The sequence below is a fragment of the Myxacorys sp. genome (assembly GCF_059501405.1).
Genome location: NZ_JCACCM010000149.1, coordinates 1 through 55,732 on the forward strand (window position 1 = coordinate 1; position 55,732 = coordinate 55,732).

60 protein-coding genes and 1 pseudogene (1 of these 61 cut by a window edge) are annotated in these 55,732 nt (G+C 49.5%); 33 read left to right on the forward strand and 28 right to left on the reverse strand.

What is annotated here, in order from left to right; genetic code table 11:
- Positions 1-64: 64 nt before the first annotated feature.
- The 8 genes from AC5I6P_RS20180 to AC5I6P_RS20215 all read right to left on the reverse strand — a co-directional run bounded on the left by AC5I6P_RS20180 (position 65) and on the right by AC5I6P_RS20215 (position 7,356).
- Positions 65-1,105 carry a hypothetical protein gene (locus tag AC5I6P_RS20180; RefSeq protein WP_495695549.1) on the reverse strand — a complete coding sequence of 347 codons (1,041 nt, stop codon included), beginning with the start codon at positions 1,103-1,105 and terminating at the stop codon, positions 65-67.
- A gap of 67 nt (positions 1,106-1,172) precedes the next feature.
- Positions 1,173-1,700, reverse strand: a complete 528-nt coding sequence (locus AC5I6P_RS20185) for a hypothetical protein (RefSeq protein WP_495695550.1) — start codon at positions 1,698-1,700, stop codon at positions 1,173-1,175.
- 123 nt (positions 1,701-1,823) lie between these two features.
- Positions 1,824-2,735 carry a pentapeptide repeat-containing protein gene (locus tag AC5I6P_RS20190; protein WP_495695551.1) on the reverse strand — a complete coding sequence of 304 codons (912 nt, stop codon included), beginning with the start codon at positions 2,733-2,735 and terminating at the stop codon, positions 1,824-1,826.
- Positions 2,736-2,744: 9 nt separating this feature from the next.
- Positions 2,745-3,386: a beta-carboxysome protein CcmP gene (gene ccmP / locus AC5I6P_RS20195; RefSeq protein WP_495695552.1), complete on the reverse strand. Its 642-nt coding sequence runs from the start codon at positions 3,384-3,386 to the stop codon at positions 2,745-2,747.
- A gap of 106 nt (positions 3,387-3,492) precedes the next feature.
- Positions 3,493-4,380 (reverse strand): glycosyltransferase family 2 protein, encoded by an 888-nt coding sequence (locus AC5I6P_RS20200; protein ID WP_495695553.1) that lies wholly within the window; start codon positions 4,378-4,380, stop codon positions 3,493-3,495.
- Between the two features lie 336 nt (positions 4,381-4,716).
- Positions 4,717-6,102, reverse strand: coding sequence for a TIGR03279 family radical SAM protein (locus AC5I6P_RS20205; RefSeq protein ID WP_495695554.1), 1,386 nt, complete (start codon positions 6,100-6,102; stop codon positions 4,717-4,719).
- Positions 6,103-6,174: 72 nt separating this feature from the next.
- Entirely contained in the window at positions 6,175-6,453 is a 279-nt protein-coding gene (locus AC5I6P_RS20210; protein ID WP_495695555.1) for a hypothetical protein, read from the reverse strand.
- Positions 6,454-6,477: 24 nt separating this feature from the next.
- Positions 6,478-7,356 (reverse strand): undecaprenyl-diphosphate phosphatase, encoded by an 879-nt coding sequence (locus AC5I6P_RS20215; RefSeq protein ID WP_495695556.1) that lies wholly within the window; start codon positions 7,354-7,356, stop codon positions 6,478-6,480.
- A gap of 283 nt (positions 7,357-7,639) precedes the next feature.
- Here AC5I6P_RS20215 and AC5I6P_RS20220 point away from each other — a divergent pair, with 283 nt between their 5' ends.
- The 4 genes from AC5I6P_RS20220 (at position 7,640) to nadB (ending at position 11,908) form a co-directional block, all read left to right on the forward strand.
- Positions 7,640-8,323, forward strand: coding sequence for a DUF3120 domain-containing protein (locus tag AC5I6P_RS20220; protein ID WP_495695557.1), 684 nt, complete (start codon positions 7,640-7,642; stop codon positions 8,321-8,323).
- A gap of 174 nt (positions 8,324-8,497) precedes the next feature.
- A complete protein-coding gene (locus tag AC5I6P_RS20225; protein WP_495695558.1) occupies positions 8,498-9,496 on the forward strand; it encodes an FHA domain-containing protein in 999 nt (332 codons plus the stop codon).
- A gap of 163 nt (positions 9,497-9,659) precedes the next feature.
- On the forward strand, positions 9,660-10,100 hold the full coding sequence (psbU, locus tag AC5I6P_RS20230; protein WP_495695559.1) for a photosystem II complex extrinsic protein PsbU: 441 nt from the start codon (positions 9,660-9,662) through the stop codon (positions 10,098-10,100).
- A gap of 149 nt (positions 10,101-10,249) precedes the next feature.
- Complete coding sequence (nadB, locus tag AC5I6P_RS20235) at positions 10,250-11,908, forward strand: L-aspartate oxidase (protein WP_495695560.1); 1,659 nt, start codon at positions 10,250-10,252, stop codon at positions 11,906-11,908.
- On the opposite strand, the gene AC5I6P_RS20240 is transcribed toward nadB, so the two are convergent.
- On the reverse strand, positions 11,905-12,330 hold the full coding sequence (locus AC5I6P_RS20240) for a DUF4079 domain-containing protein (protein ID WP_495695561.1): 426 nt from the start codon (positions 12,328-12,330) through the stop codon (positions 11,905-11,907). The two genes, nadB and AC5I6P_RS20240, sit on opposite strands and share 4 nt — an antisense overlap.
- 243 nt (positions 12,331-12,573) lie before the next feature.
- The gene (locus AC5I6P_RS20245; RefSeq protein WP_495695562.1) at positions 12,574-12,885 is read right to left on the reverse strand and encodes a DUF1830 domain-containing protein; all 312 of its coding nucleotides are present in this window, start codon (positions 12,883-12,885) and stop codon (positions 12,574-12,576) included.
- A gap of 494 nt (positions 12,886-13,379) precedes the next feature.
- On the opposite strand from AC5I6P_RS20245, the gene AC5I6P_RS20250 reads away from it, so the two are divergent.
- From AC5I6P_RS20250 to AC5I6P_RS20260, 3 genes are read left to right on the forward strand one after another with little or no spacing between them, the layout of a single operon-like run.
- Positions 13,380-14,945: a photosystem II high light acclimation radical SAM protein gene (locus AC5I6P_RS20250; RefSeq protein WP_495695563.1), complete on the forward strand. Its 1,566-nt coding sequence runs from the start codon at positions 13,380-13,382 to the stop codon at positions 14,943-14,945.
- A gap of 51 nt (positions 14,946-14,996) precedes the next feature.
- Positions 14,997-16,403, forward strand: a complete 1,407-nt coding sequence (locus AC5I6P_RS20255) for a DICT sensory domain-containing protein (protein WP_495695564.1) — start codon at positions 14,997-14,999, stop codon at positions 16,401-16,403.
- A 43-nt stretch (positions 16,404-16,446) separates the two neighbouring features.
- Positions 16,447-17,112 carry a pentapeptide repeat-containing protein gene (locus tag AC5I6P_RS20260; RefSeq protein WP_495695565.1) on the forward strand — a complete coding sequence of 222 codons (666 nt, stop codon included), beginning with the start codon at positions 16,447-16,449 and terminating at the stop codon, positions 17,110-17,112.
- Between the two features lie 29 nt (positions 17,113-17,141).
- Here AC5I6P_RS20260 and AC5I6P_RS20265 read toward each other — a convergent pair whose 3' ends face one another.
- Genes AC5I6P_RS20265 through AC5I6P_RS20275 form a run of 3 tightly spaced genes read right to left on the reverse strand, consistent with a single transcriptional unit; the run spans position 17,142 to position 20,384 of the window.
- Positions 17,142-17,567 (reverse strand): acyl-CoA thioesterase, encoded by a 426-nt coding sequence (locus AC5I6P_RS20265; RefSeq protein WP_495695566.1) that lies wholly within the window; start codon positions 17,565-17,567, stop codon positions 17,142-17,144.
- On the reverse strand, positions 17,567-18,853 hold the full coding sequence (locus AC5I6P_RS20270; protein ID WP_495695567.1) for an ATP-binding protein: 1,287 nt from the start codon (positions 18,851-18,853) through the stop codon (positions 17,567-17,569). Before AC5I6P_RS20270 ends, AC5I6P_RS20265 begins: the two co-directional genes overlap by 1 nt.
- A gap of 16 nt (positions 18,854-18,869) precedes the next feature.
- Entirely contained in the window at positions 18,870-20,384 is a 1,515-nt protein-coding gene (locus AC5I6P_RS20275; RefSeq protein WP_495695568.1) for a site-2 protease family protein, read from the reverse strand.
- A gap of 395 nt (positions 20,385-20,779) precedes the next feature.
- Between AC5I6P_RS20275 and AC5I6P_RS20280 the strand changes: the two genes are divergently transcribed.
- Positions 20,780-21,469, forward strand: coding sequence for an MBL fold metallo-hydrolase (locus AC5I6P_RS20280; protein ID WP_495695569.1), 690 nt, complete (start codon positions 20,780-20,782; stop codon positions 21,467-21,469).
- Here the strand turns inward: AC5I6P_RS20280 and AC5I6P_RS20285 are convergent.
- Positions 21,466-22,167, reverse strand: a complete 702-nt coding sequence (locus AC5I6P_RS20285; RefSeq protein ID WP_495695570.1) for a Crp/Fnr family transcriptional regulator — start codon at positions 22,165-22,167, stop codon at positions 21,466-21,468. The two genes, AC5I6P_RS20280 and AC5I6P_RS20285, sit on opposite strands and share 4 nt — an antisense overlap.
- A 393-nt stretch (positions 22,168-22,560) precedes the next feature.
- On the opposite strand from AC5I6P_RS20285, the gene AC5I6P_RS20290 reads away from it, so the two are divergent.
- The 3 genes from AC5I6P_RS20290 to pgsA all read left to right on the forward strand — a co-directional run bounded on the left by AC5I6P_RS20290 (position 22,561) and on the right by pgsA (position 25,325).
- Positions 22,561-23,775 (forward strand): hypothetical protein, encoded by a 1,215-nt coding sequence (locus AC5I6P_RS20290; protein ID WP_495695571.1) that lies wholly within the window; start codon positions 22,561-22,563, stop codon positions 23,773-23,775.
- 204 nt (positions 23,776-23,979) lie between these two features.
- The gene (locus AC5I6P_RS20295; protein WP_495695572.1) at positions 23,980-24,684 is read left to right on the forward strand and encodes a sugar transferase; all 705 of its coding nucleotides are present in this window, start codon (positions 23,980-23,982) and stop codon (positions 24,682-24,684) included.
- A gap of 119 nt (positions 24,685-24,803) precedes the next feature.
- Positions 24,804-25,325, forward strand: a complete 522-nt coding sequence (gene pgsA / locus AC5I6P_RS20300) for a CDP-diacylglycerol--glycerol-3-phosphate 3-phosphatidyltransferase (RefSeq protein WP_495695573.1) — start codon at positions 24,804-24,806, stop codon at positions 25,323-25,325.
- On the opposite strand, the gene AC5I6P_RS20305 is transcribed toward pgsA, so the two are convergent.
- Entirely contained in the window at positions 25,316-26,257 is a 942-nt protein-coding gene (locus AC5I6P_RS20305; protein ID WP_495695574.1) for a ChaN family lipoprotein, read from the reverse strand. The two genes, pgsA and AC5I6P_RS20305, sit on opposite strands and share 10 nt — an antisense overlap.
- Positions 26,258-26,373: 116 nt before the next feature.
- Between AC5I6P_RS20305 and AC5I6P_RS20310 the strand changes: the two genes are divergently transcribed.
- Positions 26,374-26,676, forward strand: a complete 303-nt coding sequence (locus AC5I6P_RS20310) for a hypothetical protein (protein WP_495695575.1) — start codon at positions 26,374-26,376, stop codon at positions 26,674-26,676.
- A gap of 145 nt (positions 26,677-26,821) precedes the next feature.
- Positions 26,822-28,132, forward strand: coding sequence for a homoserine dehydrogenase (locus AC5I6P_RS20315; RefSeq protein WP_495695576.1), 1,311 nt, complete (start codon positions 26,822-26,824; stop codon positions 28,130-28,132).
- Between the two features lie 22 nt (positions 28,133-28,154).
- Here AC5I6P_RS20315 and AC5I6P_RS20320 read toward each other — a convergent pair whose 3' ends face one another.
- Together AC5I6P_RS20320 and AC5I6P_RS20325 are read right to left on the reverse strand one after the other, a co-directional pair.
- Complete coding sequence (locus AC5I6P_RS20320; protein ID WP_495695577.1) at positions 28,155-29,666, reverse strand: UbiD family decarboxylase; 1,512 nt, start codon at positions 29,664-29,666, stop codon at positions 28,155-28,157.
- 110 nt (positions 29,667-29,776) lie between these two features.
- Positions 29,777-30,745, reverse strand: a complete 969-nt coding sequence (locus AC5I6P_RS20325; protein WP_495695578.1) for a helix-turn-helix domain-containing protein — start codon at positions 30,743-30,745, stop codon at positions 29,777-29,779.
- A 450-nt stretch (positions 30,746-31,195) separates the two neighbouring features.
- On the opposite strand from AC5I6P_RS20325, the gene hppD reads away from it, so the two are divergent.
- Positions 31,196-32,386, forward strand: a complete 1,191-nt coding sequence (gene hppD / locus AC5I6P_RS20330; protein WP_495695579.1) for a 4-hydroxyphenylpyruvate dioxygenase — start codon at positions 31,196-31,198, stop codon at positions 32,384-32,386.
- A 44-nt stretch (positions 32,387-32,430) separates the two neighbouring features.
- On the forward strand, positions 32,431-32,919 hold the full coding sequence (locus AC5I6P_RS20335) for an SAM-dependent methyltransferase (protein ID WP_495695580.1): 489 nt from the start codon (positions 32,431-32,433) through the stop codon (positions 32,917-32,919).
- On the opposite strand, the gene AC5I6P_RS20340 is transcribed toward AC5I6P_RS20335, so the two are convergent.
- Positions 32,916-33,674: an RNA methyltransferase gene (locus AC5I6P_RS20340; RefSeq protein WP_495695581.1), complete on the reverse strand. Its 759-nt coding sequence runs from the start codon at positions 33,672-33,674 to the stop codon at positions 32,916-32,918. The genes AC5I6P_RS20335 and AC5I6P_RS20340 overlap by 4 nt on opposite strands.
- Positions 33,675-33,766: 92 nt before the next feature.
- On the opposite strand from AC5I6P_RS20340, the gene AC5I6P_RS20345 reads away from it, so the two are divergent.
- Genes AC5I6P_RS20345 through AC5I6P_RS20355 form a run of 3 tightly spaced genes read left to right on the forward strand, consistent with a single transcriptional unit; the run spans position 33,767 to position 35,575 of the window.
- Positions 33,767-33,934, forward strand: a complete 168-nt coding sequence (locus AC5I6P_RS20345; RefSeq protein WP_495695582.1) for a DUF2256 domain-containing protein — start codon at positions 33,767-33,769, stop codon at positions 33,932-33,934.
- On the forward strand, positions 33,931-34,569 hold the full coding sequence (locus AC5I6P_RS20350; protein ID WP_495695583.1) for a Uma2 family endonuclease: 639 nt from the start codon (positions 33,931-33,933) through the stop codon (positions 34,567-34,569). Before AC5I6P_RS20345 ends, AC5I6P_RS20350 begins: the two co-directional genes overlap by 4 nt.
- 55 nt (positions 34,570-34,624) lie before the next feature.
- Positions 34,625-35,575 carry an isoaspartyl peptidase/L-asparaginase gene (locus tag AC5I6P_RS20355; RefSeq protein WP_495695584.1) on the forward strand — a complete coding sequence of 317 codons (951 nt, stop codon included), beginning with the start codon at positions 34,625-34,627 and terminating at the stop codon, positions 35,573-35,575.
- Positions 35,576-35,584: 9 nt separating this feature from the next.
- Here AC5I6P_RS20355 and glmU read toward each other — a convergent pair whose 3' ends face one another.
- Entirely contained in the window at positions 35,585-36,949 is a 1,365-nt protein-coding gene (gene glmU, locus AC5I6P_RS20360) for a bifunctional UDP-N-acetylglucosamine diphosphorylase/glucosamine-1-phosphate N-acetyltransferase GlmU (protein ID WP_495695585.1), read from the reverse strand.
- A 223-nt stretch (positions 36,950-37,172) separates the two neighbouring features.
- Between glmU and glyA the strand changes: the two genes are divergently transcribed.
- The 7 genes and pseudogenes from glyA to AC5I6P_RS20395 form a co-directional block, all read left to right on the forward strand.
- Positions 37,173-38,456 carry a serine hydroxymethyltransferase gene (gene glyA, locus AC5I6P_RS20365; protein ID WP_495695586.1) on the forward strand — a complete coding sequence of 428 codons (1,284 nt, stop codon included), beginning with the start codon at positions 37,173-37,175 and terminating at the stop codon, positions 38,454-38,456.
- 246 nt (positions 38,457-38,702) lie between these two features.
- Complete coding sequence (locus AC5I6P_RS20370; RefSeq protein WP_495695587.1) at positions 38,703-39,734, forward strand: glycosyltransferase family 4 protein; 1,032 nt, start codon at positions 38,703-38,705, stop codon at positions 39,732-39,734.
- A 76-nt stretch (positions 39,735-39,810) separates the two neighbouring features.
- Positions 39,811-41,088 carry a competence/damage-inducible protein A gene (locus tag AC5I6P_RS20375; protein ID WP_495695588.1) on the forward strand — a complete coding sequence of 426 codons (1,278 nt, stop codon included), beginning with the start codon at positions 39,811-39,813 and terminating at the stop codon, positions 41,086-41,088.
- 171 nt (positions 41,089-41,259) lie between these two features.
- On the forward strand, positions 41,260-41,394 hold the full coding sequence (locus AC5I6P_RS20380; RefSeq protein WP_495695589.1) for a hypothetical protein: 135 nt from the start codon (positions 41,260-41,262) through the stop codon (positions 41,392-41,394).
- Positions 41,395-41,412: 18 nt separating this feature from the next.
- Positions 41,413-41,853, forward strand: coding sequence for a type II 3-dehydroquinate dehydratase (gene aroQ, locus AC5I6P_RS20385; RefSeq protein WP_495695590.1), 441 nt, complete (start codon positions 41,413-41,415; stop codon positions 41,851-41,853).
- Between the two features lie 62 nt (positions 41,854-41,915).
- Entirely contained in the window at positions 41,916-42,101 is a 186-nt protein-coding gene (locus AC5I6P_RS20390) for a DUF4089 domain-containing protein (protein ID WP_495695591.1), read from the forward strand.
- A gap of 77 nt (positions 42,102-42,178) precedes the next feature.
- Positions 42,179-42,487 (forward strand): annotated as a pseudogene (locus tag AC5I6P_RS20395) (amidase family protein); the annotation flags it as partial.
- Between the two features lie 35 nt (positions 42,488-42,522).
- Here the strand turns inward: AC5I6P_RS20395 and AC5I6P_RS20400 are convergent.
- Positions 42,523-42,999: a DUF4168 domain-containing protein gene (locus AC5I6P_RS20400; protein ID WP_495695592.1), complete on the reverse strand. Its 477-nt coding sequence runs from the start codon at positions 42,997-42,999 to the stop codon at positions 42,523-42,525.
- A gap of 172 nt (positions 43,000-43,171) precedes the next feature.
- A complete protein-coding gene (gene holA / locus AC5I6P_RS20405) occupies positions 43,172-44,158 on the reverse strand; it encodes a DNA polymerase III subunit delta (protein ID WP_495695593.1) in 987 nt (328 codons plus the stop codon).
- 127 nt (positions 44,159-44,285) lie between these two features.
- Here holA and AC5I6P_RS20410 point away from each other — a divergent pair, with 127 nt between their 5' ends.
- Genes AC5I6P_RS20410 through cbiE form a run of 3 tightly spaced genes read left to right on the forward strand, consistent with a single transcriptional unit; the run spans position 44,286 to position 46,977 of the window.
- Entirely contained in the window at positions 44,286-45,104 is an 819-nt protein-coding gene (locus AC5I6P_RS20410) for a DUF1868 domain-containing protein (RefSeq protein ID WP_495695594.1), read from the forward strand.
- A gap of 11 nt (positions 45,105-45,115) precedes the next feature.
- Complete coding sequence (locus AC5I6P_RS20415) at positions 45,116-45,727, forward strand: cobalt-precorrin-8X methylmutase (protein WP_495695595.1); 612 nt, start codon at positions 45,116-45,118, stop codon at positions 45,725-45,727.
- The gene (gene cbiE / locus AC5I6P_RS20420) at positions 45,712-46,977 is read left to right on the forward strand and encodes a precorrin-6y C5,15-methyltransferase (decarboxylating) subunit CbiE (RefSeq protein WP_495695596.1); all 1,266 of its coding nucleotides are present in this window, start codon (positions 45,712-45,714) and stop codon (positions 46,975-46,977) included. The genes AC5I6P_RS20415 and cbiE overlap by 16 nt, the downstream gene beginning before the upstream one ends.
- Here cbiE and AC5I6P_RS20425 read toward each other — a convergent pair.
- Entirely contained in the window at positions 46,974-47,816 is an 843-nt protein-coding gene (locus tag AC5I6P_RS20425; protein WP_495695597.1) for a CPBP family intramembrane glutamic endopeptidase, read from the reverse strand. The two genes, cbiE and AC5I6P_RS20425, sit on opposite strands and share 4 nt — an antisense overlap.
- Positions 47,817-47,855: 39 nt before the next feature.
- Positions 47,856-48,263, reverse strand: a complete 408-nt coding sequence (locus AC5I6P_RS20430) for an AbrB family transcriptional regulator (protein WP_495695598.1) — start codon at positions 48,261-48,263, stop codon at positions 47,856-47,858.
- 732 nt (positions 48,264-48,995) lie between these two features.
- Between AC5I6P_RS20430 and AC5I6P_RS20435 the strand changes: the two genes are divergently transcribed.
- Both AC5I6P_RS20435 and AC5I6P_RS20440 read left to right on the forward strand, forming a co-directional pair.
- On the forward strand, positions 48,996-49,985 hold the full coding sequence (locus AC5I6P_RS20435) for a succinate dehydrogenase/fumarate reductase iron-sulfur subunit (protein ID WP_495695599.1): 990 nt from the start codon (positions 48,996-48,998) through the stop codon (positions 49,983-49,985).
- Positions 49,982-50,161, forward strand: a complete 180-nt coding sequence (locus AC5I6P_RS20440) for a chlorophyll a/b-binding protein (protein WP_495695600.1) — start codon at positions 49,982-49,984, stop codon at positions 50,159-50,161. The genes AC5I6P_RS20435 and AC5I6P_RS20440 overlap by 4 nt, the downstream gene beginning before the upstream one ends.
- 6 nt (positions 50,162-50,167) lie before the next feature.
- Here AC5I6P_RS20440 and AC5I6P_RS20445 read toward each other — a convergent pair whose 3' ends face one another.
- From AC5I6P_RS20445 to psbX, 4 genes are all read right to left on the reverse strand, one after another.
- Positions 50,168-50,692: a TolB family protein gene (locus AC5I6P_RS20445; protein ID WP_495695601.1), complete on the reverse strand. Its 525-nt coding sequence runs from the start codon at positions 50,690-50,692 to the stop codon at positions 50,168-50,170.
- Positions 50,693-50,707: 15 nt separating this feature from the next.
- Positions 50,708-51,238 carry a biopolymer transporter Tol gene (locus tag AC5I6P_RS20450; RefSeq protein ID WP_495695602.1) on the reverse strand — a complete coding sequence of 177 codons (531 nt, stop codon included), beginning with the start codon at positions 51,236-51,238 and terminating at the stop codon, positions 50,708-50,710.
- Positions 51,239-51,330: 92 nt separating this feature from the next.
- Entirely contained in the window at positions 51,331-52,098 is a 768-nt protein-coding gene (locus AC5I6P_RS20455) for a Ycf66 family protein (protein ID WP_495695603.1), read from the reverse strand.
- A 198-nt stretch (positions 52,099-52,296) separates the two neighbouring features.
- Positions 52,297-52,419, reverse strand: a complete 123-nt coding sequence (psbX, locus tag AC5I6P_RS20460) for a photosystem II reaction center protein PsbX (protein WP_495695604.1) — start codon at positions 52,417-52,419, stop codon at positions 52,297-52,299.
- A gap of 209 nt (positions 52,420-52,628) precedes the next feature.
- Between psbX and AC5I6P_RS20465 the strand changes: the two genes are divergently transcribed.
- The gene (locus AC5I6P_RS20465; RefSeq protein WP_495695605.1) at positions 52,629-52,916 is read left to right on the forward strand and encodes a YggT family protein; all 288 of its coding nucleotides are present in this window, start codon (positions 52,629-52,631) and stop codon (positions 52,914-52,916) included.
- Between the two features lie 166 nt (positions 52,917-53,082).
- Here AC5I6P_RS20465 and accC read toward each other — a convergent pair whose 3' ends face one another.
- On the reverse strand, positions 53,083-54,435 hold the full coding sequence (gene accC, locus AC5I6P_RS20470; RefSeq protein ID WP_495695606.1) for an acetyl-CoA carboxylase biotin carboxylase subunit: 1,353 nt from the start codon (positions 54,433-54,435) through the stop codon (positions 53,083-53,085).
- A gap of 144 nt (positions 54,436-54,579) precedes the next feature.
- Between accC and AC5I6P_RS20475 the strand changes: the two genes are divergently transcribed.
- Both AC5I6P_RS20475 and AC5I6P_RS20480 read left to right on the forward strand, forming a co-directional pair.
- Positions 54,580-55,233 (forward strand): Uma2 family endonuclease, encoded by a 654-nt coding sequence (locus tag AC5I6P_RS20475; RefSeq protein ID WP_495695607.1) that lies wholly within the window; start codon positions 54,580-54,582, stop codon positions 55,231-55,233.
- A 4-nt stretch (positions 55,234-55,237) separates the two neighbouring features.
- Positions 55,238-55,732 carry the 5' portion of an N-formylglutamate amidohydrolase gene (locus AC5I6P_RS20480; RefSeq protein ID WP_495695608.1) on the forward strand. Its footprint extends 282 nt past the window's final position, so the window shows 495 of its 777 coding nt (coding positions 1-495); its start codon is at positions 55,238-55,240; its stop codon lies beyond the right edge, outside the window.

Consider the following 55,732-nt stretch of genomic DNA (forward strand, 5'->3'; position numbering starts at 1 on the left):
AACTCGGGCAAAGAACCGGTTCGAGAACCATGAGAGAAATCCTAGTTTGAAACTGGCTCCTCCATTATTCCTGATTCCACAGGTCTAGAACATGACCCGCGTAGCCATCAAACGCGATCGGGTAAAGGTCAGAGTCGCGAGAGATGTAGAAGACTTGCTGCCCCATCGCCTTCTCTAGGATCGCCAGCATTGCGATCAGGGTTGTTTTTCCTGAGCGCTGCAATCCACCAGCCGCTAGAGTTGGACGCCCCGATAGCTTACGTAAATCGCATCCATCTTCAGCGAGTAGTGACATGAGATAGTTCGCCCGTTCTGCAAGTGGTAGTTGGGTAATTTGCTGGCGGGGCAAGGGAGTACTTGATGCAGGTTGCGCCTGTCCTTCGGAGTTTGCTTCGCTAATCTCAGGAACGATCGGAACCTCTACGGCTCCTAGTCGAGTGTTCTCACCAATGGGTAATTGCTTCTGCACTTGCGACGGTTCTGACTGGTAGAGCGTGTCAAAGTTCATTGCCTCGAAGTCTACAAGAATCTCCTTAGCGCCTGTCTCCATTGACATCTTTTCGCGAATCAGTTCCTCGAACAGTCCAACAATGTCCTGCTTTGACACATCGAACCCGGATAGCTGTCCATTCTGAGAGTGCAGCGAGAATTGACCCATGAAGCTAAACACGAGGCTGTCGTAGCACTCAACAATGACTTCTTTGAGCATTCCCCGTTTGCCGAGTGCATAAAGCAGTTTCAGCAGTTCAGGGCACTCCTTCAAGATGAGGAACTCAGCTTCACGGGTGCTGTGTTCTTCTGCACTGCTTCGGGCTGAGAACACGTTGTAGATTCCGACCGCGAGAGGCGCGATCGCGGGGATGCCGATACCGACCGTTGCTGCCAGCACAACCCCACCCGCGATGCCTAGAACGCCCAATCTGTACCCCCAAGACTTAGCGCGATCAGTCGCCTGAGAATAGTCTTTAACCCACGGACGCAATGCTTGGGAGGCATCTATAGGCGACATGCCAAGCTCTAAGACCATATGCCCGAATACGGTTTCTTCTTTATCGGGAAACGTCTTATCAATCGCGCTGCGACCATACTTTGATAGATTGCTCATGCTGTTCAATACCAATGAACTACTGAGAAGCTCCCAGGCGCGTAAACGGTTGGGAGCTTTGCTTCCACTACATATCGTTGTCAGCTTCCTGTCTCAGGCGACGGCGTTGCAGGCGATACTTCTGCGATTCCCGTCCGGTCAATCGCGTCTGTTCTGCCCAATTACCTAGCGCTAGGGACGCTTCAAATCCAAACACGGCGATCGTCGCCATGATGCAAGCGCCAATGCTGAGCGTTCCGGTAGCGCTGACGATTGGAAACGCCATGAACGCCCCGATAAATTCCACCGCATAGAGCAGGTAGGACAGCAGTTCAGAGCGCTTGTGTCCGCGATCGTGCTCTGTTCTTGCCCAATGCTTGGTTCGTTGCAGCATTGAAGGTTGGTCTTTGTGTTCCTTGGGGTCTACGAACCGTTGCAGCCCTAGCTTGAAGGAAAGCTCATCGGCAACATCAGGCGCATATTTCGGCATCCTGGGAGCAATTTGAAGGTACTGCACTGCCGAAGCAATCAGAGCAGAAAACGCGATCGCGGGGAGCCATCCAATCCCACCGAGTAGCGGGACAAAAATCGGATTCAGCACACGACTGTAGCCCACGATCGAAACCGTTAGAGCAAGTCCTGCACCTGCATACGGGGGTTCGAGTCCCCTCGTTCGCCCTTTTAACTGATTATGGTTTAGGTTGAAGCGCTCTAATCCTAAAGATTAGAGCGCTTCTGTTTAAGGATGGATGCTACCATCGGGCATAAGCGCCCCTTGAAGAAGAGCTTGGCTGAAATTGACCTCTTTTAACTCGACTTCAGTTAATGTTGCGTAGCTCAAATCTACGCGAGTTAAGACAGCACCTCTTAGACAAGCTCTGCTTAAGTTTGCGCCTGCAAGGTTTGCGCCAGCTAGATTTGCGCCTCTAAAGTTTGTGCCTGTGAGGTTTGCGCCTGCAAAATTTGCTTTACTGAGATTTGCCCAAGCGCAATCTGCCTTAGAAAGATTAGCTTCGCTCAAGTTAGCGCCAACTAAATAGGCAGCGATCAGATGAGCTTGCACTAGATTTGCTTTATGCAACTGCGATCGATACAAATGCGCTTGAGCAAGTTCCGCTTCATATAATGTTGCTGCCGAAAAATTGGCTTGGGCCAAATTTGCTTCAGTCAGATTGGCATGGCTCAAATCGGCCCGTCTCAAATCAGCATCACTCAGGTCAGCTTTCCGAAATGTTGCGCCTCTCAGCTCAGTTCCAATCAAATTGACATGGCTTAAATCAGCGTGGTTGAACGTCGCACCCTTTAAATCTGCGCCAATAAAGTTTGCAAAACTCAAATCTGCACCGCGAAAGTCAGCGCCAATTAGACTCGCATCTATGAATTCTGCGTAGGCAAGCTTGGCGTCAATGAGTTCAGCTTTGTGCAACATGGCTTGGTTTAACGTGGCATAACTGAGATTCGCAGCAATCAGCTTTGTCCAACTGAGATTGGCTCGGCGTAAGTTAGCGTAGCTCAAATTTGCACCCCGAAAATTTGAGCCATCAAGTTCGGCATCACTGAGGTTAGGCTGAAGCTTGGAATGCTGCGATCGCCACTCTAGCCACGCCACCGCTCCTTGTTGCAGCAGCATCAGATGCATTGGATCTGCCATTGCTGCCTCTTATTCGTTGCGAACGGTTGTCAGATCATCGCGCCCCGGCAGACTTTCCATCACTTCAACCACGGCTCTTGATGCAGCCGCAATATCTCGCTCTTCTCCGCCTAAATACAATCTCCCAAAGCTGCCAACAGCGGAGATTTGTAGAATGTTGATCAACGCTGCTTTTTCTGCTTCATTCGCTGCTAATGCCGCATATGCCGCAGGCTCGACCTCAAATACATAGAGGGTTTGCCCTGCCAAAATCATATTGCCGCGCCGCGTTCGGTTAATGAGTTGTGTATGGTGAGCGTCAATATTGCGAATAATTTGGCTCGAAATCACCCGTGGCTTGAGGCAATCCTGCTGACGCACATCCAATGCGCTGAGAACTGCTTTTCCGGCTGCCTGCACTTCACCTTGATTGCTGGCATGAATCTCTAATAAACCATACAGCCGTTCTACAATCTGCACACCAGGACGCACAACGGCTGACTTCATCGCCACGTCCATAATGCGATTGATTTCAATGCCTGGAGAAATTTCTAGCCAGAGGGAGGCATCTCCCGGTAAAGGTAGAAATCCTAAGGACTCGGTGCCCATGTAGGCAGCATGCTGAGGCTGGAGGCGATCGATATAAACGTAGCTGCGAAGATCAATACCCAAGGTGCGCTCACAAATCTGAAGGCATCCTTAAGTATACGGTTTTGTAACACTTTGAACAGCTTGAGAATGTAATTCTCGTGATAACTCGCTGTTATGAATCGCTGAGTTAAAAGACAGCAAGATTGGACTGCGGTTCTAGTTTACGCTGCTCTTGTTTTTTGTACCGAAGCCGTTTCGGTAAGAAATAGAGCCAGTTTTTTGACTTCGTTAAATAGCGCAGCACTGTGCCTAAGCATTGAAGTCGCTCAAGGGGAGTAATCGGTGCTTTGAGCAGAGCTTTCACGAACCCGACCGAGCCACGTTCCCAAAACAGGTTTCGTTTACGATCGCCGCTCTGCCAGAGTTGACGAGCTTTGGCTGAGGGAAGACAGGTTGATTGCTTGAGGTGAAATCGTCGAAAGAACAGCGTTTCAGGAATTTGCATAAAGCGCCCCTGTAAACTTAGCTCGGCTAACATCACGCGATCGCTGCCATAGTTACTCCGCTGAGGCTGGATATTGCGAAGATTTTCCGAACGAATCAAGCCAAAGATCTCATAGCACCAAAACGTTTGCAGCACAATTCCTGCAAAGCGCTCCGACGCGCTCCAGTCATCAAGACGACGAGGACGGTCCAGCTTGGGAGCTTGTGCATTTCCTGCCCAATCGATGCGTCCTGTAGCAGACGAGCACAAAACCACAGACGGATTATTGTCTAAGACTTCTACACACTGTTCTAGAAACGTTGGTGCACAGAGGTCATCGTGGGCAGCCCACTTAAAGTATTTGCCCCGCGACAGCCGAAATACATAATTGAAATTTTCAGCTGCACCAGTGTTGTGGGTGTGGCGATAGTAGCGAATTCGAGAATCTTTGGCGGCGTAGGCTTGGCAAATTTCAGGAGTGCGATCGCTAGAGGCATTATCCGACAGAATGATCTCAAAATCAGTAAATGTTTGGGCCAAAAGCGACTCTAAAGCAGCTTCTAAAAAATCTTCGCCATTAAAAACGGGCATTCCAATCGAGACAAGAGGTAGATTGCCGTGCATATCGGATTCCTTCAAGCAATGGAGTTAAGGATTGATTAGGTGTTGTGGTCTACGAGAAGGGCTTGATCTAATTGTCTGCTGACTCCCTAGTGATTTGGGTGAATTTACGGTGCAGTTTTGATATTTTTTTTATGAATCAATTTATACCGAGGTACTCAACACCAGGGTAAGCCAGAGGACCAACTTATCAAAGCAGGAAGAGAGGCGCTTGCTGCAAAGCTTTCAGCCCATTGAGCTACATTTAGCAGTCTACTAAAAGTCAAGGAAAACCATGAATTACTGAGTAAATTGCTGAACAAATATTCAGTAATTACTCGCGGTACAGACTTGCTGAGGAGCGGCATAAATAACTTCAGCGCTTGGGTCACAACAGGTCTCAATCAACTGATCCACGTCTTGAACAATCCAAATCTTAGTGTTCAGCTGTTGTGCAAGCTCTTCTACCTTCATATCGTCTAGGAAGACCGTGGCATCATGTTTGAGCATCACTGAAGGCAATAAAATCCCGTCTCCTAAATTCTCTCCTTGCAATGCTTGTAGAATATCTTGACCCGTTAACAATCCAGTGACAGTCATGGTTTGTCCCCAATATTCGCTGTTGATGGCGATCATGTTGACGGTTAGATTTTCAACTTGGTTGAGACGTTGAACGAGCGGCTCAAATGCCAACTCGACTGCATTTCCAACAATCCAACTAAATTGATAGGATTGCTCAATCTTTTGAGGCAACCGTTCTGCCGCTCTCCCAAACTCCTTCAAGAACAGCCGAATTGAGCCAACTCCATTCCCAATTTGCGGATAATCTTCATAGTGTGATTCAGGAGGAACCTCTTGACCCGCAATCAAAAACCACTCATCGGCAAGCCATGCGAAGGTCGAGCCAAAGCTCTGACGAAACTGGGCTTGCAAGGCTTCAACTTGCGCGATCGCTTCTCGGGCTTTCTCACGAGTCACCGGAACTAACTCATCTTCGGTCGGGCGAAAGCGCGTCAGACCAACCGGAACGACAGCCACCGATGTTACAGTCGGCACGTCACCTTGATGAAACTGAGCTAAATCGAGCAATGTGCGGGTCAAGTGGTCACCGTCGTTAATTCCAGGGCAAAGAACCACTTGAGCATGAATTTGCAACCGCCGCGCTTGAAACCATTCCAACTGCTTCATCAGGTGTCCAGCTCGAGGATTTTTGAGTAGGCGGCTTCTGACCTCTGGTTCTGTGGCATGAACCGAAACATACAGCGGAGAGAGGCGCATCTGCTCAATTCGCTCCCATTCGTGCTGGGGCAAATTTGTCAGGGTGAGATAACTGCCGTAGAGAAAGCTGAGGCGGTAGTCATCGTCTTTGAAATAGAGACTTTCTCGCTTGCCTGGAGGCTGCTGGTCAATAAAACAGAACGGACAGCGATTGGTACACTGAATCAGCCCGTCAAAGAGCGCGTTTTCAAACTCTAGTCCTAAGTCTTCGTCGTAATCTTTCTCAATTTCGACACGATGTGCGTTGCCCTTCGTGTCTAGCACTTCCAAGTCTAAAATTTCGCCTGCACAAAAGAATTGGTAGTCAATTAAATCGCGGGGCTTTTGCCCATTAATGGAGACGACGCGATCGCCTGCCTCAAAGCCGATTTCTTCTGCAATCGACCCTGGCAAAACGGCAGTAATTAAGGCAGGACGAATCGAAGCTTCACTCATGAATTGAAACGGGCTAAGGAATTGAACCTCCAGTCTATCAAGGGGGAAGTAGGTTAGGTGCGCTTCACGCTGTTATCGCAGCAAATCACCCAGATCATCCACGATGATTGAGTTACGAATGACGAACAAATTACTATCGAGCCGTTTGAACCGTTGCTGAACTTCTTCGATCGGAATCTCAGAATTTCTGAGGGCATCTCTTAGTTCAGCCACTCGGGTTGCAACGTGCAGCCGAGCGCTTTCGGTCATAAATTCATTCATACTCGGCAACAGCGAGGCGTATCGCTCAAACAGCCATTCCGCTCGCCACTTCAAATTTTCTAGCGCCTGCCCTCTCGGATCGTCAGTCATCAAACAGGTTGTAATTTTAGTGTCCTATTTCAATGTATGAGATGCGATCGCAATCAACAACGTTACACCCAACGCGAGCCGGTACCACACAAACACCCAGGTACTTTGGCGCTGCAAGAATTTGAGCAACCACGCGATCGAGAGATAGGAAAACACAAAGGCAGAGGCCGTTCCGACTAACAGAGGAATCAACATTGCTGGCTGACCCAACGCATCTTTGCCCTGAATTAAGGTGGCGATAGTCAGTGCTGGAATGCCAAGTAAGAATGAAAACCGAGCCGCAGTACTGCGTTCTAGTCCTAAAAACAAGGCGGCTGTCAAGGTCGATCCCGATCGCGAGGCTCCCGGAAGTAGGGCCACCATTTGACCGAGACCTACTAAAAAGCCATCGCTCACCTGAAGATTTTCAAAACCCCGCTTGCGGCTGCCAAGTTTTTCTGCCAAAGCCAATAAGAGCGACATGACAATCGACATGATCGCAATCAGCAGCGGACTCTCAAACGATGCATTGAGAACTTTTTTAATGAATAATCCTGCTGTCAGGGCGGGAACCGTTCCAACAATAATGCCGACTAAAATCTTCCACTCTTCGCGCTGCCAATCTTTGGTTTGAAACGCCGCGATCGCGCCTGTCAAAATCTGCTGAATGTCTTTCCAAAAATACATTACAACCGCAATCACACTGCCAAACTGAATTGCATCCGTTGCTTCTTTTGTCCAGACCGCTTTCCAACCAAAAATATCGCTAAAGATTAATAGGTGAGCCGTACTGCTAATTGGAAGAAACTCAGTAATCCCTTGTACAAGACCGAGAATCACACCCTGAATGATGGCTATAAGCCCAGTCGTCGGCTCTGTCTGAGCGATAAGATCCGTCAGGGGAGCGAGTTGAAGCCAGTTCATGAATGATCGTCCTTTGGGTTAGCTGCTTGCTCTTGAGTACCTTAGCACTTTAGTTTTTCCGGAGAATGCGATCGCGCTCAGGAATTTCCGCTAGGATAAATTGTGATGCCCAGGGGGGGGATACCCCCCTTAAGCATGATTTACGATTTCTTAGCCCCAGCCCTCTAAATTGATGTGGTAATGTTAAGTAACGTAAATAAAATTAATCAGACTTAAGAATCCATTGTTGTCATCGCCACCCAATTCTGCCTTTTATCCAGATACTGAGATAGCTCAACGCTCAGTGTCTAACCCTTTAGCTCTAGAAACCCCTGTTTCGCCAGCGTCTCGGATCTCTGCTGCCCTCTCTGTGTTTGGCGGGGCGGCGTTCTTGGTATCGGTTCCAGTCTTCTTTGAAGCGCCGCTGGTGCGATCGCTGCCCTTTCTGAGCCTAGCGCTGACCGGGTTTTGGGTGTGGCTTAGCATCACGCTTGCCTCCAAGCCCAAGACGCAGATGTGGGGCGACTTGCTGACAGGCTTTACCTGGACATGGTTAGCCGGATCACTCTACTGGGGATGGTTTCGCTGGGAGCCAGGGCTTCATCTGCCGATCGAAGCGATCGCGCTACCGATCGCCTTGTGGGGCATCACTCATAATTGGTGCAAAATAGGCAACTTCTTTTACCTCGGCTCACTCTTTGGTACGGTCGTCACTGACATCTACTTCTATATTGCCGATCTGATTCCCTACTGGAAACAACTGATGCAGGTCGAACCGGAGGCAGTACGACCCATTTTTCAGCAGGCTTTAGTACAAATGAATACCCCCTGGGGGTTTACTTGGGTGATTGCCCTAGCAACTGTACTACTGAGTGTTGGTATCTTTTCATTCAGGCTCAGAACACTGCATTGGTTCGCATTTAGCGGTGCCGTCCTAGCCACCATTTTTGTAGACAGCCTTTTCTGGGTCGCCGCACTGTTTGCCTAGAGCCCTATTCAGGCGGGGGATTTCCCGGAGACAAAATTAAAATCTTTGCTAAGAACTCGGACATTACTGAGCAACAAACCTTTCTCGTTGTAGAATTCCAAGCGCTACCACTGAAACCTTTTAGTGTGTCAATATGCATCATAGAAACGAATGATGTGTGCCCCTTGAACGCCTGTGGTGACTCTACAACCCGCTCCCCATTTAGTCCTGCATACCGATGCTGAAATCCGTCGATTGCCGTTGGTCAACGGCAACTGCTGGACGTTTGGACGAAGCGAAGATAATACCTTCGTGATTAGCGATCGCTGGATTTCGCGCAATCACGCCATGCTGCAGTCGATGGAAACAGGCGAGTTTTACTTAATTGATCTCGGCAGTCGCAATGGCTCGTTTGTCAATGGTCGCAGGGTCAGCATTCCGGTCACGCTTCGCAACAGAGATCGGATTACCTTTGGGCAAACTGAACTAGAATTTCATTGTCCAGTCAGTCCTTCCACGCATTCTTCTCCAGAACTGGACTCTAAGGATTTTACGGCGACCGCCGCGCTGCATGTGCGGAGTCTTATTTCTGTTTTAGTAGTCGATATCCGCGATTTTACAGGGCTGACACGTCAGCTAGACGAGAAAATTCTATCGGAAGTGATCGGAACATGGTTTCGGCGCGCGGGAGACATCATTCGAGAGTACGGAAGTTGGGTCGATAAATATATTGGCGACGCGGTAATGGCGGTGTGGACACATGGAACCGAAGGCGTGAGCCGTGACGAAACGCTGCAAATTTTCCAAGCGGTCAATGCACTACACAAAATGACCAACAGCTTATACGGCCAATATCCCCTACCTTTTCCGCTCAGAATTGGGGCCGGAATCAACACTGGGTTTGCCATGGTTGGCAACACTGGCAGTGGAGACCGTCCCGATTACACAGCGCTGGGCGACACGGTGAATGCGGCGTTTCGCTTAGAGTCGGCAACCAAACAGATTGGGATGGACATTGCGATCGGAGAAACGACCTATCAGCATGCCTCCCGTCTCATCGATGACTGCGATATTTTCGATCCTTACACCGTGGAGCTTAAAGGCTACGACACTCCCACGCCCACTTATGCGTGCTCCTTTATGGATTTGGACGGCTTTCTTGGCGGCAAAGCTGACATAACCGAGTACAGCTGATGCGCTCTGGTGAGCGATCGTACAACTTGCAGCAGTGATTCTCTTTGCTCCCCTCTTACCGCATTTCCCGAACTTCTTCATCCGAGTGGAACCCGAAAATGCTAGTCTCTAATAAAAGCTGTGTAGTGCGTTTGCTCGATTGAATTGGGAGGGAAACATTAACATGAAAGGTTTGATTCGCTTTTTTGCCACTCTAGCGGTAATGGTTAGCTGTTTAGGATGGGTTTCACAGAGCGCAATGGCAGCAAATCTCGGTCATCCTGGCGTGATGTTGCACTCTTCGACGCTGTTGGCAGCCCCAACCGCCGAAGAACTGCGGAATGTGGTGTCTGATAAACTATCCACCTCATTTGGACGGAAGCTTGATCTGAACAACACAAATGTTCGCTACTTCCGCCAGTATAAGGGCTTGTATCCGACGATCGCAGGACTGATCGTTAAGAATGCTCCCTACGAAAGTGTAGAAGATGTTCTCGATATTCCTGGCTTGACCGCTCAACAGAAAGCCATTCTGGAAGACAATCTAGACAATTTCACCGTCACAGAAGTTACGAAGGAACTAGTTGAAGGTCAAGACCGCATTAATAACGGTGTATACCGCTAAGGTGCTAGGTAGTCTGAACTGAATAAACATTACGTGTTCTTCGTCTGTAAATTTTCGCTCTCCATCTAAAGGTTTGAACCAAGCCGCAACGCTGGCTCAACCGTGGAGAGCGTTTTTTATCCCTAATTCTTTACATGACGGTCTCTCCTGTGAACTCCCTTCCTCAGTTTGATGTTCTTGTCGTAGGAGCGGGTGCGGCTGGGCTTTACACCGCACTGTGCTTGCCGCAACAGTATCGAGTTGGGCTAATTACGAAAGATGAAGTATCTCGCTCTGCTAGCGATTGGGCACAAGGCGGCATTGCGGCGGTCATCGACCCTCAAGACTCGACGGAATTACATATTCAAGACACGCTGAAAGCAGGGGTTGGACTGTGTGACTATGATGCGGTGAAGTTTTTGGTGGAAAACGCGTCGGAGTGTATTCATCACTTAGTTGATCTAGGGGTGGGATTTGATCGGCGTGGACAAGATCTGGCCTTGACGCTAGAAGCCGCCCATTCTCGCCGCCGAGTGCTCCATGCGGCAGATACTACAGGTCGAGCGGTGGTGAGTCGGCTTGCCGAACAGGTTCTCAGTCGGAAAAACATTCAGGTTTTATCGCAAGCGTTTGTACTGGATCTGTGGTTAGACGGTCAAGTGTGTCAGGGTGTGAGCGTGTTCTATGGAGAGCGGCTACACTGGGTGAGATCGCGGGCTGTCATTCTCGCGACAGGCGGCGGCGGACAGGTGTTCGCGCAAACGACTAATCCTGCGGTTAGTACAGGTGATGGGGTGGCAATTGCCCATCGGGCTGGAGCCGTTCTTCGCGATTTAGAATTTGTTCAATTTCACCCAACGGCACTCACTAAACCCGGTGCGCCTCGGTTTCTCATTAGTGAAGCCGTTCGAGGCGAAGGAGCGCATCTCGTTGATCGTGTCGGACATCGTTTTGCGTTTGATTATCATCCTGCTGGAGAGTTAGCGCCTAGAGATGTAGTCAGTCGTGCCATCTTTAGCCATTTGCAGAATACAGAACTCGATCCAGCGTCAGCAAATGTTTGGTTAGATTTGCGTCCGATTCCGGCTAAAACGATTCAGCACCGTTTCCCAAATATTATTGGGGTGTGTCAGCGCTGGGGCATTGATGTCTTTCAAGACCCGATTCCAGTAGCTCCAGCAGCGCACTACTGGATGGGCGGTATCAATGCCGATTTGACCAATCAAACGTCGATCGCTCGGCTATACGCGGTTGGTGAAACGGCAAGTACCGGCGTGCATGGCGCGAATCGGCTGGCGAGTAATTCACTGTTGGAATGCTTGGTGTTTGGAGCGCAGTTCGCTCAATTAGCTTTGGAAGACTTGCCTGAACTAGGTGATCAGTCCTGCGAAGCCTCGGTTCAGCCGCCAAAATTCTCTGACCTTGAGAAAGTTCAGGCGATGCGGCTAGAGTTGCCGCGCGTCGTATGGCAAGGGGCCGGAATTTGTCGTGATGAAAAAAACTTAGACGCTGCGATCGCGCAAGTTCAGTCTTGGCAAACTGACTTTCGCACCCTTGCTCTGAGTCAAACGTTACTCAATCTCACTCCGCATCACTCTTTTCAGTTTAAGGTGCCCGATGCGGATCAGATCTGCCGTGATTGGGGTGAACTGCACAACTTATTAGAAATTGCAGATTTAATTCTGAGAAGTGCAAAGTTCCGCACCGAAAGCCGAGGCGGGCACTATCGATCAGATTATCCTGACCCTATTTCAGAGTGGCAAGTACATACGATCGTTCAATCTGGATCTTGGCGAACGTCGGCTGTGACTCCAGAAAAACCATTCTAGAGATATTTCTGAACCACTTCCCAACCTGTGATCGACGCCCAAACTAAGCCGGCGCAGAGCAGAACATTTGCGATGAGATGAACCGAGCGCGCCCACGGGCGAGTGCGAATTTGAGCAGCACTCCAAGCCGATAGAAAGACCAGTTCAACCACGGTTAAGCCTGAGAACAAGTGAGACGAATGCCCTAAGCTGCCGTAGTGCCCCAATGTACCCACAATGCCAATTGCGAGCAGCACCAAAATCAGCAGTGCGATCGCAACACCGGTGACGACATGTAGCGGGCGTAGCCACTGGGGCTGAATGGACGGACGGAAGATGAGAAAGCTGAATCCGGTGACCGCTTGAAGAAGGTAGGCTGCGATCGCGAGTCCCATTGCCCAAGCCGCAATTTTCCACAGCCAAAGAAATGATGGCAAGTCCAAAATGTTAATCCTAAAGCAAAGCCTTATTTTAGTGTTTTAGAAAAAAGAGCAGCAACTTTCCCCTCGCGGCTGCTCTTCACACTGAACCCTTGCTCTTTACTTCGCCCTTAACACTTGCTCTTTCTACATAGCTTGAATGCTTTTTTTGCGACAGAAACAGATGCTTTTGCACTAATCATTTCACAGATCAATATCAAGCGTTTTATTCAATTTTTCTTAATGTTGTCGGGTCAAAACTATGCATTACTCGGCAGAGGTTAAGACTGTAGAAGACGCTGCTTCAGCCTCAATCTCTTGAACGCTTTGCAAACACAAGGTCAAGCATGGAATGGTATCAGACAGAATGGCGCTTGCCATCATGCCCGAGTGAATCTCTAGATGAGCTTCAGGGAGGGCTTCAAACATCAGCCGTTGCCCCGGAAAAACAACTCGCTCGAAATACCAGTTTGCGATATTTGTAATTCGAGCAATCTGAATTTGGCTCGTTGCATTTACATAGCAGCAGACGACGTAATCCGAGCTGTCAGAAGGAATTGGGTCGAGAATCTGAGCCATGATCAAAATGACACCTTTTGTGTAGGGAGTGAGTTAGTAATCGAACACTAACACTCTAGGATTTTGGACAACTGTAAACACGATTACCAACCGCTTTTCCTACTCAGAAATCTTTCTCAGGATAGAGCCGTACGCCTTGTCCTATCGGAGGATAGATTTCTGTTTATTTAGATTAAGAATTCGTGCATCAACTAATGTAGCTTTCTGTTTACATTTGGTGTAAGCCGCTTAGAAAACACTTTGTTGAGATCTAGAAATAAAAAAGCGATGAACGGCAGACGCCTTGCGCGTCAAGTGCGAAAGACCTCCATCTACCAAATTCGACCTCCAAAGCCGCAAGTTTCCCAAAAAACGATGCAGAGTTCTGGTGTGAATGATATCGTAAAGTTATGTGAAAAAGCTTTCAGAATCGTGAGATACAAGCGGGCTTTACAACTGCCGATCCAAAGTTAGGCGGTTTGGAGACGCAAGCATTTTTATTTGGTAACGCTGTCATGGAAACTCGGATTCTCTACGTTCGCCTACCCTGCAACCCCATCTTCCCGATTGGCGCAGTTTATCTTGCCGACCACGTTCATAAACAGTTTCCAAACGTCGCGCAGCAAATCCTTGATTTGGGTACGATTCCGCCGTTAGATTATGCCTCGGCACTCGATGCCTGTATTGACGACTTTAAGCCGACGCTGCTGGTTTACTCTTGGCGCGATATTCAAATTTATGCGCCAGTCGGTGGTCGGGGTGGAAATCCGCTTCAGTATACGTTTGAGTATTATTACGCTCGTAATCCTCTGCTCAAAATTCGAGGGGCACTCGGTTTGCTTCGCATCGCGTCAGGGTACTACGGAGAACTATGGCGGAATCTAGGCCTGATTAAGCGGGGCGTTAAGCGAGCCAAGCGCTACCGTCCTGAAGCGCGAGTCGTTGTGGGCGGCGGTGCAGTTAGTGTGTTCTATGAGCAAATTAGCAGAACGCTGCCTAAAGGCACGATCGTTTCGGTCGGTGAAGGGGAGACGCTACTAGAGAAGCTGCTGCGGGGACAAAGTTTTCTAGATGAGCGCTGCTATGTTGTGGGTGAAACGAAACCGCGCGATCGCATGATTCACGAGTTTCCGACACCAATTGAGAAAAGCGCCTGCGACTACAATTACATCCAGTCGATCTGGAGGGACTTTGAGTACTACTTTCAGTCAGAAGACTTTTATATCGGGGTACAGACAAAACGCGGCTGCCCGCACAACTGCTGCTACTGTATCTACACCGTCATTGAAGGCAAGCAAGTACGGATTAACCCCGCTGATGAAGTTGTGAAGGAAATGCAGCAACTCTACGATCGCGGTATTCGAAATTTTTGGTTTACAGACGCTCAATTTATTCCAGCAAAACGATATATTGACGACGCAGTGGAACTACTGCAAAAGGTTCTAGATGCAGGAATGAAGGATATTCATTGGGCAGCCTATATTCGCGCTGACAATCTGACGCCAGAACTGTGCGATCTGATGGTCAAGACGGGGATGAACTACTTTGAAATCGGGATCACGAGCGGTTCCCAAGAGCTTGTCCGCAAAATGCGGATGGGGTACAATCTGCGGACAGTTTTAGAGAACTGCCGCGATCTAAAAGCGGCTGGATTTAATGATGTGGTATCGGTGAACTACTCGTTTAACGTAATTGATGAGCGACCGGAAACCATTCGTCAAACAATCGCTTACCACCGTGAGCTAGAGCGCATCTTTGGGGCAGATAAAGTAGAGCCTGCCATTTTCTTCATCGGATTGCAGCCCCACACGCATCTGGAAGAGTATGCTTTCAAAAACGATATTCTTCAGCCCGGATACGACCCGATGAACGTGAAACCGTGGACGGTCAGAAAATTGCTGTGGAATCCAGAACCGCTGGGTTCATTTTTTGGGCGTGTTTGCCTAGAAGCTTGGCAACGCAACCCCAATGATTTTGGGCGTGAAGTGATGCGTATTCTAGAAGCAAAACTAGGGCAAGCTGATTTGGAAGAAGCCTTAACGGCTCCGATCGCAAAAGCTGAACTCGTCGGTGCCACTTAGATTTAGCAAGACCCAAGATTTCCGTTTTGAACTCTTACCTATATCTCTCTTATGTTGGAAGGCTCAATTCTGCAAGATCTGAAACTCGCTCACCAGACCGAAGGCGGGGGTAAGCGTCCCTTAAATTTTGGGGTGTATTACAAAAATACGCTTGTTTCGCTGTGTCATGCCCTTGAGGACTGCATTCTGACGTGCAGTAGTGCGCCGCTTGTCGTCACCGCCTTTCAGCGAGGGAAATGGTATCTCGAAGAGGCCGATCGCTATGCCGAACTCGCCGATCGTGCCCAGCACGTCGCGATCTTGGCATCGCCTGACACGGGCTTTGCTGAACATCCAACCAGCCAAAAAGCGAATGTGGATTTGGTTGCTCTAGAAAAGAGCGATCCAGTCGCGCAAGAATGGCATCTGATGATCTTTGGGCCAACTTATACCGCGATGGTGCTGTGTCAGGAGATTTCCGAGGAAGATTACGGCGCTCGGGGAGTTCCCAAAGACGATTTAGAGCGTAAGTTTTACGGGTTCTGGACGTTTGAGGCAGAACTGGTTCGGGAAGCGGTCGAGATTGCGATCGCTCACATTGATTCCTACAACTCCGACCTCGCCAACTCCCTGCGGTCACAGGTCAAGGCAATTATTGCGGAAGCTCAAACGCGCGATCGCGACGAAGTCTATACCGCCGTCTCTAAAGTTGTCGATTATCTGCAAACGGGTCAACAGCATCTCGATCGTTATCAGGAAGGATTGGATAACAATTTGGTCTCAAATGAGCTTCAAGCCTTTTTACGATTGGCACAGCTCATCGATCAAACCGACATCAGCAATCCAATGGCAGCCGCCGAAGTTGCGACCCTCGCCGAGGCAATGGGACAGGTATTGGATCTTCCCGTGTGGCAGATGAATCGACTACGGTTAGCAGGGCTATTGCATCGGTTGGGCTTCTTGCAATCTGATAGCGTTCTCAGTCCAGGGAATTTTGGTCATCAGAATAATGACCAGCCTACGCCGTTGAGTTGCCCGATCGTGCCGGGAGCGCAAATTCTACGAACCATGCAGCGACTGAAAGCGATCGCAACCATTATTACTCACGAGTCGGAATGGTGGAACGGTCAAGGACTGCCTGCTGGACTTGCGGGAGACGAAATTCCGTTAGAGTCCAGAATTTTAGGGCTGTTAGTCGCATTTCAGCAACGGGTCGCGGATGCTCGGTCAAGCGAAGATCATGCTCGCACTGAAACAGCATTGTCCGATGCGTTTGCTGCTTGTCAAGCCGAAACGAACGAGCGCTGGGATCCAAAACTCGTTGAAGCGCTGTCGCTACTGGTCAGTGCGATGCAACAAGGGATGAATCTTTCAGTGAATCTGCCAAAAATTGCGGCTGGCATGTGGCTGCTAGATTCTCATTCCGATGACGATTTGCTGGACTTAGCCAGTTTAGATGCAACTCAGGTCGTGTCATAAGCCTCGCCCATTCCCCTTCTTATCCCTTCACCCTCAATGACTTATGGATCTCCAAGCAATTCGCTCAGGTAAGCTTAGACAGTTAGCAGGCGTAGACTTACAGGATGAGGATTTATCGAACGCTGATCTCACTGGCGTTAATTTGGCGGGTGCTAGGCTATCGGGGGCAGACCTGTCGGGCGCAAACCTATCAGGAGCCTCGCTCGAAGGGTCTAACCTCATTGGATGTCAATTTGTTGGGGCTGACCTGCGCTCATCTCTGATCGGGGCAAATCTCATGCAAGCGAACCTGACTGAAGCAGACCTGCGCGGCAGTAACCTACGAGGGGCAAATCTCATGCGTGCCCACTTGACCCGTGCCACCTTAGCGGGTGCATTCTTAAGCGGCGCAAACCTGATTGGCGTTAGTCTTCAAGGGGTTGACTTACGCGGAGCTGACTTGCGCGGAGCAAATCTAACTGGTGTCAACCTCCATGGCGCAAATTTATCCCAAGCCGATTTGCAAGGCGCAGTGCTGAGTGAAGCTAATTTGGAGGAAGCCGATTTGCAAGGCGCAAACTTGGCAGGTGCAAACTTGGCAGGCGCAAATCTGCTCTGTGCTGAGTTACAAGATGCGAATCTTGAAGGAGCCAATCTTTCAAGCGCGTGTCTAGTAGGAACCGTTTTAGATCAGGCACAAAGACCTACAACTTCCAAATTGATCGGCTGATCCTTCTCTCAAGTCTATTGAGGACTAGTCTATTGAGAACGTGTCTGCTCTAACCAGTTTAAAAGCTCAGAGGAAAGGGCTTTTCGAGTTTTGGTTTGGGGATCGATACAAACATGTCGCGTTAGAGCTTTACTCATGAGACGATTCTCATCCAGCCCTGAAGCCGCAAAGAACACGTTATATTGAATTTCAAACGTGGAATCATTCATCTGAGTAGGCGTGAGTTGGAGTGAGATGCGATCGCCGCAGTACATCGGCTTTAGAAAATCTACATTGGCATGAACAATTGGCACAGCCACTTCACCTTTGCCAAAAAATCGTCGAGCCTCAATGCCTGACTGGATAAGAGACGCTTCATAGGCTTCATGACAAATCGACAACAGATTTGCAAAGTAGACGACTCCTGCCGCATCGGTTTCTTGAAATCGAATTGTCCGAGGGTACGTAAAAGACATTAGGAATGACTCAGCGTTAAATCTGCTTTGAGAAAGTCAATAAACTGTCGAGCCGTTCTCCCCGATCGCCCGTTGTGCCGTGTTGCCCACTGCAACGCCTGAAATTCTAACTCTTCCGAACTGATTAGAACCTGGGCTTGCTCGGCTAGATGGCGAACGATGTTCAGATAGGTGGTTTGATCCGCAGGTTCAAAGGTGAGCGTTAGCCCAAAGCGATCGCTAAACGACAATTTCTCCTGAACCGTATCCCAATGGTGAATTTCATCGGCGTCTTTAGGGCGAGGACGCTCATCAAAAAATTCTCGAATCAAGTGGCGGCGATTGGAGGTGGCGTAGACTACGACATTCTGAGGTCTTGCGGTGAGGTTGCCTTCTAATACAACTTTTAGCGCTTTATAGGCGTCGTTATCTTCTTCAAACGATAAGTCATCGACGAAGATAATAAATTTCTGAGGCAGATTGCGTAACTGCTCGACGATCGTAGACAAATCCTTCAGTTCAGATTTGCCAACTTCGATCAACCTCAGGTTGTCATACTCGTGTAGCAACGACTTCACAAGCGATGATTTCCCTGATCCACGGCTTCCATATAGCAGAATATGTAGCGCAGGCAACCCAGCCAATAAAAATTCTGTGTTTTTGACCAGCATATCTCGCTGAGTTTCGTAGCCCACGAGAGAATCAATTAAGAGCGGATCAGGATGCGCGATCGCGTTCAATTGCCCGTTCTGCCATCGAAACGCCGAGTACTGAGCAACCATTCCCGTTCCAAAGGTCTGATAAAACTCTGCCAAGTCAGGAATGGCGGCTGCCCAATCTATCAGCAACTCTAAGTCAGTGCTAAATTGAACAATTCTCCTTTGCCGTGAAGTTTTTGGGTAGAGGAGATGATCCGACCAAGCAGGCGTCTGATCGCTGACCCATTGAGCTATCTGAGCCGTCGAACACTGGTAAATTTGCTGCAAAATTCGCAGATCATGCGCGATCGCATCAACCAAAGCGGGCGGCAACGCTTCTGGAGGTGTGGTTTGAATGGTTCGACTAAACGCATTTTCGACACTTACCATTCGATTGAGCAGATAGTCTTGCCAGCCTTTACCCGTGTGAGCGATCGCAGAAAACCAATCGCCGTATGCTTGAACAACCTCTAGCTGATCTTGCTGCGAGGCCGCTTTTAGCAACGCTAGAAACGCTTGCCCGACTTCATCGTGAAATACCTCCCGATAAATTAGCAGCGACAGACAACGAGCATACAAGTCTTGGGCTGAACCCGCCTTTTTAGTCATGAGATCCTTCGCTCAACTAAATTTGCAACCAGTTCATCAGAAATTTGGGAGTTGGCAAAATAATCAAAATCAAGACCGTCAGTAATGCCAGTCCAACGGCGTCCCGAAAGCTATCGATCTCTGTAACGTCATTCAGCGCGGGTTCATCCATAGCAGGCAGCAACAGCAAGAGAATCGCCCACACCAATAGATGAGGCTGCACAACCGAGAACGCCAGCAGCAAAAAACGCGCAATTTGACCGATAAACGCTCCGGTGCGCTGCCCAAACATAGCGTGAATCATGCGTCCGCCATCCAGCTGTCCGACTGGCATGAGATTAAAAGCTGTGAACAGTAATCCGATCCAGCCCGCGATCGCAAATGGATGAGGCTTGATGGCTGTCTGTGCGACAAACTCACTGCCAAAGGCGAGCTTACTAAAGAGCGAAAACACGATCGAGAACCGAGGATTGAGCGCGTAGAAGTCAAAGATGCCAGCGCGTTGTGAGAGCCCCACAACTTCCGATTGCGTCAATCCCCACGCCAAAAGCGGAATGCTGATACATAATCCCAGCATCGCACCGACAGCTCCGACATCAAACAGTGCCTTGCGATCCGGAATCGGCGATCGAATCTGAATGAATGCCCCAACGGTTCCGAGCGGAAAAAACGACAATGGAATTACGGGAATAAAATACGGCAACGTGGCAGCAATTTTATACTTCCGAGTCGTCAGAAAATGCCCAATTCCCCGCAGGGCAAAAAATGACATCGCTGGTAGGGCATAGGGCAACCCATCGATCAACACCAATGGGCTAGAAATCACGCGACCTGCCATTTGCAGCCCCGCCAAGACTGTTGTAATTAGCGTGACCACTGCCAATCCAGAAGCAATGCCAGGACGTATTAGCTTTCTTCTAGCGCCAGACGAAAACAGATTGGTTTGAGGCTCTTTAACTTGAGAGTAGGGATTGGGAACGAGAGCAAAAAACGGATCGGTGCGATGCCCTTCTTGGAAAACGACGTAGAAGCGATCGCTAAACTGAGCCTCAATGTTCTCCCGAACCGTTCGATAGGCAATTTCTGGCGTCGCCCGGAGCTTGCCCCGACAGATCACCGCTTGGGGCCGATATTCAATATGCTGCAAATAATAGATTGACCATAGAAAACACCCTTGCAGCCGATCTTCTTCATCTTGGGTAATGGGACGCAACGGTTGCTCTGCTTGAATTTCTGGCGTTGGTTCAGGAAGATTTAACGGTTGCGGAGCGATCGGATCAAGGGCAGAATCATTCCGGGGCGTTTGCACAGGCTTTGCAATTCGTCCCCATCGAATTAAAAATACGTAGAGCACCAGGCAGCCAACGAACAGCGCGATCACAAGTTCCCTTGGCATCACGCGCTGACCTCGATGCGCGATCGCCCACGCTCCCAGGATCAGTGCAGGCATCATCGCTACTAGCCACAAGAGCCAAATGGGAGTGCGAGTGATACCACTCACCCGTTGCACAACAAAATAGGTGATTAACCCAAGTAGCAGTAACCAGATCATGCGCTTAGAAGGCAGTGAATTTGCTGAACATGCGCCGTGTTAGAAAAGACTGCACGAACCTTAGAAAAACTTAAACATATCATCAACGAGTTAGCGATGGAATGAAATAGCAAAGCCAATTAAAACAGACGCTTTTCACATCTTTGCGAAACAATCTGGCACAATCAGCAAGGGCACTTCTCAGGATCTAATCCAATGTGCGACTTTCTTGAATGCCTGCTATGGCTACCCTCACCTTAGCCTTCTCCTACAGAAGAGAAGCAGAACGTATCTGAAAGCCCTTCTCCTCTGGCAAAAGGGTTGGGATGAGGGCAGGTTAGTTACACCTCTCACGCTCTAGCTTGATCGTCTCATTGAAACACCAGTCCTTTCATTCTTTATACTTCTGAGCCGCTGTGCCTTCCCTAAAGCAACCCCGCCGTGTGCTGGATGACGTCGAGCCATCCTGTCCTCACACTACTATTTACGCCTTTCCTCCTAATCGTGACACACTGGGAGGAACCGCTTATCTCATTGTAGAAAAAGAGGGAAACATTCTGATTGATTGTCCTGCCTGGGATGACGCAAATCAGCAGTTTTTGCATGCTCAAGGTGGCGTGCGATCGCTCCTTTTAACTCACCGCGGCGGCATCGGCAAAGTGAGCGAGATTCAACACGCCTTTCAGTGTGAAATATTCATTCAAGAACAGGAAGCCTACTTGCTGCCAGGGTTAGCCCTAACACCGTTTCAGCAAGAATTTGCTCTAAGCTCTGATGCTCGAGCACTTTGGACTCCCGGACATTCTCCAGGCTCATCTTGCTTATACCTCAATGCTTGTGGTGGAGTGCTATTTTCGGGGCGACATCTGCTGAGCGATCGTCAAGGCAACCCCACGCCTCTTAGAACCGCGAAAACATTTCATTGGAAGCGCCAAATTCGTCACGTGCGATCGCTATTGGATCAATTCACGCCGGAAACGTTGAATTTTATCTGCCCTGGTGCAAGCATCGGATTCTTGCGAGGAAAATCTGCGATCGACCAGGCCTACGTGAAACTGGCGCATCTTGATTTAGACGCCTGCCTCACGACTGTGCCGTTGCTCTAGATCATCATTCGTTCTAAGGCATGCGTATCGGGGATGCAGAGAATGTCACGATCGCGCACAATCAGGCCTTTCTTTTCTAGCTTACTTAACACCCGCGTCACCGTTTCTCGTGCCAATCCACTGAGGCTGCTGAGTTCCCGGTGGGGCAGATTTGGAATCTCAGTTCCGTTCTCGCTGCGCTTCCCCTGACCGTCGGCAAGAAATAGCAAAATGTCAGCAACTCGTGACGTGCTATCCGACTCCCGCAACCGGAGCCGACGATTTACCTGCCTCAGCCGTCGCGCCATCAACTGAGATAATCGAATTCCAGACTGGGGTTCGGTGTTGAGAAGCTGCACAAAATCTTGAGCGGGCATGTTGCCAATCACAGTCGGAGCAAGCGTGATCACATCCGTCGAGCGCGGTACTTCATCTAAAGGAGCCATTTCTCCAAATAGCTCTCCCTTACCCAAAATATTGAGCGTGACTTCTTTGCCGTCCAGGTTGTACGTCCGAATCTTCACCCACCCACTCAAAATAAAATAGACTGAACTCCCCCAATCGTTTTCGAGCAAAATCACTTGATTAGCGGGATGCGCCCGCATCACTACATGCGCGATCGCTTTGTCCACCACCCCATCAGACAACCCTTCAAAGAAGGGAGCCGTGCGAATCGATGCACTCATACTAGTGTCGCGAAAGTTATGCCAATCTTCCATTGGGACGCTGTTCTAAACGATGCAGTCATTTCAAACAAGCAAAGGTTCTATCCGGCCTGATCTGACCTTGAACATTACTATGTATTTTCAGCATTCCCTGATTCAGGGAAAACCGCAACGCGAGCAGGAACGTTGTTGCCTTAATCTGGTGATATTTTAGACGTTCTCTAGAATTGAGAACGAGTTTGAGGACTAGGGTTTACGTAACGACATGTTTACCCAAGCAATTTACGCAGAATCAAAACTTTTCCAATAAAGACTTTGTATTTTAGAAACAATCCAGTATTTGTTTTACGTAGGTGAGGTAAAAATTATTCTAGGTCAAGGCAGAGGTGGCGGTTTAATAGCTGAATCACCCCGTGTTTTATCAACTTTTTATCAAGGATTTTTGCTGTGACTGCTCAGAAAGACCAGATTCAAGCGCTGATACGTGACATCGATCGGGTTCTCCAACAGCCCAGTCCAAAATTCTCTTGGGGGTCTGGCTCTCAGACTGACCAACTTCGTCAAGCCTTGAAACGGGTACGCCATTTTTTGCATCAATGCTTAGTAAAGCCCATTCCTACCTTAAATTTACCACCCGCTTTAGTCTCAACTGAGAATGCCCAAGACATAATGCAGTCTGTGGTGCAGGAAATGCAAGAAATGAGATTGAGCGTGCTGCGACCGTTGCACAATGAAGTTTCTACCTTAATGCAGCAACGCACGGCATTACTTCGCGAAATTCGGCAGCTTGAAGCGCGGCGAGATGACTATCTTCAAGAGCAAACGATCGCTTCACGGTCTGCTCCTGAAACGATCGCGCAATTGGACTTGGTTCACGACCGGGCAGATCAAGTGATTACTAATCTAGACACGACCCTGCGTGTTGTGTTCGATTCGCTACAACGCGATATGCAAGCCTATCAAGATTCCCTCTCTCACGGTCTCGATAACCTTCATACACTAGGACGGCAAAGTGAAGTGATGTTTTCGGGGCTACTCGGGCGTTTAGCCGAGCAGTTGGGGCGAGACGCCTCCTCTTACCTGCGTCCTGGCGAGTTTCCTGACTCAGACGATCTGATTTCTTTAGCAGAAGCAAGCGCGGCGCTAGATGAGGATGGCACTCAGGCAGAAACGCTTGAAGCATCAGGTCCGGCCCCACAGCCGCACTCTCAAGAACCCGCGATCGCGTTGCCCTATGCCGGAATGGAACTCCAGCCTGCAACCGGATCAGAGCAGGAGTCCGCCAGTGAGCCAAACACCAGTCAGCCAGACACAATCCACACCTTAACTGAGCTATTCGAGCGGCTGACCATCAGCCCAGAAGCCCCTTCTCGCGCTCAGCCTACTACTAGGTTGGGCTACCCCATGACGCTATCAGAGCGCCAAAAAACGCAGACAAATAGCACAGAGCGCAATTCCATAGAAACTGTACCCCGCATTGCTCTTCCGAAGTTACCGTCACCGTCTCAGTCCACAAATCTTCCAGAGTCCTCACCCAAAGCATCCTACCCACCCGAAGCAGCGCAACCACCTTCCATCGCAAAAGAGGCTCAATCTATTTTCAGCCTAGAAGGTATAGACAACCTGTTTGTAGAAGAAGAGCGCTCTGAGCCAGAACAATAGCGCTTATATCAAGTAGACGGAAAATTGTCGTACTCAAATAGACAGAAAACCGTCGTACATCCTGGTAAAACACCTGAACTTTACACAACTTAGAGGCAGTTCAAAGATTAGGCAAAAGACGCCCGTTCGTCTAGCACAGACCCACAGGAGCCGAATATATTAGCGGATGAGATCAAGATTGAATGCAAGTAGCAGCGTAATTCTGTGATTACTATCAATATCCCCTCCGTTCATCCTCCTACCGTGCGCGAACCTGCCCAGGACGCAAGCCTAAGTTCACAGTTGTTTGTGGCTGAAGACCTCCATCATTCAGTTCAAAGCAAGTTAAAGCGACTGATTGATATTACAGGCGCTCTCGTTGGACTCACAATCACTGCCATTATTGCTATTCCAATTGCGATCGCAATTCAACTCGACAATCCCGGTTCAATTTTCTACTGTCAAACCCGGTGCGGGGTGGGAGGTCAGCCCTTTCGCATCTGGAAGTTTCGCTCAATGATCACCAATGCTGAACAGTTGAAGCATACGGTTAAAAATGAAGCCAAGGGCAACATTTTCAAGAGCAAAGACGACCCGCGCATTACCCGCGTTGGCAAGATTTTGCGGCGAACCAGTCTAGATGAGTTGCCGCAATTCTGGAATGTTTTGAGAGGAGAAATGAGTTTGGTTGGAACTCGCCCTCCAACAGTGGATGAGGTAAGTCGGTACAGTGCTTACCATTGGCAGCGCTTAAATGTTAAACCAGGCATTACAGGCGAGTGGCAAGCGAACGGACGCTCTAACGTATCCGATTTTGAAGATATTGTTGAGATGGATTTAGACTATCAGCGCAAATGGTCAGTCGTTTATGACCTAAAGTTGATTCTGAAGACAATCCAAGTTGTTCTCAATAAGCATGGGGCTTGTTAACTAGAGTTTCTTTTTGCTGTTATTTGTAGTACTCCTTGAGCTTTCTAAAATGGGATTATCCTTTCAGGACTATCCCATTTTTTTTATGCTGGAGGTCGATGCTATTGGCGCTAAGTGTTATGAATCTGCCGACTTGGATTACTGTGTCTCGTCTCCTTGGTGTCCCAATTTTGCTGTATGGGCTGCGGGCTCCAAGCTTAGAAGAGCGTTGGATTATGGTTGGCGTGTTCCTCCTGGCGGCCACCACAGACTGGCTCGATGGCTATTTGGCACGACGGCTCAATCAAATAACCGATTTAGGAAAATTTCTCGATCCGTTGGTTGATAAGCTGCTGGTTTTAGCGCCGCTAGTCGCCTTAGTCCAGTTGGGGCAGATCCCCGCATGGGGCGTGTTTTTAATTTTGGCGCGGGAATTGACGATCGCAGGGTGGCGAGTTGATCCTAACCTCCAGCAATCAGTGCAAGGTGCGAATTTTTGGGGCAAGCTGAAGACCGTTAGCCAGATTGTCGCGATCGCGCTCCTGATTGCACCGCTACCTGCGTCTTGGCAACTCTCAAGCCTGATCGCCTTTTGGATTTCTGTTGCCTTAACTTGGATTTCTGGCGCAATTTACTTATTTCCCCAAACGAATCACGGCTGATTCCAAAAGTAATCAGCAGCAGGCGGGTTGGTTTCGCTTTGGAGGTCTTCGGGTGGATTGATTAGAACGACCGATTGTTTCAAATCCTTTCGCCGTCGAGCTACCCGATTAGGAATTCCGTCGCCGTATACCAAATGCCCCTGCCCAACCAAGACAATGATTTGGACAGTAGGGTTGTCATTCAGAAAGTGACTAATTCGATCGGCCATCGTTTCATCCCACAGCACTTGCGCCTGAAAAAAGGTCTCAAACTGACGACTATTCGTTTTACCGTGGTGAATTTCTTCGTAGATTTGCCGCATCCGCTCACGATAAGCATTCGATTCAGTCCGAATTTCAGAGAGGGGAGGAATGTATTGGCGCTCAGCAGGCGTCAAACTTTGAAGTCCCGATCGCGCGACTTTGCGAGTCACTTCTGACGGAGTATTCAGCGCAATCAGGGGCAGAGACTGCTCTTTCGCAAAGCGCAAGATTGGGGCGTAATAGTCCCAAGGGTAGCCCCATCGTTTTTCGTATTCGCTTAGACGCTGGAGATCCGGCTCGCTGATGCCTCCAGCAAGATAGCGATCGAGAGCCACCTGGTAGGGGCGCTGAAACATTTCTAGCGCGATCGCTTGCTTTCTAGAACCCGACGATCGCTTCTGTAACGCCTGAAGAATATCTAGCTGAGCGCGATGATCCGCTTCGCGATCGTGGGTTTCTCCCAAATACACAACATCTTGCTGGGCCAAAGTGTCAAGAACAGATTGGGGAGCGAGTTTTTTTGCATGAGGAGTACTAACCGACACTGGAGCCGATCCAGTGGTCAGCAGAATAGGTTCTGCACCAGCCGGAGAACTCCACAGCAGCAGCAATCCGAGTGACCATGCCCAAAGTATTAAAGATGCTCGTGACTTATGTGCTGCGGGGTTCGAGAAGTTGTACTCTGACATGTCCAGCGTTTTCTACCTTCTGGTGACTAAGCCCTATGTCTCATGAAGGAATCATGGAGTGCTGCTTCCACGCTACTGTCATAGACATTAAATCGCTACAAACTAGGGAAATAATTATGAGCGAAAATTCTGATCCCAAAGCTGCACAGCCAGGAAAAGGAGCCGCAGGCGATCAATGGGCTGTGCAAACTGCACAAACAACAGATGTGAATCCGGCAGATGAACGAATTCCGTCGGGAGTCGACGTTGAGCAAAACAAGCATGAGCTTGAAGCTGCTGTTGCACAAGAAGAAGATACTGATCTTAAAACAACTGACGGCTACGTAATTACCGAGTCGGGGCAAATCAATAATTTTGCGGTCGAGCCACCCATGTACTACGAAGGCAAAGACGGTGAGCGCGTTGACCTTCCAGAATAATTGACTGAATCCTATGAGTTTGAGTTTGAGCGGTTTGCGGAAGCAGATCGCTTTTTTATTGGCGTACTTCGTTCTAGAGGATCACTCGGAGTTGAGGGGGCGAAAGTCCAATAGAATTGAAGAGCAGTCATGATGAGGAAAAGCCGTGACGTTTAAGGTCGGTTTATTGGGATTGGGAACAGTAGGCGCGGGAACGGTCGAGATTTTGCAAAATCCGGCTCAGCGTCATTCGTTGCTGCAAGATTTGGTGATTCACAAAGTCGGCGTACGATCGCTAGATAAACTTCGCAACGTTACGCTTCCTACCGACATTCTGACCACGGATTTAGAATCAATCGTCACCGATCCCGAAATCGACATTGTTGTAGAAGTGATTGGCGGGTTAGAGCCTGCGCGATCGCTGATCCTCAAAGCGATCCAGCATGGTAAGCATGTTGTTACTGCTAATAAAGCCGCGATCGCCCGGTTTGGTGATGAAATTTTTACAGCGGCTGCCGAAGCAGGTGTCTACGTTCTGCTAGAAGCAGCCGTCGGCGGTGGCATTCCTGTCATTGAGCCGTTAAAGCAGTCGTTGTGTGCCAATCGGCTGAATACCGTCATTGGCATCGTCAATGGCACAACAAATTATATTCTGACCCGAATGCAGCTTGAAGGCGGCGATTTTGCTGACATTCTGGCAGACGCACAAAATCTTGGCTATGCCGAAGCAGATCCCACTGCCGATATTGATGGCTTGGATGCCGCTGACAAAATTGCGATTTTGGCGTCTCTTGCGTTTGGAGGACGAATCAAGCTGCCCGAAGTGCATTGTGAAGGCATTCGACACGTCAGCGCGGTGGACATTGCGTATGCCGAGAAACTGGGGTTTGTGATTAAGCTACTTGCGATCGCAAAACGAGCTTCTGCAACTGACGAGCTTGAAGTGAGAGTCCATCCGACGTTAGTACCGAAGACACATCCGCTTGCCAGTGTGAATGATGTCTACAACGCGATTTTAATTGAGGGCGACCCGATCGGGCAGGTGATGTTCTTTGGGCGCGGGGCGGGAGCAGGCCCAACAGCAAGCGCCGTGGTATCTGACGTTTTGAATATTGCCGCGTTGCTAAAAGTTGGACATGGAGACATAACGGCAGATGGCAAGCCGTTACTCGATCCGCTGCTTGCCTGTTCGCATCAGCACTATTGCGCGATCGCGCCGATGGAGGATTTGGTGACTCGCTTCTATGCCCGCTTTCTCACCAAAGATTATCCTGGTGTCATTGGCAAGCTGGGCACCTGCTTTGGAGATCATGAAGTGAGTCTTGAATCGGTTGTGCAAGCGGGCATGAGAGATGACTTTGCAGAAATTGTCGTCGTTACCCATGATGTGCGAGAAGGCAACTTCCGCAAAGCGTTAGAGGAAATTCGCGCCATGCCTGCGATCGCTGCCGTTGCTAGTGTCTTGCGAGTCCTGTAGGAGTCACTTCCACAGGAGTGCTTTATTTCATGTCATAACCAAACAGATTTGGATCGACCTCACCGAGTTGGAGATCCGCGAGTCCGTATTCTGCCCATCGCCGCTCGACTAAGGCGGCTGTGTCTGGATCAGACACCAAGGGTTCACCCCACACGCGATCGGTTTCGGGATAGACTTTTGTCGTCGCGTCAATGCCCATGCGACTGCCTAACCCCTGTTTCTCAGTGGCAAAGTCCAAAGAATCGAACGGGCTGTCCGGCAAAATAAAGATATCCCGTGCCGGATCGACTTTTGAAGTAATTGCCCACACAACCGCTCGCGGATCGCGGATATTAATATCTTTATCGACCACAATCACGAACTTCGTGTAGGTAAACTGCGGCAATGCACTCCAAAAGGCGAGGGCGGCGCGGCGGGCTTGTCCGGGATAGGCTTTGTCGATCGCAATCACGGCTGCCTTGTAGCTCAGCGCTTCCATCGGCAAGAAAAAATCGATAATCTCTGGAACTTGTTGTCTGAGAATGGGTGTGTAAATGCGGTTGAGTGCGATCGCCATCATTGCATCTTCTTTCGGCGGACGACCACTAAACGTGGTGAGATAGATTGGATTCTTGCGATGGGTGAGGCAATGAAACCGAATCAGGGGCGCGTTCTCGTTCACGCCGCCGTAATAGCCCATGTGATCGCCTGCCGGACCATCCACTCCCGTTTCTCCCGGCGTAATCGTGCCTTCAAACACCATTTCTGAATCGGCAGGCACTTCTAAATCTAGAGTTTTGCACTTGGTGAGGTGCACGCCTGAACCGCCGTAGATTCCGGCAAACAGCCATTCTGACAGGTCAATCGGGAGTGGAGTAGCGGCTGCCATGATGATGAGAGGGTCAACACCCAGCGCGATCGCTACTTCCAATTTTTCTCCCCGCTCTGCCGCTTTTCGTAAATGCCGCGTTGCACCTCGCACCGACAACCACTGCACCGTCATCGTATTTTTGGACTGCAACTGCAAGCGGTAGACGCCGACGTTTGGAATCTTCGTTTCGGGATCTTTAGTAATCATGAGTCCCAACGTCACGACCTTGTCGGCATCGCCAGGATAAACTCGCAGAAACGGTAATTGGGTGAAATCAATCTCATCGTCTTTTAGAACGACTTGATGACAGGGCGGAAAAAACTCGTTACTGGGCTTTGCTTTCAGCACGTCGAACAAGACTTTACCCAAATCGATCGCTTGAGAGATTTTTTTCGGCGGACGAGGCTGATACAACAGCGCCAGTTTTTTTCCTAACCCCTCAAGCTCTTCTGGGGCCTCCATGTTCATCGCTAGGCAGACGCGCTGCACCGTCCCCATCAAATTGACTGCCACCGGATAGGGCGACCCTTTGACATTTTCAAACAGCAAGCCAGGACCGCCCTGCCGCAGAAGTCGATTGGCAATCTCAGCGATCTCTAAATTGGGATCGACTAAGGTACGAATCCGGCGCAGTTGTCCCCGTTCTTCAAGCTGTTTAATAAATCCCCGCAGGTCTCTCGGCATGATGAAGCAATGTAAAGATCTCTCTTTCCATTATGAAGGGGAGGACGCCTTCTGCAACGCTCTGCAAACCCGGAGAAGGAGTTTTTGAGGCAACGACCAAGACTGCTCATTTACTGCCCTGCGGTTGGCGGAAATGTGGTCGTCGTTACACCTCCAAGTGCGCCCAACGTTTTGGCAGCACTCTTGTTATACGACGCTGATACCGCACCTGCATTGCCAGCACTAACAACAACCTGATTTTTCCCTGACCATGATTTTTTTGTGCCTTTGGGTATCGTTCCCTCAAACACGACTTCTCCATCGGCTTGAATTTCGACCCAGCTATCATCGGTAAAGCTTAGTTCGACTGCGACCGGGCCAGTCGCCTCTGGAGAAGCGGTTGGGCTTGCTACAGGAGACGGAGCAGAGCTTGCTTCAGTCTTGCCTGGAGCGGATGCGGGAGATCTGGCGGGTGCTTTAGAGGCAGACGTGGCAGGAACAGCAGGGTTTTGAGCAGGTTTGGGCGGAGCGGGGCGATTCAGCAGGGATGCTAGAAGCGCGATCGCACCGAGTCCAAGGACGCCTCCTACAATCCAAGGTAGCTTAGAGGCTCCCTCAGACCTCTCATCAGAATCAAACGAGGATTCTGACGAGACAGAGCGCTCGACCTTGAGAGCAGACATCGGAACGGAGCCAGCAGGTAGCGGAGCCGTATCAACTTCTGTCGTGTCAACCTTTGTAGGCTTAGTTTCTGTAGGCTTAGCCTCTGCAGTGTCAACCTCTGTAGGCGTAGCTGGCGGGGTGGTTTCAAGAATCTCAGGACTGATAGGTACCGGAGGAGGGTTCACTGAAAACTCTTTAGAGATTGATATTCCATCTAATCCCAACATATCGGCATAGCGCCGGATGAATCCTTGAATGAACACAGGTTCCGGCAGCAAGTCCAAGCGACCTGCTTCGATCGCATTTAGCAAGCGCAACGGAATGTAAGTTTTGGCAGCGACCTGTTGCAGCGAGACCGAGCGATTTTGTCGCTCTTCGCTTAATCGGCTACCGATGACCTTCAGTTGTTCTGCTTGCGCCAACGACCCTAGATCCACAATAATTTCCCCTACGGCTGCACATCACGACAAGAGCACTTTAAAGCAGTCCTCACTATAGCAGTCAAGGGTAACCGGGCAATAATCAGATGTGCTTAATTGTGAGGCAGTGTCAGTATGCCTAATAGAGTGTAAAGCAATACAAGTTTGATGCCCAATCAAGAGGATGCGCTTCTGAGGAATGGCGCTTTGCGCTATCGTCCATAGATTCAGCCTTCGCGTGGAGTTCTGGTCAAAGATTTTAATCATGCAGGAAAAGAGCCTAATTTGGACGGCACGTTAAGCCACGAGTGAAATTTATCAGTGGCAGCTTAATAACCGTTACATCTGCCGCAGCAGATTTAGCGGAAATTACTGACAAATTGAACAGCGTCGCCTTACACACGAAGATTTAGCGAAATTAAGAACCTTCAGCGAGAAGGCTGCCGAATTACGAATTCTTTCTTTCGGTTGACCTGGAATGTGTGCGATCGCGGCAAAATCTACAAGCAGAGTGTTTGTCCTGTACCGGATTTTATGCAGATTGACTACGTTCAGTTTTATGTAGACGATGCTCAATCGTTACGAGATTGGTTTACTCGAAACATGGGATTTTGGGCAGTGAGCTCAGCCTTTGATGCTCACACTCAACACGAGGTGGTGAGGAGCGGTTCGATCCATTTCGTGTTGTCGTCTGCGAGGACAACGGATAGTCCGGTTCACCACTTTCTACAGATTCATCCTCCGGGTGTTGTGGATGTGGCATTTAGCGTTGGCAATTTAGAGGAATCGATGCGGTGTGCGGTTTCAGAAGGCGCGATCGTTCTACAACCGATCCGGCAAGATCAGCAGCAAAATGGTCGCATCAAGTGGGCAAAAATCGCCGCTTGGGGAACTTTGCAGCACACGTTGATTGAGCGGACTGGATTGACATCCGTGTTGCCTCAAGCAGAGTTATCGATGTCGCATTTAGATTGTTATCCAATCAATGCTGAATACTTTAAAGAAATTGATCACATTGTTCTTAATGTTTCGATTGGCGATTTAGATTCTGCTGTTACTTGGTATCAGAATATTTTAGGATTTGAAGCTCAACAGAGGTTTGAGATTGAGACAAATTATTCTGGGTTGTGTAGCCGCGTGATGCAGCATCCTAACACTGGAATTCGATTTCCAATTAATGAACCAAGTTCGGAACGCTCTCAAATTCAGGAATTTTTAGACTTAAATCGGGGAGCGGGGGTGCAGCATATTGCATTGCAGACCGAAAATTTGGTGAGTGCCGTGAGCACCTTGCGATACGCTCAACAAACCGCAACCTGTGGTCAAGCTAATCTTTCATTTCTACAGGTTCCGTCGTGCTACTACGATCAGCTTTGTCACCGGGACGGATGCTTGCTGACCCAACAGGAGTTGAGCGCGATCGCAGCTCAACAAATTCTCGTCGATTGGCAGGCGAATACGCCTGAAGCAATTTTGCTACAAACCTTCACGCAGCCAATTTTCGAGCAGCCAACTTTTTTCTTTGAACTAATTGAACGACGGCAGTATTGCATTGACCAGAAAATTCAGCACGCGCAAGGATTTGGAGAAGGAAATTTCCGAGCCTTGTTTGAAGCGATCGAACGAGAACAACTGAAGCGAGGCAGCCTCAACCGCTAAGATCAAACCCTTGTTCTTAAGTGTAACCAGTTCTAAGTGTAACCATGCTGCTTCGCAAACCGGACATTGGCTTCATTCCGACTCCCGATGAGGCGATCGACGCCTTGCTAAATTTGGCGCACGTCACTCCGACGGATGTGATTTACGATTTGGGGAGTGGAGACGGGCGGATTTTGATTCGTGCTGCTCAAGTCTACGGTGCTCGCGGGGTGGGCATTGATATCGATCCAGTGAGAATTGCAGAGGCGCGATCGCGAGCCGAAACAGCAGGAGTCAGCCATCAGGTTTCCTTTCGACCAGCGGATCTGTTCGAGAGCGACTTACGAGACGCCACGATCGTCATTCTCTACTTGTTGCCCCACCTGAATCTCAAACTCCGTCCCATCCTGTTTAGCCAACTGCAACCCGGCACGCAAATTTTGTCCCTCGATTTTGATATGGGCGATTGGCAACCCCAACAGGTGATCAAGCTGGACCATCTTGAAGAGGAATCGACGATCTACTACTGGAAAATTCCAAAGGCTCCAATCTAGTTCTTCATTCCTCCTCCTTTCATCACCCATTCCATCTGCCGCAAAATCCCCCGCAGCATTGCTACTTCTGGTTCTGACAGAGATGCCCGATTGAACAATCGTCGAAATTTTTCCATCCGACTCGTTGCAGTATGCGGATAGAGATATCCGATGTTGAGTAAGACGGTTTCTAAGTGCTGGTAGTAGTTTTCTAAGCTATCGATCGCAGCAACAGTTTCATCAGTTGGAGAGGGCGAAACGACGGGCTGTATTGCTTTTTCTTGCGTTAGCCCATAAAGCTCGTAGCAGCATACCGCTACCGCTTGCGCCAAATTGAGAGACGAGTATTCAGGACTAGACGGAATGCAGATAAATCGCTGGGCATAGTTTAGGTCTTCGTTGCTGAGACCGTGTTCTTCTGAGCCAAAGATGAGGGCTGAGTGTTCGGTCGTGGTGTCGATCAGCCAAGGAAGAGCGGTTTTAGGAGACTCAAGGGTGGTGGCGATGGCACGAGTGCGGGCAGTCGTTGCGATCGCGCGGTGACACCCTTTCAGCGCTTCTGGCAAACTTGTCACGATCGTGGCCCCTTCCAACACATCCGCCGCATGAACTGCCATCCGGCGTGCTTCTTCAGAGGTGCGATCGCATTGAGGATTCACCAGCACAAGATGATGTAATCCCATGTTTTTCATCACGCGAGCGATCGAGCCAACATTGAGCGCTCCGGCAGGCTCTACTAGGACAATCCGAACTCTAGACAAGGCACTCTGAGACATAGGATAAACCGGAAGAAAACTTAGAATAGGGCTATCGCCTGAGTTCTAAGCTACCGCTTAACCGTCACCAAAGCCTACTCCACCTGTTTTCTATGCCTCGCCATCGCGCAAAATCTGATTTACCCACTAAAGTCTGTCCCGTCTGCGGACTACCCTTCACTTGGCGCAAAAAATGGGCAGACTGTTGGGACGACGTGAAATATTGTTCCGATCGCTGTCGGCGTCATAAGTCGCAAGCTAACAAAGAAGAAACGCCATGATGCAAGCTCTATCTCAGTCACAAGATCGGCCTCAAAAGTTGACATTTGACGAGTTTCTGACGCAATGCCCCGAAGACGGAGGACAATATGAACTTCATTACGGAGCAATTGTAGAGATGCGCCCGACTGGTCCTCACGAGCAAGTTGGAGGATTTATTTCAGATCAACTAACGCTCGAAATTTATCGGTTAGGGCTGCCCTACTTTATTCCTCGAAGCTGCCTAGTCAAGCCTACAGAAGAATTTGAAGCCTATTTGCCTGACATCATCGTGTTAAATCGCGAGACGATCGACGCTGATCCATATTGGAGAAAAGCATCCACAATTTCAACTGGGGCGTCTGCCAAACTGCTCATCGAGGTCGTCAGCACGAACTGGCGGGCTGATTATTCTAAAAAGCTGGCTGAGTATGAGTTGTTAGGAATTCCTGAATATTGGATCGTCGATGATCGTGGCTTGAGCGCAAAACGATTGATTGGCTCTCCTCACGAACCAACCGTCTCAGTCTATGTCCTGTCTGACGATGAGTATTCTGTGGCTTTGTTTAAAGGCAGCGATCGCATCCTCTCCCCCGCCTTTTCAGAGCTAAAAATCACCGTCAATCAACTGGTACAGATAGGTGAATCCATGAATTAACAGCAGGTCAACATGGTAAGCTTCTTGTCCAAACATTTGCTCAATGAGGATTACCATGTCAGCGAATCGAGTCCAGCCAAAACTGATTATTCATGGAGGAGCAGGAAGTTCGCTGAAAGGAAAAGGCGGCGCAGATGCCGTGAGGAAATCGCTATGTGCGGTCGTTGAAGAAGTTTACGCTCAGCTACTATCAGGCGTGACCGCGACAGAAGCCGTTGTTTTGGGATGCCAGCTTCTAGAAAACGATCCTCGCTTTAATGCGGGAACCGGGTCTGTGCTGCAATCGGATGGACAGATCCGCATGAGTGCCTCGCTGATGAATGGAGCCAAACAAAGCTTTAGTGGCGTGATCAACACGTCACGCATCAAAAACCCGATCGATCTCGCGCTGTTTCTGCAAGATTCTGACGATCGCGTTCTCTCCGACTACGGCTCGGCAGATCTGCTACGAGAACTGAATATTCCGTTGTACGACCCCCTGACCGAAGTGCGCTTGCAAGAATGGATTCAAGAACGGGCAGGAAACTTTGACAAGGCGATGGCAGGCGTTGTGGCAGAGCGAGAACTCGTTACCGAAGCGGGGCGCGGTACGATCGGCGTAGTAGCGCTGGATGCTCAAGGACATCTAGCGGCAGGAACCTCCACGGGAGGCAAAGGCTTCGAGCGAATTGGGCGCGTTAGTGATTCAGCAATGCCTGCCGGGAACTACGCTACAGCGCAAGCGGGCGTCAGTTGTACCGGAATTGGCGAAGACATTATGGATGAATGTTTAGCCCCGCGCATCGTGATTCGGGTGACTGATGGACAATCGTTACAGGATGCCTTTTGGAAATCGTTTTCTGAGGCACACCAGCATGGACGCGATTTGGGCGCGATCGGGCTAGATGCTACAGGTGCGATCGCGTGGGGCAAAACCAGTGAAGTCTTACTTGCGGCTTATCACAATGAGGACGGCATGGGCGATACACTCGATGCCGATATCGGTCTTCAGATCGGCGTCGCATGAAGCTCGACCTCAAGAATCTCCTTTTTCCTTCATTCGCCATCCTGGTTTGACGACTTGCCGCGATCGCGCGATCGCCAAACAATCATTCGGCAAATCATCAGTAATGGTTGACCCTGCCGCTGTGGTGACATCTTCGCCAATCGTGAGCGGCGCAACGAGCGTATTGTTAGAGCCGATTTTAGTGCGATCGCCGATGGTTGTGCGATGTTTGTTGACGCCATCGTAATTTACGGTGATCGTTCCTGCCCCAATATTGACGCGATCGCCGAGCGATGCGTCACCCACATACGATAGGTGAGCCACATTTGTATTTTCACCCAGTTGAGAATTTTTCAATTCCACAAAGTTTCCAATGCGACATCCTGAGCCGACGGTTGCCTCACCCCGAATGTGAGCATAAGGACCCACTCGCGTTTCGGACTGCACTGCACTATCACAAACAACCGAGAATAACAGCGTTACGTTTTCTCCAATTTGGCTGTCTTCGATCAAACTTCCAGGACCAATGCGGCTGCCTGAGCCAATCGCCGTCTTTCCGCGTAAGTGAGTTTGCGGCTCAATAATCACATTAGGTTGAAGCGTCACAGAGTCATCGATCGTGACACTGCCTGGATCAATAATTGTGACGCCTTGCGCCATCCAATGGTCTTTAATTCGCGTTTGGAGAATGCTATAGGACTCTGAAAGCTGCTTGCGATCGTTGATGCCTAAAATCTCCTGATAATCCTCCACATCAAACACAGTCACAGGACGGAGGAAGTTGACCGCATCTGTTAAATAATATTCTTTTTGATTATTATTCGAGGTCAGTTTCGGCAGCACCTCCGCCAAATCCTTCCAGCGAAAACAATAAACACCCGCATTCACGCGCTGATTTTGCCGTTGTTCGAGCGTGCAGTCCCGATCTTCAATAATGGCCTGCAAATTCTGGCGTTCATCGCAAAACACGCGCCCATATCCTTTGGGATTGGGAATATGTGCCGTCAAAATTGAGGCGGGGTTTGCCTTCTCTCGATGCGTGGTCAGAAATAGCTCTAACGTTTCAGGACGCAGGAGCGGCACATCGCCGTTGAGAACGAGCAAATCCTCATCGAATCCTTCTAGATGTGGAAGCAGTTGTTGAATTGCGTGTCCAGTGCCGAGTTGCTCCGTCTGCTCGACAAATTCAACCGTTGCCGGGTAGCTTGCCAATGCGTCTCGAACAAGCTCACTCCGATAGCCCACAATCACCAAGCGACGGGAGGGGTTCAATCCAGTCACACTATCTAGCACTCGTTCGACCAGCGAGCGACTGCCCAACGGATGCAGCACCTTCGGCAAATCCGATTTCATCCGCGTTCCCCGCCCTGCTGCCAGAATTGCGACCGCTACCATAACGTCCTTCTGTGTCTAAACTTCAACGGAGTATACCGTGTCATCAGCATCTGTACACGACTTCTCGAGTTCCTCATAACGGTCAGAACAATTTTTTACAAACTTCAGATTTAACTCCGTTGCGAGGAGGCGATCAACGCTATGATCGAAACCTCAACAGCGTAGTTCGTAATTTGTGAAGTGCGATTACGAATTACGAATGACGCATTCAAGGACTTGTGTTGTGACTCAAACCAATTCAGACTTTCTGACCCAAACTGATTCTGCTGTTGCCGATCTGATTCACCAGGAGTTGCAACGTCAGCGAGACCACCTGGAATTGATTGCGAGTGAGAATTTTACCTCGCCAGCGGTGATGGCGGCTCAAGGCTCAGTGTTGACCAACAAGTATGCGGAAGGGTTGCCGAGCAAGCGCTATTACGGCGGCTGCGAGTTTGTCGATCGCATTGAAGAAATCGCCATCGATCGCGCCAAAGAATTATTCGGCGCGGCCCATGCCAATGTTCAGCCTCACTCTGGCGCACAGGCCAACTTTGCGGTGTTTTTGGCGATGCTAAAGCCCGGTGACACGATCATGGGGATGGATTTATCTCATGGCGGACACCTGACTCATGGCTCACCTGTTAACGTCTCTGGTAAGTGGTTTAACGTCTATCACTACGGCGTGAGTCAAGAAACCGAGCAGCTAGACTTCGATCAGATTCGGGAGTTAGCGCTGAAGCACCGTCCCAAGATGCTGATCTGTGGATATTCGGCTTATCCACGCATCATTGACTTTGAGAAATTCCGCGCGATCGCAGATGAAGTCGGCGCGTATTTATTGGCAGATATTGCTCACATTGCCGGCTTGGTCGTAACAGGGCATCACCCCAATCCCCTCCCCTTCTGCGATGTCGTCACGACAACCACCCATAAAACGTTGAGAGGCCCAAGAGGGGGACTAATCCTGACTCGGGATGCGGATCTGGGTAAGCAGCTTGATAAAGCCGTTTTCCCTGGCTCTCAAGGCGGACCGTTAGAGCATGTCATCGCTGGAAAAGCGGTGGCATTCGGGGAAGCTCTAAAGCCCGAATTTAAGACCTACTGCGCGAATGTGATCGCCAACGCTCAAGCCATGGCAACCCAGTTGCAAGCGCGAGGCTTCAAAATTGTTTCTGGTGGCACGGACAACCATTTGATGCTGGTGGATCTGCGGTCAATTGGCATGACCGGAAAGATTGCCGATGGGTTAGTCAGCACCGTCAACATCACCGCTAACAAAAACACGGTTCCGTTTGACCCTGAATCCCCCTTTGTCACGAGTGGATTGAGACTCGGTTCTGCCGCTATGACGACTCGTGGGATGGGGACTCCCGAATTTACCGAAATTGCCAACATCATCGCCGATCGCTTAACCAGTCCTGACGATGAAACCGTGACTCAAACTTGTTTAAAGCGTGTGGCGGCATTGTGCGATCGCTTCCCGCTCTATCCTCATTTAGGCGCTCAAATTCCAGCATTAGTCTAAGAGATTTGCGCTGAAATTTCAGGATTTTTCCAGTTTCTAAACTTGGTTTCACGAATAGTCGTTACAAGAGCGCCCCAAAAATGGCGCTCTTTTTTGTAAGCCAGCAAAAATCTACTCTGGAGAGTATAGAAATATTGAGACTCAACCCTATAGAATTTGGTTGCGCTTAATAATTCTTTGCTGAGTATCGTCGAATCTGTAGTACACTCTGCCTGACGCTCACCAATTCCCAACCCACAATTTCTGATGCCCTTTCTAGCTGCATTCCTAATATCAGCCCTCGTTGTCTTTCTGAGTACGCCTGTTATTAGAAAGATCGGTCTTCGAGCTGGATTAGTCGATTCTCCCAACAGTCGCAAAGTCCATCAACGTCCCATGGTTCGGTTGGGCGGTGTTGCGATTTTTGCTGGTGTGTTGATTGCGCTCTTAGTAGTCTGGTGGACAGGCGGATTTGGCGTTCTAAATCCAAAAGACGAATATGGAGTCTGGGGTGTTGCGCTTGGGGGCGTTGCCTTTTTTCTGATCGGACTAGCAGACGATATCTTCAATCTCTCACCCAAAACTCGCCTGATTTTGCAGATCGCCGTCGCGAGTTTGGCTTGGCAGTCAGGCGTTCAGATCGATTTTCTGACGAATCCCCTGGCTGGACTCATTCAATTGCCCGACTGGTTTAGCTTACCCATCACCGTAATTTGGCTGGTCGGCATGGCGAATGCGATTAACTGGATTGATGGTCTAGATGGTTTAGCAGCAGGCGTATCAGGAATTGCCGCAGTCGTGATGTTCTGGACCTGCCTGTTTATGGGACAGCCCGCAGCAGCTATTATTGCAGCAGCTTTAGCCGGAGGAACCCTAGGGTTCTTGCGCTACAACTTCAATCCAGCGCAAATTTTTATGGGTGATGGCGGGGCCTATTTTATTGGCTTTACGTTAGCAGGCGTTGGCGTGATCGGCCTGGTGAAGAGCGTGACGACTGTTGCAGTGCTGTTGCCGTATGTGATTCTAGCCGTTCCGATTCTCGATATGTCAGCCGTCATTCTCGATCGCTTGCGGCGCGGCAAGTCCCCGTTTGTTGCCGATAAAGGTCATCTCCATCATCGATTAATCAAAGCAGGATTGTCTCATCGGCTAACAGTTGTGTTTATCTATTCGCTAACGCTGTGGGCCGGAAGTTTAGCAATGGCAGTTGCCGGAATGCCGAGCGGAGTAGGGTATGCGATCGGGGCCACAGTAATCTTGAGTTTGACCAGTTGGCAAGTTTGGCGCACTGCCCGTTAGAAATCCTTAAAGTTGCACGAGACGGTATTCTTGATTCAGCCTAGATCACCGTACTAGATGAATCATTTTTCCTGTTATGAGTGCAGAAATTATTAGTGTCGGAACTGAGTTGTTACTCGGTGATATTTTGAATTCTAATGCTCAGTTTTTAGCGCAGCAGTTCGCTGAATTGGGCATTCCACATTATTTTCAGACGGTTGTGGGCGATAACCCAGAACGGCTAAAAAGCGCGATCGCGGTGGCTAGCAATCGCGCGGATCTCCTCATCTTTACAGGTGGACTAGGACCGACTTCCGATGATTTAACCACCGAAACGATCGCGGATTTTTTCAGTACTCCTCTAATCGAGAAGCCAGAAATTGTTGAGGATATTGCTCAAAAATTCGCGCAGCGCGGCCGTCAGATGACGGATAACAACCGCAAACAAGCACTTTTGCCCGAAGGCGCACAGATTCTTTACAACCCAGTGGGCAGCGCTCCAGGAATGATCTGGCAACCGCGACCGAATCTTACCATTCTTACCTTTCCGGGTGTGCCTAGCGAAATGAAAGTGATGTGGCAACAGATCGCGGTGCCATATCTCAAAAGCCAGGGATGGGGACAAGCCACGATCGCCAGTCGAACCTTGAGATTTTGGGGAATTTCAGAATCGATGCTGGCAGAAAAGGTGGCTATGTTTTTTGATTTGCAGAATCCAACGGTTGCGCCCTACGCCAATTTAGGAGAAGTCAAGCTGCGGATTTCTGCTAGAGCTGCATCGAGGAATGCCGCCTCCGCTCTGATTGCTCCGGTTGAGCAAGAACTCCGCCAAATTACAGGCATCGATTGCTATGGAGCCGATGAAGACTCGCTGGCGTCAGTTGTGGGAGATTTGCTCACCGCGGCTCAATCCACGCTAAGCATTGCCGAATCCTGCACGGGAGGCAGGCTCGGACAGATGATAACCGCGATTTCAGGCAGTTCTACTTACTTTATGGGAGGCATTATTTCTTACGATAACGCGGTGAAAGCAGCCCTTTTAGGAGTGGACTCTCAAGCGTTAGAACAAGTTGGAGCGGTGAGCGCGATCGTCGCCGAGCAAATGGCAGCGGGCGTGAGAGCACGTCTCAACACAACCTGGGGACTGAGCATTACGGGCATTGCTGGGCCGGGCGGCGGAACCGACACTAAACCTGTCGGCTTAGTCTACATTGGCTTGGCCTCTCCTGAAGACGTGACCAGTTTCGAGTTCCGGTTTGGCGGTTCCTGCGGAGTTGCGCTTGGCGCTAATCGCGGTCGAGATTGGGTTCAACGAGTGAGCGCGTGCAGTGCGCTGGATCAACTCCGGCGACGCTTACTTGAAAGAGGCGTATGAACGGGATCAAGATCCCTATCTTTGGTTAGAATTGGAAAATTACAGCGAATACACCGAGGGAAGCATTGGAATTAACTTGACTCCCTGTTAATATCAAATTAGGCTTTTGTTAATATTGGTTGTATCCCAGTAAGGCAAAAGCTCAGACATATCGCAGGAGTTGTCTGCTCAATGGATTACATCGACAAGGTTCTAGAAAAGCTAAAAGAGTGGGGACGAAGACTAATTGAGGCGCTTTTGGGTCCCGAAACCCAGCCTGAAGCGGAACCCATTCCGATCCCCGTGGACGAGCGCTATCGTCGCTAATTAGTCACAGATTTTATTGTGTACAGTATTTTGGTTCTTCATGGACCAAACCTTAATCTTCTGGGTAGAAGAGAACCTGGAGTTTATGGTTCGGTTGCCTTGGATGAGATTGTCTGTCGGTTAGAAGAAGAAGCTCAGGCGTTGGATGTAAACCTAGTTTCTTTGCAGTCTAATCATGAAGGTGTTTTAATCGACGCGATTCACGACGCCTTTGACCAACACGACGGTATTCTAATCAATCCTGGAGCGTACACTCATACCAGCGTGGCGCTTCGAGATGCGATCGTAGGAGTTAGCCTTCCCACGGTAGAGATCCACTTAAGCAATATTCATCGCAGAGAAGAGTTTCGCCATCACTCGTACATTGCACCCGTCGCGATTGGTCAGATTTGCGGATTTGGCGCAGACAGCTATCGTCTCGGACTGCATGCCCTTGTGACACATTTGCAGCAGTTGTAGCTTTTTTGGATGGCTCAACTGTCTTATCCTGGGTGAAACTGTCACTGAAACGAGGGTTAGTGATGGCTGATCCGTCAAACTGCTCAGCCTTTGTTGAGGCAATGAGCGGTGCAGTAGACGTGCCCATTCCCATGGCCTATCGAGACAGCGTAGTTGCAAATCTTGAGAGAATTCACGCGATTGCGCAACTCGTTCTGGAGTTTCCGCCTCCTAGCGACATTGAACCTGCTTCAACGTTTGAGCCGTGAGCGATGCAATAGCCTGACGCTACAAGGATTGCACGGTCAATTCGAGAACAAGAAGTTTCAGCGACAACCGCGATCGCCTTCGAGAAATTTTTCAGCACATCGATATCATTCTTGCTCCAACGACGCCCTGCGTCGCTCCTAAACTTGGACAGCAAACCATGCTGTTGGATGGCAAGGAAGTACTCGTGCGCCTCAATTTGGGACTGTTCACCCAGCCCCTGTCATTCATTGGGCTACCCGTGATTTCAGTTCCGGTGCATCACCCTGGAAAACTTCCGCTGGGCGTCCAGATCATTGCTGCGCCCTACAACGAAGCCTTGGTGCTGCGCGTTGCGGCTCACCTTGAAGCAAAGCAAGTTACAGCCTGCCGTCGGGATGAACCTTGAGTACAGACTGTAACTGACGCGTTGTAGCGGTTGGTTTAGCGGAGTCCCAATCGCTGAATCTCGTTTTTGATTTGCGATCGCACATTCGCATCTTGCTGAGCTTTCATCTGAAATTGGTTAAATTCTTCTCGCTTAAGATTATTGCGCGCCACAATTTGCCCTGCTTGCGCCGCAAAAGTGTTGCAGATGCCCTTCACCTGATCGCGGATGCCAGGATTGGTTTTCTCGATGTTATCTGCATGGCAAACATTGCTCGGCACACTGCCGCCCGTCAACTGTTTAACCTGATCAAGCAGACGTTGCCGCGTTTTTTCAATTTCGACCGCCGCCCGGACGTACCGAGTAAAGGGAGCTTCCTGAGCATAGGCCGCCGAATCAAATGAGGCAACTTGTCCAGAAAAGCTAGGCGTCCAACCGCAAAGGACTGCAATCGTCGAAAGACTTCCGACTAAGAGAGAGTGAGTCAAGACTTGCTGCGTTCGAGCAGAGAGAGAGAAAGGACGATTCATCATAGGAGGTGTGACATTCCGCAAACTAGCACACGGTTGAGGTTCATTAGTCTTGAATTATTTTATTGGCAATAAGTTCCAGAAAACGGGCAAAATTTTAGCGAATTGATTGAAAACTTAGGTGAACGTTGGGAAGAGCAAGTCTCATTTACTACACTTTTCCACAATACAGTGTTTATTCAGGTCGTCGGAAGAGTTCGCATAATTCAATTACCTTGGTTTGTAGAATTAGCGTCTCGTCAGCACTACGCTTGAGACTAAATTCTAGATCGAGCAATATAGGAAGCGATCGCTGGAGTTGACCTAGAGAAATTCCAGACAGTTCTTTTTGAAGAAAATAAAGTTGCCTCGGATTATTTAGCTCAGCCGCTTTTGCGATCGCAGATTCGTCTTCTCCCGATTCCTGCATCAGTTTGATCCATAACCGGAGGCGAAACTGTCCAACTAAAGTACTCACGATTTTGAGAGCAGGTTCGTTTTGACGAACTAAGTCGGCGACGAGTTCCAGAGCCTGAGCTGTTTTACCCTGACGAATAGCAGCAACGAGTTTAAGGCTATTTTGGGCGGTTGCTGTGATCAGAGGCGCGATCGCGTCTGCGTTTAGAGCTTGACTCGATTCTCCCGTGAACACCCGAAGTTTCTCAAGTTCACTATGAAGTTGTTGTGTGTTGTTGCCTACCGCTTCTACCAAATATTCCACGGCACTCGTTGTGAGTTTAACGCCGATTTCCTGGGCAACTTGCTGAACTTGCCGCGCTAGAAGGTCAGTTTTCCACGGTGGAATTGGGGAAAACTCTTGAATTTGAGCGTGCTTTTGCAACAGCTTGGTCGATTTTAAGCGTCCATCAGGTTTGCCAGCACTTGTTAAAAGCAACGTTGTTGTTTCGGGAATCGAAGGCAGCGTCCGTTCAAGTTCCCTCAGTAACTCTTCTGAGCAGCGCTGCGTCAGGGTTGTATCGACCAACCACACCAAGCGATTACCCGTTCCAAAAGGGGGAGTCATTGCTTGGTTGAGGGCTTGCATTACCGCATCTGATGGCTCAGAAGAAATTTTGTCAAAGTTGAAACTCTCCCAAGCTGGATCAAGAGTTTTTTGCTGCAACGTTTTAACCGCTTTCGACAGCGCATATCTATCGTCACCCCAATATAGGTAAATTGGCATATTCCCTTGTAGTTAGATTTTCAGATTTTTTTAAGTTTATTTAAGCCTGATCCCTGTTTTAGGAGAATTCACTCCTTGTTGTCGCTATTTACGCAGAGTGAAGGGTTCATTTACGGCTAGATTAAGGATGGATTTCTACTTTATCGAGTTAAGCGACGAGGCGATCGAGTTGGACGAAAATTATCAGACTTACCTGAACCGAGTTATGCGGCTGACGCTTCCAGAAACCCACGCGTCACAGGTGCAGCACATTCAGGAATCCCCAAAGTTCCAACGCTCAGAGCAAGGTTGGCAGGCGATGCCGTTTCCGGGATTCGCTGTCATCACGCCAGTGGGCGCGGACGATCACAAGAATGCCGCCCTATATGATTACCTTCAAGCTTATCAAGCACAGATTCAGCAGCAATTGGGAGTCGATTTTTTGGCGCTCGTGCCGCCAGAAAGTTTTCATCTGACGCTGGCAGACCTGATTTGGGATAGTGCTTACCGCCATGCCTGTGAAACCTCAGGGTTTGATCAGCGATTGCGCGATCGCGTGGCGAATAGTTTCCGTCAGTGTGAGTCAATGTCCCAAAATGCACCGCTCCGGTTTCAGGTGCTGGGGCTAATGGTAATGACGCGATCGATCGCGGTTTGTTTGGCCCCAACGGATGAAGATGCTTACAATCGAGCCATTCGGTTACGGCGGGCGATTTATCAAAATCCAGATTTGATTGAGGTGGGAATTGAGCAGCAGTACTACTTCACCCCGCACATCACGCTGGGCTACTTTGGTGAACTCAAACCGGATTTAGACCGAGAAGCGTTAGTCCAGACCTTGGATCAGTTGAATCAACCGTGGATCGGCAGTTCCTATGATTTCTGGGTTCATCGTGCTGAAGTTCGCAAGTTCGATGATATGGCGACCTATTACCGCGAACCCGACTGGGCGACGTTCCAGTTTTAGGGTTCTTGAGTATGACGTTGCCCGTTCACCCCATCATGCAGCAAAGCTTTGCGGTCATCGATCAAGAAATTGGTGAGCATAGCTTTGCGCCTGCGGAGTATGCGATCGTGCGGCGCATTATTCACAGCACCGCCGATTTTGAGTTCAAACACCTAGTTCAGTTCAGCGAGGGCGCGATCGAGTCGGGGATGGCTGCGTTGCAGCAAGGGATTCCCATCATTACTGATGTCAGTATGGTGCGTCAGGGCAGCGTGAATTTGGTGCAGCAGACATTCAAAAATTCGTTGATTAGTGCCGTTGAACAAGCAACAGAAGCACTGCCTGGCAAAACGCGAACCGAAACTGGAGTGCTACGCTGTCTAAAACAGTACCCAGAAGCTATCTATGTGATTGGCAACGCTCCAACGGCACTTCTAGCCTTGTGCCAGCGCGTTATGGAAACATCCATCAGCCCTGCTTTAGTGATTGGTGCGCCTGTTGGCTTTATTTCGGTTGTCGAATCAAAAATGATGCTGTCTCGAACACCCGTTCCTCAAATTCGAGTAGACGGACGAAAGGGGGGATCTCCTGTCGCCGCCGCGATTCTAAATGCCTTGATCGTAATGGCATGGGACGAGAAATGACGAGCGAGTTGGCTCCGCCGCCAATTCATGTAGTTGGCATTGGGCTAGATGGCGCGGCAGGACTGAGCGCATCAGTCAAGCATCTTGCTGAAACGGCAGATGTGTTGGTCGGCAGCGATCGCCATCTCAGTTACTTCCCCAATCATGTGGGCGATCGCATCCGTTTAAGCAATTTCAATACCGCAATCGCTCAAATCAAGCAACATCCTCCCGTTTCCTGCATTGTCATTCTCACGTCTGGTGATCCGCTCTTTTTTGGATTCGGTCGGCTGTTACTCGAAGCGTTTCCGCCGGAACAACTGACGTTTCATCCGCATCTCAGTTCAGTGCAGCTTGCGTTTAGCCGCGTCAAGTTGTCGTGGCACGATGCGCGAATCATTAGCGCCCATGGGCGATCGCTCGACGAACTGATTGGAGCGCTGAGCCAAGGAGTAGAGACTATTGCGGTCTTGACGGATGCGAGCAACAGTCCCAGCGCGATCGCGTCTCTGTTGCTCTCTCTCGATCTACCTAGCACGTATCGAGTTTGGGTGTGCGAAAACTTAGGCGGCTCTAATGAACAAATTTTAGAGGTTCAAGATTTTCGGGAGCTTCAACATCAAACGTTTGCAGCATTGAACGTTGTGATTTTGAACCGACAAAACAGGAATGAAGCGGTATTACAAGCACTCCCCTTATTCGGATTGCCCGATCAGAGTTTCTTGAGTTTTAGCGATCGTCCGGGATTGATGACTAAGCGAGAAATTCGGGTTTTAGCGATCGCAGAACTCGCCCTGCAATCGGATCAAATTGTTTGGGATATTGGTGCTGGAACCGGCTCAGTCGCGATCGAGATCGCACGGCTTTGTCCTGCATCTCAAATTTTTGCGATCGAGAAAACAGCAGCGGGCGTCACGCTCATTCAAAAAAATGCCGATCGATTCGGGGTAAACAACATTCAACCAATTCACGGGGCTGCACCCCAAGTATTGGAAGAATTGCCACCGCCCGATCGCGTTTTTATTGGTGGCAGCGGAGGCAACCTAGAAGACATTCTCAAGGCCTGTATGGCTCAATTAGCCGAAGAAGGAGTGATTGTTTTAGCCTTAGCGACGCTAGAACATTTAACTCAAGCGATGACATCCCTCAAATCTTCAGCTTGGAATTACCGTTTGTTGCAGGTTCAGATTGCACGATCAACGCCAATAGCTGCTCTCACTCGGTTTACCCCACTGAATCCCGTCACACTAATTACACTCACCCGGCCCTAGAGCGCGAGAACAATTCCTGCCGTTGCCAGCAAAAATCCTAATCCCATAAATCCGGCAAGCGGTTTGTTATCTAGCCCGGTTAACCAATCTGGAGCGCTTTGGGTATAGTCCACAGCAGCGTCTAAACTTGCCATTGCCCAAATCCAGCCCGCGTGTAAGCCCCAAGCAAGTCCTAATTCTGGCTGTCCTGACCTAAAAGAAACCGCAAGACACAGCACAACGCCCATCAGCGAGAGGCCTGGCAGTTGAGGAATGTTTTCTGTACCTTCCCAAACTAGGTGGAGAATGGCAAAAATAATGCTCGACGCGATCGCGCCTGTCCAAAAGTCATACTCTTGCAGCAGTTGACCAAACACAAAGCCACGAAACACCAGTTCTTCGATACCCGCGATCGCCACACCAATCAGCAGCGACGTGGCGATCGCGGTGGCAACTGACCGCCATTGCCCCTTCCAAGTTACCCAACCGAGCAACGTTTGTAGCCCAAATAAGAGAAGTAGCCCGATCGCGCCAATTCCAAGTCCTAAAGCAAAAGAGTTTAAAGTGTGGCTATCCCAGTGCCAGCCAAACGCCGCAAATGGAAGCCCTTGTAGTCGCGCAAAACTCCACAAAACAAAAGGAGCAAAGACATAGAGCGAGGCAACCAGCGGGAGCTTTTGACGGATTTCTAGCCGTTTGGAAGGATGCCATTTGAGTGCGATCGCCAGTAGAACGGCAATTGGTAGCCAGAGCAATCCCCAAACTAAAAAAAAGAACCCTATCTCTAACCCCGTTGGTAATTCTGTCAGGAACAGACCAACGCGGCTAAAAAAGGGCAACGATAAAAAATCAGAAGACAAATGATGACCTGCTAGTGTCAATAAACAACGGAAGAATTTTTATTCCTCCTCTTCATTATCGCCATTTCTATCACTCTTATCGGCATCAAGCTGAATGAGATGAATATGCTTGTAACCAAGCTTAATTTCAAACTCATCTCCTGGCTTTAAGCCCATTGCTTTCGTGTAGGCGGCTCCAATCACAATTTGACCATTCTGATGCACACTAACCCGATAGGTCGGTTCTCGTCCGCGCCCGTCTTTTGAACTTTCCGAGCCCAGAGGAACCCCTCTCGCGACTAACAATGCATCATAAAAGTCAGTCAAGTTAACGCGAGTCTGATCATTTTTGGTAGTGGTGTAATAGCCACAACGCTTCGCAGTTTCCCGACGCGGCAAGTGCGACAGTTCTTTGACCTTTTGAAGTAATGCCTTCCCCGTTAAAGGAGTGGTTGCAGGTTCAGTCATCTGCTACAGAATGTCCTTGCGATTTCTGAAATGGTAATTAGCGTCAACTCTAAATGTTTGACTTTATAGAATATATCTCTAAACGATTCTATTTGAATAGGGCTTTTGAATAAATTCCTTTAGTATTAATTTTAATTTAGGTTTGCAATCATGTACGAGCACTTAGTATTCTCGAAAATCTGATTTAATTTCCCAACCGAAATCTACAAATTAGCGGGTTCGAGCACAAGGTTATTAGCAAAAAAGCAAAAGACTTATTGCGTAAAAATCTCTGTAACAATTGGTTTAATGCGGTGTTTTGCTCTGGAAACATGGGCAATTCGCGCAAAATGGAATTTTCAAGCAATCAAAACAGTGAGATCGGCGGTTTTAGAAGAAATTTAAGGTGCCTTTATCTTGGAACGGTGCTTCAATAACTCTTACTAAGTAAGCTGGTTGTTAAAGCTTAGACCGTCTGAATCATTCATCTTAGTGGCTCAGCATCACAGATTTATTGACGTTCAATCTATTTAGTTAAAGGAGCATTGAGCCACCGTTTCATTGTGAATGGTGATGATACACTAAAGTTATGTGGAAGCCGAGCTAACGAGATGGCGGTCAATAGATTGATAAGTGTCTTTGTTGACCCGGGTGAATCTCTTTTAGATTTAATTTCCGTCAAACAATGCTTTGATTCCGCATCGTTGTTGTCCATACGTTGACCCTCTGAAGTTCAGAAGTGCGGTTATCAGAATGCAAGTTGTCTTTAAGATTGTTCGTCAGGAGCAGGGGAGTGCGCCGCAGGTTCAGTCCTACATGCTCGACATTGAGCCAGGAAACACAATTCTCGACTGTCTCAATCAGATTAAGTGGGAGCAAGACGGAACGCTCGCGTATCGCAAAAATTGCCGCAATACTATTTGTGGAAGTTGCGCAATGCGAATCAACGGACGCTCTGCGTTAGCCTGCAAGGAAAACGTGGGGGGTGAAGTGGCTCGATTTGCAGCCGAGTCAGCCGTTCCCGAAATCACGATTGCGCCCCTCGGTAATATGCCCGTGATCAAAGATCTCGTGGTCGACATGAAAGACTTTTGGGGCACGCTGAAAGCGATTGATCCTTATGTCAGCACCGCATCTCGACAAATTCCAGAACGAGAATTTTTGCAATCGCCCGAGGATCGCGCCAAACTCAATCAGACCGGAAATTGCATTATGTGCGGGGCGTGCTACTCAGAATGCAATGCCCGTGAAGTCAATCCCAATTTTGTGGGTCCTCATGCGTTGGCAAAAGCTTACCGAATGGTGGCAGATAATCGCGATCTCGCAACAGACGAGCGGTTAGAAAAATATAACCAGTCCACCGACGGCGTATGGGGCTGTACTCGTTGCTATTACTGCAATTCGGTGTGCCCAATGGATGTCGCGCCAATGGACCAAATTAGCAAAATTAAGCAGGACATTCTAGAGCGCAAAGACAGGCAAGTCACCCGTTCAATTCGCCACCGGAGGACGCTAATCGAGCTTGTCAAGCAAGGCGGCTGGATTGATGAGCGACAGTTTGGGCTAAGGGTGGTAGGCAATTTGTTCAAGGACCTCGAAGGCTTGGCGAGTCTTGCGCCACTCGGACTACGAATGATTGCTCGCGGCAAGTTTCCGGGCAAGTTTGAGCCGTCCGAAGGTCAAAAACAAGTGCGATCGCTGATCGAATCTGTACAAGCATTTAAGGCAACGTCAAAGTTATGAACCCTGATTCCACTCCAGATACTGACTTGAAATCAGACAATTCGCCCGAGCCTGGCTTTGGTTGGACGGCTTATGCTGAACAAATTAATGGTCGATTTGCCATGATCGGATTTGTCGCACTGCTGATTCTCCAGTTTGTCACCCGTCAGGACTTCTTTACGTGGCTGGGCTTTTAGCGGTTTTCATTGGGGGTCAGTCTGAATTCCGGGTAGGGGCTGTCCGGCTCGGTTGTAAACCAGCAAATCCCACTGACCTCTAGCGTTTGACTCGAACGCGATCGCGCGTCCATCAGCGCTAATTACCGGGTTTCGGACTTCGGCGCGCAGGCTCTCGGTTAAGTTTCTCAGTTGACGATACTCGCGATCGTAGAGATAAATTCCAGATCTTCCCTGACGGCTCCCTTCAAATACGATATATCGACCATCTTCTGTAACCGAGGGGTTTGACTCAACGGTGTCGAAGGCGTTCAGTCCGGGTAGATCGATCAGGCGTTGAGCGATCGTATCGTAAAGATAAATATCTTGATTGCCGCGCCGATCGGAGGCGAACACAATGAATTGTCTGGAAATGCGCGGGTTGAGCTCGGCAAAGGCGCTGTTCAAGCTGCGTCCGCCAACGGGATCAAACGGAAATCCAATCAGGTGACTTCCCCTACATCCGCTAAGTAGAGTCGTGATAGCTGCAATGACAACAGTAGAACGGTTCACCAAAATAAACTTCAACTAAGGACTCGGTGACACGACAGGACGCCCATTCGGAATATCTAACTCGATTCCTGCCCCCCGGTCAAACACTTCAATGTCCCACTGTCCGCGACTGCTACTCTCAAAGGTGACATATCGCCCGTCGGGACTGATGTTTGGGTGTCGCACCCAGCCTTGATACAGCGATAACAACGATTGAGATTGCCCGACCGCGCGATCGTAGAGGCGAAGTTCGGGGATGCCGCGATCGCTCGACAAATAGACTAAATAACGACCCGTATAGCTGAGGCTGGGACTTTCGGCGATCGCATTGCGTCGGTTTAAGCGTGGCAGGTCGATAAACCGTCGTTCCTCTAGGTTATATACCAGAATGTTCCGTCCTCCTTGGCGATCAGAAACAAACGCCATCAGGCGACCATCACCGCTAAGCGACGGCTGCTCATCGTTGTAGCGGCTATTGAGCGAAGATCCGCCCAGCACGGTTTCAACCGGGCTACAGGCAGCCAAAACGCACAATAGCCATCCTATTGCAAAAAAATGTAGCCTCATTACCATTCAACCGACGGATTGAAAATTTGGCTCAAAAAATTAGGAGCGCACTAATACTGTACGCTCCCAAACCCAATTTAAGTTTTGCTGATTTACTCGCTCCAGTTGTCCCGCTCGTTGTCGTTGGGATCAATGGGTCGGTAGTCTACATAGTTGGCATCATCTCTGCTAGGTCGGTTGACGTTCTCAGAGGGGCGACGCTTAGGACGGGCAGAGCGATTCGGAGATCGAGAGGGAGTAGTGCGACTGCGAGAACCACTGCCCCAACCACCTGATGTATCGTTGACATCATCCACGAGTGGATCGTCAGCAGAACGGCGGGTCGGGCGACGCTCAGCAGGTGCGAGGCGGGGTTCGTTGCGGGAGGTCGGGCGACGGGTCGGACGCTCTTCGTAGTCATCGCGCGATCGCACGTCTCGACTGCTGCGAATTCTCCGCTCAGCCCGTTCGTCAAACATCTCGCGATCGTCAAATTCGGCTTGATATGTGCGACTGACCGGACGCTCGTTATCGACAATCGGGGCGGTGCGTTTGGCTTGCTCGGTAGAGACTTGGCGTAGACGCAAATTCTCTACCACGAAGAAAATAGCGGAGCCGCTGAGCAACACTTGACCGAATTGCATGATCGGGTCAAAGCGCCAGCCGTAGAAGATAAGAATTAAGCCGCAGAGCAGACCAACCGCCGAGAAGAAGATGTCGTGGTCTCTAGACAGTTGCGGGCGCACCGATCGCACGGCATAGAGCGCTGCGCCGCCAACGGCGAGGACAATTCCCGTCACGCTGGCGAGATTGAACTGAAAGGCAACTTGCGCCAAGTATAGGTGGGAACTACTCGCTAAACCAATATCAAAAATACTCATGCGATCGCTTCTCCTAGATAAGACCTATGTTAGCGGCTAACGATTCAAAGCACCACCAAACTGCAAGCAAAAACCTCAGTCGGTGAAGAGAATGGCTACAAGTAGCAATGTCTCGACGGAAACTGAGGCTGAGCTTAATTATCGCTGTGATTTCAGCTTGAGAGAAATTTTAATACGTTGGCAGCTATTCGCGAACGGTTATGAGCCGCGTTGAACTTTATCAGCTTGACTGATGACGACGAGAAAAACGGTTGCCGGAACGACAACAATCAGTAGACCCGCGAGGAGGCTGAGCAAAAAGTTCATTAAAGAAGGAGTCATGGACTTTACTATCCTTTGAAGACAACAACCAAGTGCTAATAATTTTAATGGTTTGTCACAACGTTGTATAGATCAAGATCAGGGATGGAGAGGAGCGCTGGGGCGGTGGAGTTAGAAGAGTGTCAGTGTAAAGGGGTTTGGTGAGGTTGACTGATTCTCGATAGAATGAGAAAGAGTTACAAAGCTTAAACATTTAGGCGCTACAGGTTATGACAGTTTCTACAGTTGCGGCTTGGTCATTTAGCATTCTGCTTGGCTTGATGACGTTTCTCTTTATTTTTCGGATTGTGTTGACGTGGTATCCGCAGGTGGATTTGAAGAGGTTTCCTTTCAATCTGGTGGCGGTTCCGACGGAGCCTTTTTTAGCACCGTCGCGCAAAATTGTTCCACCGTTGGGTGGGGTGGATATTACGCCGATTCTTTGGGTGGGGATTTTTAGTTTGGTGAGAGAACTATTGCTGGGTCAGCAAGGGCTAATTACAATGGCGTTCCATTAGCGAGCTGGTGATTCTGGAGGGGAGGTGTAGGCGGGCGGTGTTCTGTTTCTGCCTAGACTTCGGGTTCCGATCCTTGGGGGCTTGCCCCCAAACCCCCTGCAAACGAAATACGGGTGGGAGATTCGAGATTGGGGTGATTCTGAGATCTAGCTAAATTTGGGAAGGTTTATTTTTTTGGCATCATGACTTTGTCAACGAAGTTGGTGTAGATTTCGCCGCGTTGGAATTCTTTAGTTTCGAGAATGCGTTGGTGAAAATTGATGGTGGTGGGGAGGCCAGTGACGGCGCATTCTCGCAGGGCACGCTTCATGCGACGGATGGCAGAGGGGCGATCGCGGTTCCAAACAATTAGTTTTCCAATTAGAGAGTCATAATAAGGCGGGATTTCGTAGTCGGTGTAAACGTGAGAATCCATTCTGACACCGGGACCACTGGGGGGAAGATAGCCGGTGATTTTGCCCGGACTGGGGCGGAAGTTGTGATCGGGGTCTTCGGCGTTGATGCGGCACTCGATCGCATGTCCGCTGAGTTGAACTTGGTCTTGGGTCAGACGCAGAGGTTCGCCTTGAGCAATCCGAATTTGCTCGGCGATCAGGTCGATTCCGGTAATCATTTCGGTGACGGGGTGTTCGACCTGGATACGAGTATTCATTTCCATGAAATAGAAGTCGCCGGACTGGTCGAGCAGAAATTCAACTGTGCCCGCTCCAACATAGTTGATCGATTTTGCAGCAAGCACGGCGGCGGTTCCCATTTTTTCTCGCAACTCTGGCGTGAGAGCAGAGCTTGGTGCTTCTTCGAGCAGCTTTTGATGTCGCCGTTGAATCGAGCATTCACGTTCGCCGAGGTGAATCACATTGCCCTGGCTGTCTGCCAGAATTTGAAACTCGATGTGTCGAGGATTTTGCACGAACTTTTCGACATAGACACCAGAGTTTCCAAAGGCGGCTTCGGCTTCTCCTTGGGCGGCGGCAAAGAGTTTGCCTAATTCCTCATCCGCTGTGACGAGGCGCATTCCTCGTCCGCCTCCGCCAGCGGTGGCTTTGATGATTACGGGGTAGCCGATCGCTTGGGCGATCGCACGCGCCTCTTCTTCGTTCTGAACCAACCCTTTACTGCCGGGAACCGTGGGCACGCCAACGCGCTGCATCGTTTTCTTGGCCGTAGATTTGTCTCCCATGGAGCGAATGGAGTCGGGAGAGGGGCCGATAAAGGAGATTTTGTGATCGGCGCAGATCTCAGCAAATCGGGCGTTCTCGGCTAAAAAGCCGTAGCCGGGGTGAATGGCGGTAGCGTTGCGGGTCAGAGCAGCAGCAATGATGTTAGGGATGTTGAGGTAGCTTTTGCTGCTGGGAGGGTCGCCAATGCAGACCGCTTCGTCGGCAAGCTGAACGTGGAGCGAGTTGCGATCGATGGTGGAATGCACTGCCACCGTTGCAATGCCCATTTCTTCACAGGTGCGGATGATGCGTAGGGCGATTTCTCCCCGATTTGCAATGAGAATTTTTGAGAAGTGCATTTTAAGTGACTATGTTCCGTAAGAAGTAGAATATCCGGTTCTGCGGGTCTTCTGAAAGAGATCTCATTTTAAGGTGCTGAATAGGGCACTCGGAGATGCTTTGAGAAGGCAGTAGGATAAAGATTTTGGAGCTGGGGGTGTTTTATGGCAAAGAATCCTTCCCCTTCTGAGAGGCGAGTGATGCTGCCAGGGGTGAGTTGGCAACAGTTTGAGACGTTACTAGGTGAATTGGGCACGTCTCGAACAGCAAGACTGACTTACGATCGCGACAAGCTGGAAATGATGACGCCATTAGAAGAGCATGACCGCTGCAATCGCTTAATCGAGACGTTGCTTCTGGTTGTAGCTGAAGAAGCAGACATACCTCTGTATTGTAATGGGTCGCTTTTGCTCAAACGGGCCGACTTGGGACGGGCGATTCAGCCGGAGGGGTGTTATTCAGTGGGCAGTTCGATCGCGATCGAAAAGCGAGCTGAATTAGATCTAGAGCGAGTGGCTCCGCCTGAGTTAGTTGTCGATGTGGCGGTATCTAGTGGCTCGTTAGATCGGTTGAGTCTGTATGGAGCAATGGGGGTTCCTGAAATTTGGCGCTACACTACGACGGTTGGAGATGACGTTCTAAAAGGATCGTTGCAGATCTATCGATCGCAAGGGGATCGATATGTCGAATCGACGAATAGTGGTTTGTTTCCGTTCTTGCCTGGGGCGCAAGTGCTGGAGTTTCTCGAACAAAGTGACGCGATCGGGCTGGCGCAAGCGTTGATTGTGTTGCGCGATTGGATCAATCAACACGTATAACAGAATGGAGCTATTTAAACTTTCGTTGCCTACGGTTGAGGCAGTGCCAATTGTGGCAAATCTGCCGCATAGTGGGCTATTTGTGCCAGATGCGATCGCGGCGACGATGACGCCGGAGCATTTAAAGGCACTGCCGAATAGCGATTGGCATCTTGACCATCTCTACCAATTTTTGCCGCAGCTAGGAATCACAGTGATGCAGGCCACGCACAGCCGCTATGTTGTGGATCTTAACCGAGCGGTAAAAAAGCCTGAATTTGGCAGTTTCTGGACATCGGTAATTCCTGAAACAACCGCATTTGGGCAACCGATTTATCGAGTTTTGCCAACTCAAGCGGAGATTGAGCGGCGAATTGAGGAATTTTACGATCCGTATCATGCCAAGCTGAACGCGCTTTTAGAAGGGACGCGCGATCGCTTTGGACGGGTCTATTTTTTGGATCTACACAGCTTTCTGGGGCTAATTACCGATGATATTTGTCTAGGAAATCGCAATGGA

What these genes read in the sequence shown, in the direction of transcription:
- AC5I6P_RS20255 (WP_495695564.1), top strand. Translation starts at nt 14,997, where the DNA reads ATGTTGGAAGGCTCAATTCTGCAAGATCTGAAACTCGCTCACCAGACC.
- AC5I6P_RS20370 (WP_495695587.1), top strand. Translation starts at nt 38,703, where the DNA reads ATGCCCTTTCTAGCTGCATTCCTAATATCAGCCCTCGTTGTCTTTCTG.
- AC5I6P_RS20260 (WP_495695565.1), top strand. Translation starts at nt 16,447, where the DNA reads ATGGATCTCCAAGCAATTCGCTCAGGTAAGCTTAGACAGTTAGCAGGC.
- AC5I6P_RS20455 (WP_495695603.1), bottom strand. Translation starts at nt 52,098, where the DNA reads ATGAGTATTTTTGATATTGGTTTAGCGAGTAGTTCCCACCTATACTTG.
- accC (WP_495695606.1), bottom strand. Translation starts at nt 54,435, where the DNA reads ATGCACTTCTCAAAAATTCTCATTGCAAATCGGGGAGAAATCGCCCTA.
- AC5I6P_RS20310 (WP_495695575.1), top strand. Translation starts at nt 26,374, where the DNA reads ATGAGCGAAAATTCTGATCCCAAAGCTGCACAGCCAGGAAAAGGAGCC.
- AC5I6P_RS20355 (WP_495695584.1), top strand. Translation starts at nt 34,625, where the DNA reads ATGTCAGCGAATCGAGTCCAGCCAAAACTGATTATTCATGGAGGAGCA.
- AC5I6P_RS20340 (WP_495695581.1), bottom strand. Translation starts at nt 33,674, where the DNA reads ATGTCTCAGAGTGCCTTGTCTAGAGTTCGGATTGTCCTAGTAGAGCCT.
- AC5I6P_RS20180 (WP_495695549.1), bottom strand. Translation starts at nt 1,105, where the DNA reads ATGAGCAATCTATCAAAGTATGGTCGCAGCGCGATTGATAAGACGTTT.
- AC5I6P_RS20210 (WP_495695555.1), bottom strand. Translation starts at nt 6,453, where the DNA reads ATGACTGACGATCCGAGAGGGCAGGCGCTAGAAAATTTGAAGTGGCGA.
- AC5I6P_RS20400 (WP_495695592.1), bottom strand. Translation starts at nt 42,999, where the DNA reads ATGATGAATCGTCCTTTCTCTCTCTCTGCTCGAACGCAGCAAGTCTTG.
- AC5I6P_RS20440 (WP_495695600.1), top strand. Translation starts at nt 49,982, where the DNA reads ATGAACCCTGATTCCACTCCAGATACTGACTTGAAATCAGACAATTCG.
- AC5I6P_RS20450 (WP_495695602.1), bottom strand. Translation starts at nt 51,238, where the DNA reads ATGAGGCTACATTTTTTTGCAATAGGATGGCTATTGTGCGTTTTGGCT.
- AC5I6P_RS20205 (WP_495695554.1), bottom strand. Translation starts at nt 6,102, where the DNA reads ATGAGTGAAGCTTCGATTCGTCCTGCCTTAATTACTGCCGTTTTGCCA.
- AC5I6P_RS20390 (WP_495695591.1), top strand. Translation starts at nt 41,916, where the DNA reads ATGGCTGATCCGTCAAACTGCTCAGCCTTTGTTGAGGCAATGAGCGGT.
- psbX (WP_495695604.1), bottom strand. Translation starts at nt 52,419, where the DNA reads ATGACTCCTTCTTTAATGAACTTTTTGCTCAGCCTCCTCGCGGGTCTA.
- holA (WP_495695593.1), bottom strand. Translation starts at nt 44,158, where the DNA reads ATGCCAATTTACCTATATTGGGGTGACGATAGATATGCGCTGTCGAAA.
- AC5I6P_RS20275 (WP_495695568.1), bottom strand. Translation starts at nt 20,384, where the DNA reads ATGATCTGGTTACTGCTACTTGGGTTAATCACCTATTTTGTTGTGCAA.
- cbiE (WP_495695596.1), top strand. Translation starts at nt 45,712, where the DNA reads ATGGGACGAGAAATGACGAGCGAGTTGGCTCCGCCGCCAATTCATGTA.
- AC5I6P_RS20475 (WP_495695607.1), top strand. Translation starts at nt 54,580, where the DNA reads ATGGCAAAGAATCCTTCCCCTTCTGAGAGGCGAGTGATGCTGCCAGGG.
- AC5I6P_RS20190 (WP_495695551.1), bottom strand. Translation starts at nt 2,735, where the DNA reads ATGGCAGATCCAATGCATCTGATGCTGCTGCAACAAGGAGCGGTGGCG.
- AC5I6P_RS20345 (WP_495695582.1), top strand. Translation starts at nt 33,767, where the DNA reads ATGCCTCGCCATCGCGCAAAATCTGATTTACCCACTAAAGTCTGTCCC.
- glmU (WP_495695585.1), bottom strand. Translation starts at nt 36,949, where the DNA reads ATGGTAGCGGTCGCAATTCTGGCAGCAGGGCGGGGAACGCGGATGAAA.
- AC5I6P_RS20465 (WP_495695605.1), top strand. Translation starts at nt 52,629, where the DNA reads ATGACAGTTTCTACAGTTGCGGCTTGGTCATTTAGCATTCTGCTTGGC.
- AC5I6P_RS20435 (WP_495695599.1), top strand. Translation starts at nt 48,996, where the DNA reads ATGCAAGTTGTCTTTAAGATTGTTCGTCAGGAGCAGGGGAGTGCGCCG.
- AC5I6P_RS20285 (WP_495695570.1), bottom strand. Translation starts at nt 22,167, where the DNA reads ATGGAAGATTGGCATAACTTTCGCGACACTAGTATGAGTGCATCGATT.
- AC5I6P_RS20415 (WP_495695595.1), top strand. Translation starts at nt 45,116, where the DNA reads ATGACGTTGCCCGTTCACCCCATCATGCAGCAAAGCTTTGCGGTCATC.
- AC5I6P_RS20320 (WP_495695577.1), bottom strand. Translation starts at nt 29,666, where the DNA reads ATGCCGAGAGACCTGCGGGGATTTATTAAACAGCTTGAAGAACGGGGA.
- AC5I6P_RS20335 (WP_495695580.1), top strand. Translation starts at nt 32,431, where the DNA reads ATGCTGCTTCGCAAACCGGACATTGGCTTCATTCCGACTCCCGATGAG.
- AC5I6P_RS20265 (WP_495695566.1), bottom strand. Translation starts at nt 17,567, where the DNA reads ATGTCTTTTACGTACCCTCGGACAATTCGATTTCAAGAAACCGATGCG.
- psbU (WP_495695559.1), top strand. Translation starts at nt 9,660, where the DNA reads ATGAAAGGTTTGATTCGCTTTTTTGCCACTCTAGCGGTAATGGTTAGC.
- AC5I6P_RS20245 (WP_495695562.1), bottom strand. Translation starts at nt 12,885, where the DNA reads ATGGCTCAGATTCTCGACCCAATTCCTTCTGACAGCTCGGATTACGTC.
- AC5I6P_RS20305 (WP_495695574.1), bottom strand. Translation starts at nt 26,257, where the DNA reads ATGTCAGAGTACAACTTCTCGAACCCCGCAGCACATAAGTCACGAGCA.
- AC5I6P_RS20250 (WP_495695563.1), top strand. Translation starts at nt 13,380, where the DNA reads ATGGAAACTCGGATTCTCTACGTTCGCCTACCCTGCAACCCCATCTTC.
- AC5I6P_RS20215 (WP_495695556.1), bottom strand. Translation starts at nt 7,356, where the DNA reads ATGAACTGGCTTCAACTCGCTCCCCTGACGGATCTTATCGCTCAGACA.
- AC5I6P_RS20430 (WP_495695598.1), bottom strand. Translation starts at nt 48,263, where the DNA reads ATGACTGAACCTGCAACCACTCCTTTAACGGGGAAGGCATTACTTCAA.
- pgsA (WP_495695573.1), top strand. Translation starts at nt 24,804, where the DNA reads ATGAATCTGCCGACTTGGATTACTGTGTCTCGTCTCCTTGGTGTCCCA.
- AC5I6P_RS20375 (WP_495695588.1), top strand. Translation starts at nt 39,811, where the DNA reads ATGAGTGCAGAAATTATTAGTGTCGGAACTGAGTTGTTACTCGGTGAT.
- AC5I6P_RS20200 (WP_495695553.1), bottom strand. Translation starts at nt 4,380, where the DNA reads ATGCCCGTTTTTAATGGCGAAGATTTTTTAGAAGCTGCTTTAGAGTCG.
- AC5I6P_RS20270 (WP_495695567.1), bottom strand. Translation starts at nt 18,853, where the DNA reads ATGACTAAAAAGGCGGGTTCAGCCCAAGACTTGTATGCTCGTTGTCTG.
- AC5I6P_RS20410 (WP_495695594.1), top strand. Translation starts at nt 44,286, where the DNA reads ATGGATTTCTACTTTATCGAGTTAAGCGACGAGGCGATCGAGTTGGAC.
- AC5I6P_RS20350 (WP_495695583.1), top strand. Translation starts at nt 33,931, where the DNA reads ATGATGCAAGCTCTATCTCAGTCACAAGATCGGCCTCAAAAGTTGACA.
- AC5I6P_RS20380 (WP_495695589.1), top strand. Translation starts at nt 41,260, where the DNA reads ATGGATTACATCGACAAGGTTCTAGAAAAGCTAAAAGAGTGGGGACGA.